The organism is Streptomyces sp. NPDC086519, assembly GCF_040686075.1.
GTDB classification, from domain to species: domain Bacteria; phylum Actinomycetota; class Actinomycetes; order Streptomycetales; family Streptomycetaceae; genus Streptomyces; species Streptomyces shenzhenensis.
This window is the reverse complement of record NZ_JBFBJL010000013.1, coordinates 57,767-111,627: the sequence shown is the minus strand read 5'-3', so window position 1 is coordinate 111,627 and position 53,861 is coordinate 57,767. Positions and strand designations below refer to the sequence as shown.

57 protein-coding genes and 5 pseudogenes (1 of these 62 cut by a window edge) are annotated in these 53,861 nt (G+C 70.8%); 28 read left to right on the top strand and 34 right to left on the bottom strand.

Annotated features, from left to right (window positions below):
• The first annotated feature begins 71 nt into the window (after positions 1-71).
• Positions 72-656, top strand: coding sequence for a Uma2 family endonuclease (locus tag AB0P24_RS14995; protein ID WP_365793907.1), 585 nt, complete (start codon positions 72-74; stop codon positions 654-656).
• Positions 657-664: 8 nt separating this feature from the next.
• Here AB0P24_RS14995 and AB0P24_RS14990 read toward each other — a convergent pair whose 3' ends face one another.
• Positions 665-1,585, bottom strand: coding sequence for an AEC family transporter (locus AB0P24_RS14990; protein WP_365793905.1), 921 nt, complete (start codon positions 1,583-1,585; stop codon positions 665-667).
• A gap of 195 nt (positions 1,586-1,780) precedes the next feature.
• On the opposite strand from AB0P24_RS14990, the pseudogene AB0P24_RS14985 reads away from it, so the two are divergent.
• A pseudogene (locus tag AB0P24_RS14985) lies at positions 1,781-1,987 on the top strand (hypothetical protein); the annotation flags it as partial.
• Positions 1,988-2,017: 30 nt separating this feature from the next.
• On the opposite strand, the gene AB0P24_RS14980 reads toward AB0P24_RS14985, so the two are convergent.
• On the bottom strand, positions 2,018-3,031 hold the full coding sequence (locus AB0P24_RS14980) for a sigma-70 family RNA polymerase sigma factor (protein WP_365793903.1): 1,014 nt from the start codon (positions 3,029-3,031) through the stop codon (positions 2,018-2,020).
• 258 nt (positions 3,032-3,289) lie between these two features.
• Positions 3,290-4,558 (bottom strand): MFS transporter, encoded by a 1,269-nt coding sequence (locus AB0P24_RS14975; RefSeq protein WP_365793901.1) that lies wholly within the window; start codon positions 4,556-4,558, stop codon positions 3,290-3,292.
• Between the two features lie 62 nt (positions 4,559-4,620).
• Between AB0P24_RS14975 and AB0P24_RS14970 the strand changes: the two genes are divergently transcribed.
• Entirely contained in the window at positions 4,621-5,574 is a 954-nt protein-coding gene (locus AB0P24_RS14970; RefSeq protein WP_365793899.1) for a LysR family transcriptional regulator, read from the top strand.
• 101 nt (positions 5,575-5,675) lie between these two features.
• Here AB0P24_RS14970 and AB0P24_RS14965 read toward each other — a convergent pair whose 3' ends face one another.
• The gene (locus AB0P24_RS14965) at positions 5,676-6,437 is read right to left on the bottom strand and encodes a prolyl oligopeptidase family serine peptidase (RefSeq protein WP_365793897.1); all 762 of its coding nucleotides are present in this window, start codon (positions 6,435-6,437) and stop codon (positions 5,676-5,678) included.
• A gap of 123 nt (positions 6,438-6,560) precedes the next feature.
• Here AB0P24_RS14965 and AB0P24_RS14960 point away from each other — a divergent pair, with 123 nt between their 5' ends.
• Positions 6,561-7,718: an adenosine deaminase gene (locus AB0P24_RS14960; RefSeq protein ID WP_365793895.1), complete on the top strand. Its 1,158-nt coding sequence runs from the start codon at positions 6,561-6,563 to the stop codon at positions 7,716-7,718.
• Positions 7,719-7,869: 151 nt separating this feature from the next.
• The gene (locus AB0P24_RS14955; RefSeq protein ID WP_365793893.1) at positions 7,870-8,211 is read left to right on the top strand and encodes an ATP-binding protein; all 342 of its coding nucleotides are present in this window, start codon (positions 7,870-7,872) and stop codon (positions 8,209-8,211) included.
• Positions 8,212-8,294: 83 nt separating this feature from the next.
• Here AB0P24_RS14955 and AB0P24_RS14950 read toward each other — a convergent pair whose 3' ends face one another.
• From AB0P24_RS14950 to afsQ1, 5 genes are all read right to left on the bottom strand, one after another.
• On the bottom strand, positions 8,295-8,495 hold the full coding sequence (locus AB0P24_RS14950) for a PspC domain-containing protein (protein ID WP_181805292.1): 201 nt from the start codon (positions 8,493-8,495) through the stop codon (positions 8,295-8,297).
• Between the two features lie 95 nt (positions 8,496-8,590).
• Positions 8,591-9,142: a VanZ family protein gene (locus AB0P24_RS14945; RefSeq protein ID WP_365793891.1), complete on the bottom strand. Its 552-nt coding sequence runs from the start codon at positions 9,140-9,142 to the stop codon at positions 8,591-8,593.
• 472 nt (positions 9,143-9,614) lie between these two features.
• On the bottom strand, positions 9,615-10,244 hold the full coding sequence (locus tag AB0P24_RS14940; protein WP_365793889.1) for a hypothetical protein: 630 nt from the start codon (positions 10,242-10,244) through the stop codon (positions 9,615-9,617).
• On the bottom strand, positions 10,244-11,863 hold the full coding sequence (locus AB0P24_RS14935; RefSeq protein WP_365793887.1) for a HAMP domain-containing sensor histidine kinase: 1,620 nt from the start codon (positions 11,861-11,863) through the stop codon (positions 10,244-10,246). Before AB0P24_RS14935 ends, AB0P24_RS14940 begins: the two co-directional genes overlap by 1 nt.
• Entirely contained in the window at positions 11,860-12,537 is a 678-nt protein-coding gene (afsQ1, locus tag AB0P24_RS14930; RefSeq protein ID WP_181805288.1) for a two-component system response regulator AfsQ1, read from the bottom strand. The genes AB0P24_RS14935 and afsQ1 overlap by 4 nt, the downstream gene beginning before the upstream one ends.
• Positions 12,538-12,791: 254 nt before the next feature.
• Between afsQ1 and AB0P24_RS14925 the strand changes: the two genes are divergently transcribed.
• Positions 12,792-13,529 carry a SigE family RNA polymerase sigma factor gene (locus tag AB0P24_RS14925; RefSeq protein WP_365793885.1) on the top strand — a complete coding sequence of 246 codons (738 nt, stop codon included), beginning with the start codon at positions 12,792-12,794 and terminating at the stop codon, positions 13,527-13,529.
• 283 nt (positions 13,530-13,812) lie between these two features.
• Here the strand turns inward: AB0P24_RS14925 and AB0P24_RS14920 are convergent, their stop codons facing one another.
• A complete protein-coding gene (locus AB0P24_RS14920; RefSeq protein ID WP_365793883.1) occupies positions 13,813-14,451 on the bottom strand; it encodes a uridine kinase in 639 nt (212 codons plus the stop codon).
• Positions 14,452-14,578: 127 nt separating this feature from the next.
• On the opposite strand from AB0P24_RS14920, the pseudogene AB0P24_RS14915 reads away from it, so the two are divergent.
• Positions 14,579-14,974, top strand: a pseudogene (locus AB0P24_RS14915) (hypothetical protein).
• Positions 14,975-15,280: 306 nt separating this feature from the next.
• Entirely contained in the window at positions 15,281-15,469 is a 189-nt protein-coding gene (locus tag AB0P24_RS14910) for a hypothetical protein (RefSeq protein ID WP_365793881.1), read from the top strand.
• Between the two features lie 22 nt (positions 15,470-15,491).
• Here the strand turns inward: AB0P24_RS14910 and AB0P24_RS14905 are convergent, their stop codons facing one another.
• Together AB0P24_RS14905 and AB0P24_RS14900 are read right to left on the bottom strand one after the other, a co-directional pair.
• The gene (locus AB0P24_RS14905) at positions 15,492-15,749 is read right to left on the bottom strand and encodes a DUF397 domain-containing protein (protein ID WP_365793879.1); all 258 of its coding nucleotides are present in this window, start codon (positions 15,747-15,749) and stop codon (positions 15,492-15,494) included.
• Complete coding sequence (locus AB0P24_RS14900) at positions 15,728-16,576, bottom strand: DUF5753 domain-containing protein (RefSeq protein WP_365793877.1); 849 nt, start codon at positions 16,574-16,576, stop codon at positions 15,728-15,730. The genes AB0P24_RS14905 and AB0P24_RS14900 overlap by 22 nt, the downstream gene beginning before the upstream one ends.
• A gap of 203 nt (positions 16,577-16,779) precedes the next feature.
• Between AB0P24_RS14900 and AB0P24_RS14895 the strand changes: the two genes are divergently transcribed.
• Positions 16,780-17,106 (top strand): hypothetical protein, encoded by a 327-nt coding sequence (locus AB0P24_RS14895; protein ID WP_365793875.1) that lies wholly within the window; start codon positions 16,780-16,782, stop codon positions 17,104-17,106.
• Between the two features lie 114 nt (positions 17,107-17,220).
• Positions 17,221-17,460 (top strand): hypothetical protein, encoded by a 240-nt coding sequence (locus AB0P24_RS14890; protein ID WP_365793873.1) that lies wholly within the window; start codon positions 17,221-17,223, stop codon positions 17,458-17,460.
• A gap of 416 nt (positions 17,461-17,876) precedes the next feature.
• Here AB0P24_RS14890 and AB0P24_RS14885 read toward each other — a convergent pair whose 3' ends face one another.
• Together AB0P24_RS14885 and AB0P24_RS14880 are read right to left on the bottom strand one after the other, a co-directional pair.
• A complete protein-coding gene (locus AB0P24_RS14885) occupies positions 17,877-18,725 on the bottom strand; it encodes a hypothetical protein (RefSeq protein ID WP_365793871.1) in 849 nt (282 codons plus the stop codon).
• A gap of 423 nt (positions 18,726-19,148) precedes the next feature.
• Positions 19,149-19,445, bottom strand: coding sequence for a hypothetical protein (locus AB0P24_RS14880; protein WP_365793869.1), 297 nt, complete (start codon positions 19,443-19,445; stop codon positions 19,149-19,151).
• A 218-nt stretch (positions 19,446-19,663) separates the two neighbouring features.
• On the opposite strand from AB0P24_RS14880, the gene AB0P24_RS14875 reads away from it, so the two are divergent.
• Positions 19,664-20,689: a hypothetical protein gene (locus AB0P24_RS14875; protein ID WP_365793867.1), complete on the top strand. Its 1,026-nt coding sequence runs from the start codon at positions 19,664-19,666 to the stop codon at positions 20,687-20,689.
• A 248-nt stretch (positions 20,690-20,937) separates the two neighbouring features.
• Here the strand turns inward: AB0P24_RS14875 and AB0P24_RS14870 are convergent, their stop codons facing one another.
• The gene (locus AB0P24_RS14870) at positions 20,938-21,522 is read right to left on the bottom strand and encodes an HD domain-containing protein (protein WP_181804961.1); all 585 of its coding nucleotides are present in this window, start codon (positions 21,520-21,522) and stop codon (positions 20,938-20,940) included.
• 20 nt (positions 21,523-21,542) lie between these two features.
• A complete protein-coding gene (locus AB0P24_RS14865) occupies positions 21,543-22,649 on the bottom strand; it encodes a helix-turn-helix transcriptional regulator (RefSeq protein ID WP_365793865.1) in 1,107 nt (368 codons plus the stop codon).
• 112 nt (positions 22,650-22,761) lie between these two features.
• On the opposite strand from AB0P24_RS14865, the gene tgmA reads away from it, so the two are divergent.
• From tgmA to AB0P24_RS14845, 4 genes and pseudogenes are all read left to right on the top strand, one after another.
• Complete coding sequence (gene tgmA, locus AB0P24_RS14860; protein WP_365793864.1) at positions 22,762-23,016, top strand: putative ATP-grasp-modified RiPP; 255 nt, start codon at positions 22,762-22,764, stop codon at positions 23,014-23,016.
• Between the two features lie 3 nt (positions 23,017-23,019).
• The gene (gene tgmB / locus AB0P24_RS14855; protein ID WP_365793862.1) at positions 23,020-23,979 is read left to right on the top strand and encodes an ATP-grasp ribosomal peptide maturase; all 960 of its coding nucleotides are present in this window, start codon (positions 23,020-23,022) and stop codon (positions 23,977-23,979) included.
• Complete coding sequence (tgmC, locus tag AB0P24_RS14850; RefSeq protein WP_365793860.1) at positions 23,976-25,151, top strand: ATP-grasp peptide maturase system methyltransferase; 1,176 nt, start codon at positions 23,976-23,978, stop codon at positions 25,149-25,151. Before tgmB ends, tgmC begins: the two co-directional genes overlap by 4 nt.
• Before the next feature lie 73 nt (positions 25,152-25,224).
• Positions 25,225-25,499 (top strand): annotated as a pseudogene (locus AB0P24_RS14845) (DUF6087 family protein); the annotation flags it as partial.
• 152 nt (positions 25,500-25,651) lie between these two features.
• Here the strand turns inward: AB0P24_RS14845 and AB0P24_RS14840 are convergent.
• Genes AB0P24_RS14840 through deoC form a run of 3 tightly spaced genes read right to left on the bottom strand, consistent with a single transcriptional unit; the run spans position 25,652 to position 28,934 of the window.
• Positions 25,652-26,551 carry an aldehyde dehydrogenase family protein gene (locus tag AB0P24_RS14840; protein ID WP_365793858.1) on the bottom strand — a complete coding sequence of 300 codons (900 nt, stop codon included), beginning with the start codon at positions 26,549-26,551 and terminating at the stop codon, positions 25,652-25,654.
• On the bottom strand, positions 26,544-27,974 hold the full coding sequence (locus AB0P24_RS14835) for an aldehyde dehydrogenase family protein (protein WP_365793856.1): 1,431 nt from the start codon (positions 27,972-27,974) through the stop codon (positions 26,544-26,546). Before AB0P24_RS14835 ends, AB0P24_RS14840 begins: the two co-directional genes overlap by 8 nt.
• 6 nt (positions 27,975-27,980) lie before the next feature.
• On the bottom strand, positions 27,981-28,934 hold the full coding sequence (gene deoC, locus AB0P24_RS14830; RefSeq protein WP_365794020.1) for a deoxyribose-phosphate aldolase: 954 nt from the start codon (positions 28,932-28,934) through the stop codon (positions 27,981-27,983).
• 192 nt (positions 28,935-29,126) lie between these two features.
• On the opposite strand from deoC, the gene AB0P24_RS14825 reads away from it, so the two are divergent.
• Positions 29,127-29,807, top strand: a complete 681-nt coding sequence (locus tag AB0P24_RS14825) for a PH domain-containing protein (RefSeq protein WP_365793854.1) — start codon at positions 29,127-29,129, stop codon at positions 29,805-29,807.
• A gap of 301 nt (positions 29,808-30,108) precedes the next feature.
• Here AB0P24_RS14825 and AB0P24_RS14820 read toward each other — a convergent pair whose 3' ends face one another.
• Positions 30,109-30,324, bottom strand: coding sequence for a hypothetical protein (locus AB0P24_RS14820; RefSeq protein ID WP_365793852.1), 216 nt, complete (start codon positions 30,322-30,324; stop codon positions 30,109-30,111).
• A 364-nt stretch (positions 30,325-30,688) separates the two neighbouring features.
• Between AB0P24_RS14820 and AB0P24_RS14815 the strand changes: the two genes are divergently transcribed.
• Positions 30,689-31,093, top strand: a complete 405-nt coding sequence (locus AB0P24_RS14815; RefSeq protein ID WP_365793850.1) for a VOC family protein — start codon at positions 30,689-30,691, stop codon at positions 31,091-31,093.
• Positions 31,094-31,428: 335 nt separating this feature from the next.
• Here the strand turns inward: AB0P24_RS14815 and AB0P24_RS14810 are convergent, their stop codons facing one another.
• Positions 31,429-32,166 carry an SDR family oxidoreductase gene (locus AB0P24_RS14810; protein WP_365793848.1) on the bottom strand — a complete coding sequence of 246 codons (738 nt, stop codon included), beginning with the start codon at positions 32,164-32,166 and terminating at the stop codon, positions 31,429-31,431.
• A gap of 137 nt (positions 32,167-32,303) precedes the next feature.
• Between AB0P24_RS14810 and AB0P24_RS14805 the strand changes: the two genes are divergently transcribed.
• From AB0P24_RS14805 to AB0P24_RS14790, 4 genes and pseudogenes are all read left to right on the top strand, one after another.
• A complete protein-coding gene (locus AB0P24_RS14805; RefSeq protein ID WP_365793846.1) occupies positions 32,304-32,876 on the top strand; it encodes a helix-turn-helix domain-containing protein in 573 nt (190 codons plus the stop codon).
• A gap of 144 nt (positions 32,877-33,020) precedes the next feature.
• A pseudogene (locus AB0P24_RS14800) lies at positions 33,021-33,252 on the top strand (hypothetical protein); the annotation flags it as partial.
• A gap of 12 nt (positions 33,253-33,264) precedes the next feature.
• Positions 33,265-33,519 (top strand): annotated as a pseudogene (locus AB0P24_RS14795) (transposase); the annotation flags it as partial.
• A gap of 344 nt (positions 33,520-33,863) precedes the next feature.
• Positions 33,864-34,226 (top strand): hypothetical protein, encoded by a 363-nt coding sequence (locus AB0P24_RS14790; protein WP_365793844.1) that lies wholly within the window; start codon positions 33,864-33,866, stop codon positions 34,224-34,226.
• 304 nt (positions 34,227-34,530) lie between these two features.
• Here the strand turns inward: AB0P24_RS14790 and AB0P24_RS14785 are convergent, their stop codons facing one another.
• Positions 34,531-35,373, bottom strand: coding sequence for a DUF6461 domain-containing protein (locus tag AB0P24_RS14785; RefSeq protein ID WP_365793842.1), 843 nt, complete (start codon positions 35,371-35,373; stop codon positions 34,531-34,533).
• Positions 35,374-35,501: 128 nt separating this feature from the next.
• Between AB0P24_RS14785 and AB0P24_RS14780 the strand changes: the two genes are divergently transcribed.
• Positions 35,502-36,179 carry a hypothetical protein gene (locus tag AB0P24_RS14780; RefSeq protein ID WP_365793840.1) on the top strand — a complete coding sequence of 226 codons (678 nt, stop codon included), beginning with the start codon at positions 35,502-35,504 and terminating at the stop codon, positions 36,177-36,179.
• A gap of 15 nt (positions 36,180-36,194) precedes the next feature.
• Here the strand turns inward: AB0P24_RS14780 and AB0P24_RS14775 are convergent, their stop codons facing one another.
• Together AB0P24_RS14775 and AB0P24_RS14770 are read right to left on the bottom strand one after the other, a co-directional pair.
• Positions 36,195-36,383, bottom strand: coding sequence for a DUF397 domain-containing protein (locus AB0P24_RS14775; RefSeq protein ID WP_365793838.1), 189 nt, complete (start codon positions 36,381-36,383; stop codon positions 36,195-36,197).
• 9 nt (positions 36,384-36,392) lie between these two features.
• Positions 36,393-37,244 carry a helix-turn-helix transcriptional regulator gene (locus tag AB0P24_RS14770; protein WP_365793836.1) on the bottom strand — a complete coding sequence of 284 codons (852 nt, stop codon included), beginning with the start codon at positions 37,242-37,244 and terminating at the stop codon, positions 36,393-36,395.
• Between the two features lie 235 nt (positions 37,245-37,479).
• Between AB0P24_RS14770 and AB0P24_RS14765 the strand changes: the two genes are divergently transcribed.
• Complete coding sequence (locus tag AB0P24_RS14765) at positions 37,480-37,926, top strand: ATP-binding protein (protein WP_365793834.1); 447 nt, start codon at positions 37,480-37,482, stop codon at positions 37,924-37,926.
• Positions 37,927-38,195: 269 nt separating this feature from the next.
• Here the strand turns inward: AB0P24_RS14765 and AB0P24_RS14760 are convergent, their stop codons facing one another.
• The 4 genes from AB0P24_RS14760 to AB0P24_RS14745 form a co-directional block, all read right to left on the bottom strand.
• A complete protein-coding gene (locus tag AB0P24_RS14760; protein ID WP_365793832.1) occupies positions 38,196-39,380 on the bottom strand; it encodes a hypothetical protein in 1,185 nt (394 codons plus the stop codon).
• Between the two features lie 221 nt (positions 39,381-39,601).
• Positions 39,602-41,233: a phospho-sugar mutase gene (locus AB0P24_RS14755; protein WP_365793830.1), complete on the bottom strand. Its 1,632-nt coding sequence runs from the start codon at positions 41,231-41,233 to the stop codon at positions 39,602-39,604.
• A gap of 345 nt (positions 41,234-41,578) precedes the next feature.
• On the bottom strand, positions 41,579-42,403 hold the full coding sequence (locus AB0P24_RS14750; protein WP_365793828.1) for a purine-nucleoside phosphorylase: 825 nt from the start codon (positions 42,401-42,403) through the stop codon (positions 41,579-41,581).
• Positions 42,404-42,539: 136 nt separating this feature from the next.
• A complete protein-coding gene (locus AB0P24_RS14745) occupies positions 42,540-42,980 on the bottom strand; it encodes a gamma-glutamylcyclotransferase (protein ID WP_365793826.1) in 441 nt (146 codons plus the stop codon).
• 96 nt (positions 42,981-43,076) lie between these two features.
• Here AB0P24_RS14745 and AB0P24_RS14740 point away from each other — a divergent pair, with 96 nt between their 5' ends.
• Both AB0P24_RS14740 and AB0P24_RS14735 read left to right on the top strand, forming a co-directional pair.
• On the top strand, positions 43,077-44,525 hold the full coding sequence (locus AB0P24_RS14740) for an NAD(P)H-quinone dehydrogenase (RefSeq protein WP_365793824.1): 1,449 nt from the start codon (positions 43,077-43,079) through the stop codon (positions 44,523-44,525).
• Between the two features lie 181 nt (positions 44,526-44,706).
• The gene (locus tag AB0P24_RS14735) at positions 44,707-45,648 is read left to right on the top strand and encodes a DeoR/GlpR family DNA-binding transcription regulator (RefSeq protein WP_365794018.1); all 942 of its coding nucleotides are present in this window, start codon (positions 44,707-44,709) and stop codon (positions 45,646-45,648) included.
• A gap of 81 nt (positions 45,649-45,729) precedes the next feature.
• Here AB0P24_RS14735 and AB0P24_RS14730 read toward each other — a convergent pair whose 3' ends face one another.
• Both AB0P24_RS14730 and AB0P24_RS14725 read right to left on the bottom strand, forming a co-directional pair.
• Positions 45,730-46,269: a helix-turn-helix domain-containing protein gene (locus tag AB0P24_RS14730; protein WP_365793822.1), complete on the bottom strand. Its 540-nt coding sequence runs from the start codon at positions 46,267-46,269 to the stop codon at positions 45,730-45,732.
• A gap of 70 nt (positions 46,270-46,339) precedes the next feature.
• The gene (locus tag AB0P24_RS14725) at positions 46,340-48,112 is read right to left on the bottom strand and encodes a biotin carboxylase N-terminal domain-containing protein (RefSeq protein WP_365793820.1); all 1,773 of its coding nucleotides are present in this window, start codon (positions 48,110-48,112) and stop codon (positions 46,340-46,342) included.
• 427 nt (positions 48,113-48,539) lie between these two features.
• Between AB0P24_RS14725 and AB0P24_RS14720 the strand changes: the two genes are divergently transcribed.
• On the top strand, positions 48,540-49,097 hold the full coding sequence (locus AB0P24_RS14720) for a hypothetical protein (RefSeq protein WP_365793818.1): 558 nt from the start codon (positions 48,540-48,542) through the stop codon (positions 49,095-49,097).
• Here the strand turns inward: AB0P24_RS14720 and AB0P24_RS14715 are convergent.
• From AB0P24_RS14715 to AB0P24_RS14700, 4 genes are all read right to left on the bottom strand, one after another.
• Positions 49,069-49,671 carry a nucleoside triphosphate pyrophosphatase gene (locus AB0P24_RS14715; protein WP_365793816.1) on the bottom strand — a complete coding sequence of 201 codons (603 nt, stop codon included), beginning with the start codon at positions 49,669-49,671 and terminating at the stop codon, positions 49,069-49,071. The genes AB0P24_RS14720 and AB0P24_RS14715 overlap by 29 nt on opposite strands.
• Before the next feature lie 37 nt (positions 49,672-49,708).
• Positions 49,709-49,837: a hypothetical protein gene (locus tag AB0P24_RS14710; RefSeq protein ID WP_362595034.1), complete on the bottom strand. Its 129-nt coding sequence runs from the start codon at positions 49,835-49,837 to the stop codon at positions 49,709-49,711.
• A gap of 136 nt (positions 49,838-49,973) precedes the next feature.
• Positions 49,974-50,183 carry an acyl-CoA carboxylase epsilon subunit gene (locus AB0P24_RS14705; RefSeq protein ID WP_365793814.1) on the bottom strand — a complete coding sequence of 70 codons (210 nt, stop codon included), beginning with the start codon at positions 50,181-50,183 and terminating at the stop codon, positions 49,974-49,976.
• 9 nt (positions 50,184-50,192) lie between these two features.
• Positions 50,193-51,785 carry an acyl-CoA carboxylase subunit beta gene (locus tag AB0P24_RS14700; protein ID WP_365793812.1) on the bottom strand — a complete coding sequence of 531 codons (1,593 nt, stop codon included), beginning with the start codon at positions 51,783-51,785 and terminating at the stop codon, positions 50,193-50,195.
• Between the two features lie 110 nt (positions 51,786-51,895).
• On the opposite strand from AB0P24_RS14700, the gene AB0P24_RS14695 reads away from it, so the two are divergent.
• Positions 51,896-52,771 carry a biotin--[acetyl-CoA-carboxylase] ligase gene (locus tag AB0P24_RS14695; RefSeq protein WP_365793810.1) on the top strand — a complete coding sequence of 292 codons (876 nt, stop codon included), beginning with the start codon at positions 51,896-51,898 and terminating at the stop codon, positions 52,769-52,771.
• A gap of 359 nt (positions 52,772-53,130) precedes the next feature.
• Positions 53,131-53,861, top strand: partial view of an adenylate/guanylate cyclase domain-containing protein gene (locus AB0P24_RS14690; protein ID WP_181802452.1) — the 5' portion only. 376 nt of this gene lie beyond the right edge of the window; only the first 731 of its 1,107 coding nucleotides appear in the window; the start codon lies at positions 53,131-53,133; its stop codon lies off the right edge, out of view.

The following is a 53,861-nucleotide window of genomic DNA, read 5'->3' as shown; positions in this document are numbered from 1 at the left end:
ACGGGATCGGTGGACCCGCGCCGGTCCCGTTCGGCATGCTGGGATCGGTGACGCAACCGAAGGAGACCGCCATGAGCGCACTCCCCGTGGGCCACGACCCCGAGCAGAGCTGGGACGACCTCGTCCAGTTCTGGGAGGAGATGGAATGGCCCGAGGGCAGCAAGGTGGAGATCATCGAGGGGATCGTCACCGTGTCACCTGCTCCCGCCTCCCGCCACAACGTGATCGCGGCGCGCATCCAGCGCCGCCTCTACAGCGTGGTCCCCGACGACTTGGAGATCTTCCAGACACTGGCCATCGCGGTGCCGTCGCGCCTGGGCATGCTCATCCCCGACCTGGTGGTGGCACCTGTACAGGATTGTGTGGAGGCGGAGTCCCACATCCCCGCCGCCCTCGCCGAACTCGTCGTCGAGGTCACCTCCAAGTCCAACGCCCGGCACGACCGCGTCAGCAAGCCGGCCGCCTACGCCACCGCAGGTATCCCCCTCTACCTCCTGATCGACCGCTGGGCCCCCGGCGGCCCCACCGCGACGCTCTGCGGCGAGCCGAAGGGCGACGTCTACCGGGTCCTCCGTGCCGTCAAGTTCGGCGATCCCATCGAGCTGCCGGAGCCGTTCGGCCTCACGATCGACACCGGTGAGTTTCCCGTCGACTGACCGGCTCGTCACCCCAGCAGCGCCGCCACGACCACCAGCACCGGCACCGACAGCACCGTCGACAGCAGGATCGAGTCCCGGGCCAGTTCCTCGCCCACCCGGTAGGCGCCGGCGTACGTGTACAGGTTCTGGGCGGCCGGCAGCGCCGACGTCACCGTCACGTCGAGCAGAGGCGCCCCGCGCAGGCCGAAGACGGCCGACGCCAGGGCCCAGGCGACCAGGGGCTGGGCCACCGCCTTCAGGGCGACGGACAGGAACACCGCGTGGCGGTCGCGGCCCCGGCCGGGGAGCGTGCTGCCCCGCAGGGAGATGCCGAAGGCGAGCAGCACGGCCGGTACGGACATGTTGCCGATCAGGGTGAGCGGGTCCAGCACCGGGCCGGGGACACGGATGCCGAACGCCGACACGGCGACGCCGGACAGTGAGCCGACGGCTATCGGGTTGCGGAGCGGAGTCAGCAGGCGGCGCCACCACGGGCCCTTCTCGCCCATGCCCGACAGGTCGAGGATCGTGAGAGCGATCGGGGTGAGGACGACCACCTGGAAGAGCAGCACCGGTGCCACCAGAGACGCGTCGCCCAGGACGTACACGGCGATCGGGATCCCCAGGTTGCCCGAGTTGACGTAGCTGGAGCACAGCGCGCCGATCGTCGTACGACCCACGCCCCAGTGCCGTACGACACCCACCGTCACGAACGCGCCCGCCGCCGCTGCCGTGCTCAGGGCCGTCACCAGCAGGCGGCTGGAGAAGATCACCGCCAGGTCGGCCTTCGCGAGCAGGGTGAAGAGGAGGGCGGGGGAGGCGACGTGGAAGGCGAGTTTGGTGAGGACCTCGCGACCGCCCGCCCCCAGATGGCCGCCGCGACCGAGGCCGTAGCCGACGGCGATGACGATCGCGATGACCGCGAAGCCGCTCAACACCCCCTGCACGGAACCCCCTTGCGGGGGAGGAGACCGCGGGGTGTCCGGGGCGGCGCTGATCCGCGAGGTGATCCGTGGGACATGCACCTAACCCTCGGGTCCGGTCAGTCGCAGGTCAACGGCGTGACCTGGTGATCTGCGCGACGCGGTGGGAGCCCGCCGTCCTGCCGATGAGTTGTCGGGCCGTGGCCGGTCTACCGGTACGTGGATGCCGTGACCCCCGCCGTACTCGTGCTGTCCGGCCCCGTCGCCAGGGACGAGGTGCCGGGGCTCTGCGACGACGTGCGCGAGCTGCTCGGGGGCACCGGGGCCGGGGTCGTCGTCTGCGATGTGGCCGGTCTCGGGCCGCCGGGCCTGGCGGCCGTCGACCTGCTGGCGCGGCTGGAGCTGGCGGCCCGGCGGGCCGGCGGGCGGATACGGCTCCGCCACCCCGACCCGGCGCTACGCTCCCTCCTCCGTTTCGTCGGCCTCGGCCTCCAGGTGGAGGGGGAGGCCGAAGAGCGGGAACCAGCGCTTGGTGTCGAGGAAGAAGTGGAACCCGGTCAGCCGGCCGTCCGAGATCTCCAGGACCTGGACGGACCAGGGGCTCCACCCGCCGGTGTCCGGGTCGGGCTTGTACTGGGCGAACCCGGGCAGGCCGTTGACCTGGACCGGGAACAGCCGTGAGCCCTCGCAGGCGGAGCCGAGGGTGGTCATGAAGCCGGTGATGTCGTCGTGACCGGTGAGCCACAGGTCGAACGGCGGCATCGTCATGATGGCGTCCTCGTGGAGCAGCGCCGTCAGCGCCGCCATGTCGTAGCCCTCGAAGGCGGCGACATAGCGCTCCAGGAGCTTTCGCTGCTCCTCGTCGAGCGGGTCGGAGACCTCGGCGGCGGCGCCCGACTGCCGCCGCTCGGCCAGCGTGGCCCGGGCCCGCTGCAACGCGCTGTTGACCGACGCCACGGTGGTGCCGAGCAGCTCGGCCACCTCGTTGGCCCGCCACGCCAGCACCTCGCGCAGGATCAGCACCGCCCGCTGCTTGGGCGGCAGTTGCTGGAGGGCGGCCATGAAGGCCAGCCGGATGGACTCCTTGGCCACGGCCGCCTCCGCCGGGTCGTCCACGGTCGGCAGCACGCGTGCGTCGGGCACCGGCTCCAGCCAGGTGTTGTCGGGCCGGGGGAAGAGCGCCGCCTGGGCGAGCGGCGTCGACTCACTGAGGTCCATCGGCCGGGCCCGCTTGCTGCCCGCGCCGAGCATGTCCAGGCACACGTTCGTCGCGATCCGGTACAGCCACGACCGCAGACTGGAGCGGCCCTCGAATTTCTCGTAGCTCCGCCAGGCCCGCACGAGCGTGTCCTGCACCGCGTCCTCGGCCTCGAACGACGAGCCGAGCATGCGGTAGCAGTACCCCGTCAGCTCGGTCCGGTACTTCTCCAGTGCGACGTCCAGCTCCGCCGTCGCCGTGCTGTCACTCATCGTGCCGTCCACCCACCCCTGTGGCCGTTCCTGTCCGCGCACCGTCGCGCCCCAGCACTTCGGAAGCTATCGCAGGGGACTGACAATGGCCCCTGGAGTGGGGAAACGTGCAGGTGAGGAGTGGGGCGCCCAAGGGGGTGGGGTGCGCGGTCGGGTGGCGGGTGCGGGTGCGTCGTGGCTGGTCGCGCAGTTCCTCCCCCGGCCTTCGGCCGGGGTACCCCCAGCGCCCCTGACGGGGCGCTTCGGTCGGGGCGCTGATCAGTGGGCGTTCGCCAGGACCTGCCTGCGGGCTGCGACCGAGCCCAGGACCGTGATGGCCACGACGCCCAGGATCGCGAGCAGTCCTACCCCGACCGTGCCGGCCCAGCCGCTCGCGTGGAAGGCCAGCGCGCCGACCGTGCTGCCCGCGCTGGAGCCGATGTAGTACGCGGACTGGTAGAGGGCCGAGGCCTGGGCGCGGCCGTGGGCCGCCGTCTTGCTGACCGCCGAGGAGGCCACCGCGTGGCCCGCGAAGAAGCCCGCGGTGATCAGGACCAGGCCCAGCAGGACCAGGGGGAGCGAGTCGGCCAGGGAGAGGAGGAGGCCGGTGGCCGTGGTGCCGCCGGCCAGGTAGAGGGCTCCGCGGCGGCCCAGGCGGCCGACCAGACGGCCGGCCGTCGACGCCGACACCGTGCCGACCAGGTAGACCAGGAAGATCGAGCCGATGACGCCCTGGGGGAGCGAGAAGGGCTCCTGGGTCAGGCGGTAGCCGATCACCGTGTAGACGCCGCCGAAGACGGTCATGAACAGCGCGCCGATCGCGTACAGGCGGCGCAGCAGCGGGTCGGCCAGGTGGTCGCTGACCGTGCCGAGCAGCCGGCGCGGGTGCAGCGAGCCCGCCCTGAAGTGCCGCGGCGCGGGAAGGAGCAGCCGGAAGGCGACGGCGCAGCCGACCGCGATCACGCCGATCGTGCCCACGGCCACCCGCCAGCCCCACTCCTGCGCGACCCAGCCGGTGATGACCCGGCCGCTCATCCCGCCGACGCTGTTGCCCGCGACGAACAGGCCGATGGCCGTGACCAGCGCCCTGGGGCGGACCTCCTCCGCCAGATAGGCCTGCGCCGACGCCGGCACACCGGCCAGCGCCGCGCCCTGGACGCCACGCAGCACGATCAGTACGCCCAGGGAGGGCGCGAAGGGGACCAGCAGACCGACGGTCACCGCGACCGCCAGCGACGCCGTCATGACCGTACGCCGCCCGAAGCGCTCGGAGAGGGCGCTCATCGGGATGACGAACAGCGCCAGGCCGCCGGTCGCCGCCGCCACCGTCCAGCTCGCGTCGCTCGCGGACACGCCGTAGCCGTCCGAGATCAGCGGGAGCAGGGCCTGCGTGGAGTAGAGGAGGGCGAAGGTCGCGACACCGGCGAGGAAGAGCGCGAAGCTCATCCGGCGGTAGCCGGGACCGCCGGGGGTCAGACGCGAGTCGGCGGCGGGGACGGACGTGACGGCGCCCACGACGGTGGACGCCCCGGTACTGGCGGGAGACATGCTTCGAACGTACGGACCCCGCGCTCATCCGTCCAATGCACGGAATCGCCATAATCGATCCCATGGAGCATCAGCAGAGGCCGGCGGGGCGCCTGTCACCGTACGGTGACACAGAAGACATGACGATGTTGCTGGCGCCCCGCCTCGCGTACTTCGCCGGCGTGGCCCGCACGGAGCACGTCACCAGGGCCGCCCAGGAACTCGACGTCCCCCAGTCCACCCTCTCGCGCGCGATCGCCCGCCTGGAGCAGGACCTGGGCGTCGACCTCTTCACCCGGCACGGCCGGACCGTCTCCCTCACCCCCGCCGGCCGCACCTTCCTCACCTCGGTCGAGCGCGCCCTGGCCGAGGTCCGGCGCGCCGCCGACGAGGTCCGCGCCGACGCCGACCCCACGACGGGCAAGGTCGCCTTCGGCTTCCTGCACACCATGGGCGCGGAAACCGTCCCCGGCCTCCTCCAGGCCTTCCGCGTCGACCACCCCCGCATCCGCTTCAGCCTCGTCCAGAACTACGGCGAGGCGATGCTCGAGAAGCTGCGCGCGGGCGAGCTGGACCTGTGCCTGACCTCCCCGGTACCGGACGCCCCCGACCTGGTCGGCCGCCGCCTCGACGAACAGAAGCTGCGCCTGGTGGTGCCCGCGGACCACCCGCTGGCCGCCCGCAAGCGGGTCCGCCTGGCCGAGGCCGCCGACGAGACGTTCGTGACCCTGGAGCCGGGCTACGGCCTGCGCCGCATCACCGACGACCTGTGCAAGGAAGCCGGCTTCCGGCCGCGCGTCGCCTTCGAGGGGGAGGAGGCGGAGACGCTGAGGGGGCTGGTGGCGGCGGGGCTGGGGGTGGCGCTCCTGCCCCCGCCGGTGTTCCCCCGCCCGGGAGTCGCGGAACTGACGGTCACGGCCCCGAGAGCGGCGAGGGAGATCGGCGTGGCATGGCTGGACGGCCATCCGGACACCCCGCCGGTGGCGGCCTTCAAGAAGTTCCTGCTGTCGAGAAGGGGCAACCTGCTTCCCGCCTAGCGACAGCGCGCCCCTTCAGGGGCGCTGGGGGTACCCCCCGGCCGAAGGCCGGGGGAGGAACCGCGCAAGACCACCCACGACCCGCACCCCGTCACCGAACGTCAGCGCCTGCGAAGCGACCTTCCGAAGCCCGCGGCAAGGGGCATCCGCAACCCGATCGGCGGCGGCGCGGCCAGCGCGTCCTCCACGGGCCGCGACACCGCCCGCCCGTACAGCGCCCCCATCACGAAGTCCGACACGAGCGCGAGGACTTCGTCCCGGTGCTGGTGCAGCCCGTGTCCGTCCGAGTGCACCTCGAACCGGCACACCTCCCGGTTCGCCTTCTTCGCGCGCGCCGCCAGCCGGAACGACAGCTCCGGATCGGTCCGCTCGTCGTTCGTGCCGTGCACGATCAGCACCCGCCGCCCCACCAGCTGCCGAACCGGTTCCTCGGGCGCCGCGTTCGCCTCCGGCAGCCAAGGAGCGATGGAGACGACGGAGTTGACGGCCTCGTGGCCGCCCGCGTGCAGCGCGGCCCGGCCGCCCATCCCCACGCCCAGCAGGCACACCGGCACGTCGCCGTACCGCCGTACCACCTCGTCCGCCGCCCAGTTCGCGTCCCCCGCCAGATGTGCCTCGCTGCCGTTCCAGCCGCGATAGCGGTAGTGGACGACGTGCGCGGCCAGCCCCTCGTCCCGGCCGTCACGGGCGAGCCGGCGGCCGAGCGCGCGGACGAAGGACGTCGCCCATACGAGGGACGGCTTGCGCGCGGAGACCTCCTCCCCGCCGGGAAGGAGCAGGACCGCCCCGCTCACCGTCGTCGGCTCCTGGCCGACTGCCCTGCCCAGGCTGGCCGTTCGGACCGGCGTCGCTTGCTGTGCCATGACAGAACAGTGTCAGAAGACGCGGTGCACGCGACCCGTCGGTGCGGTCACCATTGCATATCGACGGGCACGTAAATCTCCGAGTACCGAGCGATCTACGCGCGTAGGAGTTAGAGTGCGGAAATGACGAGCCAGAGCACCGCGAACACCCCGACGCCGGACCAGATCCGCCGGGCGCCGAAGGTTCTGCTGCACGACCACCTCGACGGCGGCCTGCGTCCGGGCACCGTCGCCGACCTCGCCCGGGAGACCGGGTACGCCGGCCTCCCCGAGACCGACCCGGACAAACTCGGGATCTGGTTCCGCGAGGCCGCCGACTCCGGTTCGCTGGAGCGGTACCTGGAGACGTTCTCGCACACCGTCGGGGTCATGCAGACCCGGGACGCCCTCGTCCGGGTCGCCCGCGAGTGCGCCGAGGACCTCGCCGAGGACGGCGTCGTCTATGCCGAGGTGCGCTACGCCCCCGAGCAGCACCTGGAGCGGGGGCTGACCCTCGAAGAGGTCGTCGAGGCCGTCAACGAGGGCTTCCGGCAGGGCGAGGCGCTCGCCCGGGAGAACGGCCGGCGGATCCGGGTCGGCGCCCTGCTCACCGCCATGCGGCACGCGGCCCGCTCCCTGGAGATCGCCGAGCTCGCCAACCGCTACCGGGACCTGGGCGTCGTCGGCTTCGACATCGCCGGCGCCGAGGCGGGCTACCCGCCCACCCGGCACCTCGACGCCTTCGAGTACCTCAAGCGCGAGAACAACCACTTCACCATCCACGCCGGTGAGGCCTTCGGGCTGCCGTCCATCTGGCAGGCGTTGCAGTGGTGCGGCGCCGACCGGCTCGGGCACGGCGTGCGGATCATCGACGACATCCAGGTCCGCGAGGACGGCACGATCAAGCTCGGCCGGCTCGCGTCGTACGTCCGCGACAAGCGGATCCCGCTGGAGCTGTGCCCCAGCTCCAATCTCCAGACCGGGGCCGCCGACTCCTATGCCGAGCACCCGATCGGGCTGCTGCGCCGGCTGTACTTCCGGGCCACCGTGAACACCGACAACCGGCTGATGTCCGGGACCAGTATGAGCCGGGAATTCGAGCATCTCGTCGAGGCGTTCGGTTACACGCTCGACGACTTGCAGTGGTTCTCCGTCAATGCGATGAAATCAGCGTTCATTCCTTTCGATGAACGACTCGCCATGATCAATGACGTCGTGAAGCCGGGTTATGCGGAGCTGAAATCCGAATGGCTGTTCCCGCAGGCCGCCTCCACCAGCGGTTCTGCCGACGCGGAGGGCTGACCGGGCCTCCGTGCGGGGAACGGAAAGCGGACGGACCTTCACCAGCCGTCCGCATTTCGGTGTTTGCGGCGGACGGCCCGGCATGTTTACGGTCGGGGACCGCTCAGCGTGTTTCCGATCCCCGTCACCGCATTCCAAGGACGCATTTACCATGAAGCAGTCTGCTGCCAAGACCCTCGGTGTCGCCGCCCTCGGTGCCGCCTTCGCGGCCGTCGGCGCGGGCGCGGCCGACGCGGCCCCGGCCGTCCCGGACGCCTCGCAGGCCCTGGACGCCGTCACCAGGACGCTGCCGGCCGAGCAGGTCACCACGGCCGTGCCGGGGGCCGGAGCGGCCGTCCAGCAGGGGCAGACCGCCCTCGGCGGCGGACTGACCGCCGTCCAGCACGGCCTCGCCGGCGGCCCCACCAAGCCCGGCGGCGGTCTCCTCGGCGGACTGCCGGTGCAGGGCCTGCCCGCGCACGGCCTGCCGGTCAACGGGATTCCGCTCGGCTGATCTCTCCCCCAGCCGACCGGCAACGCCGTTGGGGCGCCCCGGAAACCTCCGGAGCGCCCCAACGGCGTTGTCGTACAACCCGGTCACCAGGCGGTGGAGGCCTTCTCCTCCGAGGGGAGGAGGATCCACAGTGCTATGTAGAGCAGGAACTGCGGGCCCGGCAGCAGGCAGGACAGCAGGAAGATCACCCGCATCGTCGTCGCGGAGGTGCCGAAGCGCCGGGCCAGCGCGGCGCACACTCCGCCGATCATGCGGCCATGGGTGGGGCGGGCGAGGCTGGACATCTGCGGCTCCTTCGTGAGCGTCTGTTCCGAGGCGGCTCCTGCGGCCCCTCATCCGATGTCCACAGTACGCAGACGAACCAGGGCGAAGCGTCGCTCTACGGGGCGATCCCGACCCTGGGAATCGTCGGGGTACGACCCTGAGCCGCTTCCTCCTGGGGGAGGGCGGCGGGCCGCTGCCGCTCACCCCGCCGACGGAGCCGGGAGCGGCCCGCCGGCACCACCGCCAGATGCGCGATGACGACACCGGCCGTGTTGAGGAGTATCGAGTCGACGTCCACCACCCGGCCCGGCACCCCGGTCTGCAACAGGGCGATCCCCAGCGAGATCAGGGCACCCGCGGTGGCCGAACTGATCAGGGAGGCGAGCGGGGAGACCCGGAGTCTGCCGTGGGCCATCGGCAGCAGTACCCCGAGCGGGGCGAGCAGCGCGAGCCCCTCCCCGATCCGGTGGGCCGCCTCCCGCCAGCCCAGCGCCAGGTCGGCGCGGATACCGGCGAAGGGGTGCAGGTTGGCGGGCATCACCCAGGGCACGTCCAGCGGCCGCAGCATCAGCCAGGCGACGAACGCGAGGTGTGCGGCAAGGAGGACACCCCCTGCCACACGGAAGCGGATCGCGGCGCTGCCGCCGATGGAGCCTTGACGCTGCACGCACCCCAAGACGCGCCCACGCACACGATCGGTTCCGGATACGGGAGTGAGGCCTCCAACACACGCCCCCCAGAACGCGCCCCGCCCGGCACGCGCGACTGCATCGATGTGCGGCACCGACAGCGCCCCGTCACGGGCCGGGCCTGGGCTGTATCGACATGCGGAGCCGACAGCGCCCCGTCAGGGGCCGGGCCTGGGCTGTATCGACATGCGGAGCCGACAGCGCCCCGTCAGGGGCCGGGCCAGGGCTGTATCGACGTGCGGCACCGACAGCGCCCCGTCACGGGCCGGGCCAGGGCTGTATCGACATGCGGAGCCGACAGCGCCCCGTCACGGGCCGGGCCCAGGCTGTATCGACATGCCGCACCGACAGCGCCCCGTCAGGGGCGCGGGGAACTGCGCGGGCAACCACCCACGACCCGCACCCGCCCCGCCACCCTCCCCGGCACCCCACTGGGCGCCGAAACGCCCCTCACCCGGAAGCCACCTCGGTGGACGGGGGCCGGCTGCCACTCGGAGAGTTCCGCACGGCGTCGGTGCACTCGTAGCGCCGCAACGGCTCCCTCCCCGGCCCGCCCAGGATCACCGACCCGTCCCCCTCGGCGGCCGCCGAGTCGGACAGTGTGCACACGATCTGGGCGAGCGCGTACGACGTCAGCTGCGGCGGCGACGTGCTCAGCCGCAGCGTGTCGTCGGGATCGCCGGGCCGCGGCCCGCCGACGCTCATCCCGCCCTGCACGTACGTCGTGTAGCCCGCCTCCTTCTCGGCGGCCGACGGCGTCTCGGCGAGCTGGTCCAGCAGCCCCTGGGCGACCATCACCCGGCGCTGCGCGTCCGCCGTACCGTCCGGGACCCGCACCTGGCGGTCCACGGTCACCAGCGAGGAGCGGCACAGCAGGAACACCTGCACCGGCACCCCGCGCGCTTCCTGCGCCGACAGATCCGGCTGGGGCATCGAGCACGGCACCCGCGAGGGCGCCCCGCCGAAGTCGGTCGGCACCTCGGTGGCCCGGATCCCGCACCCGCAGAGCGCGAGCGCCAGCCCCGCGACGGCCAGGAGCGGTGCGCCCCGCCGTCGTACCGCCAGTCTCCGCACGTGCATCAGGCGCCCTTCTCCCCGGTGTCCCCGGCATCGCCGGCAGTCCCGGCCTCGTTGCTCTCCTCCGCCAGCCGGGACGCGTCCCGGGGCAGCCGGAGCGTGAACACCGCGCCGCCCTCGGGGGAGTTCGCCGCGGTGATCGAGCCGCCGTGGATGCGGGCGTTCTCCGTGGCGATGGACAGGCCCAGGCCGCTGCCCTCGGAGCGCGGCCGGGAGGCGCTGGCCTTGTAGAACCGGTCGAAGACGTGCGGCAGCACATCCTCCGGGATTCCCGGCCCGTGGTCCCGTACGGCGATGACCAGGACCCCGTCCCCCGCGTCCGCCGCGTCCGCCGCCCCGTCCTTCTGGTCTATCCGCACCGACACCCGCACCGGTGAACCGCCGTGCTTGAGCGCGTTGCCGATCAGGTTGGCGAGGATGACGTCGAGGCGGCGCGGGTCGAGGCGGGCGTGGATGCCGCGCTCGGCGTCCAGCTCCACCGCGTCCAGCCAGGCGCGGGCGTCGATGCAGGCGGTGATCTGGTCGGCGATGTCGACGTCGTCGAGGACGAGACGGGCCGTACCGGCGTCGAAGCGGGTGACCTCCATCAGGTTCTCGACGAGGTCGTTGAGGCGGCGCGTCTCGCTGACGACCAGCCGGACGGCGGGTTCGATCATCGGGTCCACCGACCCCGACTCCGCCTCCAGCTCCTCCTCCAGGATCTCCGTCACGGCGGTGATCGCGGTGAGCGGGGTGCGCAGCTCATGGCTCATGTCCGCGACGAACCGGCGCGACGCGTCGTCCCGCGCGGCCATGTCGTCGACCCGCTTCTCCAGCGCCTCGGCCGCGTCGTTGAACGTCCGGGAGAGATCGGCGAGTTCGTCCGTCCCCGAGACCCGCAGCCGGGTGTCCAGCCTGCCCTCGCCGAGCCGCCGCGCGGCGACCCCGAGCCGGTGCACGGGCTTGAGCACGGTCGTGGCGGCGGCCTGCGCCAGCAGCGCCGACCCGATGAGAGCGAGCCCGGTGGCGATGCCCAGCGACCACGCCAGCGAGTTGAGGTCCTTCGCCTCCGGCTCCAGCGACTTCATCATGTAACCGGTCGGCCCGCCGCCGATCAGCCGCGTCCCGGCGACCAGATACGGCGTGCCGTGGTCCACGACCCGCTGCCAGTACAGGTGGTACGCCGACGTGTTGGAGCCGGTCACCTTCTGCTGCTTGACGACGGCCTTCCGCAGCGACGCCGGCACGTCGTCCAGCGCGAACGCGCTGAGCCCGTCCGAACTGCCGTATACCGTCTTGCCGTCGGTGTCCTCGCCGACCAGCAGCACGCTGAACCGTTGGCTGCTGCCGGCCATCTGCCCGGCCGTGCGCTGCAGTTCGTCCTGTGTCGGGTGCACCGGCAGCGCACCGGCCCGGTTCTGCATCTCCTGCTGGAAGTCGCGCAGCACCGCGTCCTGGGTACGGGTGAGCACGGCCTCGCGGTTGAGCCAGTACGCGATGCCGGACGCGGACACGGCGGCGGTCAGCGCGACGAGCCCGAAGACGACGACGAGCCGCAGCCGCAGACTGGTGAAGCGCAGCCGGGACACGGCCCCCTTGCGATCCGCGGCCCAGCCGCGGAGACCTCCCTGAACGTCCGTCACTGAGGGGCGTCCAGGCGGTAGCCGACACCGCGCACGGTACGGATCAGGGTCGGGGACGAGGGGACGTCCTCCACCTTGGCGCGCAGCCGCTGCACACACGCGTCCACGAGCCGGGAGTCACCGAGATAGTCGTGCTCCCAGACCAGCCGCAGCAACTGCTGCCGGGACAGCGCCTGCCCCGGCCGACGGCTCAGTTCGAGCAGCAGCCGCAGCTCGGTCGGCGTCAGCTGCAGATCCTCGCCGTTCTTCGTCACGGTCATCGCGTTGCGGTCGATGACGACGTTTCCGAACGTCGCCGAGTCGCTGGACTCGCGTTCCCCGCGCCGCAGCACGGCCCGGATCCGGGCGTCGAGCACCCGCCCCTGGACCGGCTTGACGACATAGTCGTCGGCCCCGGACTCCAGCCCGACCACCACGTCGATGTCGTCGCTGCGCGCGGTCAGCAGAATGATCGGCAGCTGGTCCGTGCGCCGGATGCGCCGGCACACCTCGAACCCGTCGATGCCGGGCAGCATGACATCGAGGACGATCAGATCGGGCCGCTGCTCACGCAACAGCTTCAGACCGTCCTCACCGGTCGCAGCGGTGGCCACCCGGTGTCCCTGGCGCGTCAGTGAGAGCTCCAGGGCCGTTCGGATGGCGTCGTCGTCCTCGATCAGCAACAGGGAAGGCACGGGCTCATTCTGGCCCATGCGGGCCCTGTCGTACGACCTGTGCGGCGCGCAGCCCCCAGTAAACCTCGGTAGCGCCACTACCTGTGCATGCTCTGTGGACGCTCTGTGCCAGGCCCCTGTGACAGGTCTGTGACAGTCGGCGGATACGGCCGTGAAGGTGGCCCGGCAGTCTTTTCGGCACGGGCAAGCGAGCGGAACGCGGCGAGCGGCCCGAGCAAGCCGAACTACCGGAAGTCCACGACGGGGGGCGCGAGATGAACACGCTGATCAGCCACAGCACCAGCGCAGTGATCACGCGTCTGCACGACGTGAACCGGGGTTCCGAGAAGTCCGGTGCCGTGAGCGGGCGGGGGTGCGCTCGCGGCACCGGACGTCAGCACACCGCCTACATGACGGTGGTTGACGGTTTCACGGGGGAAACGCACGGGGGATCCGCCTACAGGGAGGACACGGGGGAGCGTCGCTCGCTGACCGAGGCGGAGTTCACCGCCTACGTCCAGGAGCGCCGCGCCTCCCTGTACGCGACCGCCTACCACCTGACCGGTGACCGCTACGAGGCCGAGGACCTGCTACAGAGCGCGCTGTTCTCGACGTACCGGGCGTGGGACCGGATCAGCGACAAGGCGGCGGTCGGCGGTTACCTCCGCCGCACCATGACCAACCTGCACATCAGCGCCTGGCGGCGCCGCAAGCTCAACGAGTACCCGACCGAGGAACTGCCGGAGACGCCCGGCGACACGGACGCGATGAGCGGCACCGAGCTGCGCGCGGTCCTGTGGCAGGCGCTGTCCCGGCTCCCCGAACTCCAGCGCACCATGCTGGTCCTGCGCTACTACGAGGGCCGCACGGACCCGGAGATCGCGGAGATCCTCGACATCAGTGTCGGCACGGTGAAGTCCAGCATCTGGCGGTCGCTCCGCCGGCTGCGCGAGGACGAGGTCCTCAGCTTCGGCCGTGACGAGGAGAGCGCCTTCGGGGAGCTTGTCGCCTGAAGGTGAGGGGATCCGGGGGGATCCTGACGGGGAAACCGGGGGAACCGGGGGAAACGGGGGCCTGAGGGAAGGTCCCGGGGACCCACGGGGAACACGGGGGAAAACGGGTCCGGGGGGACCCGGGGGAAGCACGGGGGAGCTCCGCCACAGGGGACACGGGGGTGTTCGGCGGAGCGACGGGGGAAGCGGGGCTGGAGGGCCGGGGGGTCCGTCCAGTCCCGCTTTTTCCGTTCGCTCAGGCGGTCAGGCGGTCAGGCGGTCAGGCGGTCAGGCGGTCAGGCGGTCAGGCGGCCGGTGTCCGGTCCCGGCCCTGCCGGCCCACCGCGACCGCCGCCATCCGGCTCAGTGCCTCGTCCCGGTCGCACGGGTGGGCGCCCAGCGACACCTGGCGGGCCACGATCGTGCGCTCCGCCCGCATCAGCCGCCAGCCGCGCCGCAGCAGGAACGGCACCGACTTGCGGCCCTCCTTGAAATCGCGCAGGAACCGGCGCCGGAACGTCTTCACCGGGCCCCGGCTCAGGCACAGCGCGTCGGCCAGCAGCCCGAGTTCACGGCACCGCTCCACGATCTCGGCGGCGAAGATGCCCTCGGCGATGAAGAGCGGGGTGCGGCCGATGTCGAGCGTCTCGGCGCCGGTGCGGGCGCTCAGCGCTATGTCGTACACCGGTACGGGCGCCGATCCCGTGGCGCACAGCCGGCTGATCGCCTCGACCGCGACCTCCGCGTCCCAGGACTCCGGGTGGTCCCAGTCGATGTCCGCACTCCCCGTCACCAGCGGCAGAGTCGGGTCGTCGCCCTCCTTGTAGAAGTCGTCGAGGCGCAGGACGGGGAGCCCGGAACGGGCGGCGACCAGTGACTTGCCCGAGCCCGAGGGGCCGCACAGCAGCACGACGCGGGCGGGGGACGGGGGATGAATGCTCACGGAACACCAGTTTGACGTATGGGGAGCCTCCTGCCGACCCCGCAGGCCGGCTTTGGAGCGTGAGTCACACCTCAACCACCCTGTGTGTCGATAGAATCACCGTGAGTACCAGAAGGTGGCCCCAGTCATGTCCCGGCACGCGTCCTCCCTGACCGCGACCGCCCGGCGCGCCCTGGCCGTCCTCGCCACGGCAGGTGTGGCGCTCGGCGCGGGCGCCGCGACGGCCGCCGCGGACACCCCGCCCACGGCGGACGCGGCCCGGACCGGCACCGCTCCCCTCGGCCACCTCGACCCGCAGACGGGCGTACAGGCGCCGGGCTACGTGCTGCCGTACGTGACGTGAGCGGTGACGGGCCTGAAGTCCAATCCGCTCGCGGGCACGGGTGTCGACCCGCTGGACAACGGGGTGGGCACGCAACTGGCCGGCTTCAAGCCGCTGACGTCGAAGACGCTGACGGGGCCGGTGGCCGAGGCGCCGTCGATCGGGGCGATCCCGGTGGTGGGACCGGTCCTGAAGGGCTGAGCGCGGTGGGGAACCGCGGGTCCGTCACGGCCGGTCGTGCAGTTCCCCGCCCCCCTGTTCCGGAGAACCTCAGGCGGATCGGCGGAGGTGGGTGACGGGGATATGGATCATGTCCTCGTCGATGACGTACAGCGCCCGGTGATCACCGATGTGCAGGCGGCGCAGGACGGGGGATCCGTACGGGATGGAGCCCGGCTCGCGGCTGGTCGGCGAGGGCGTCCACGGCTTCGTAGACCGCGGACAATCCGGTGGGGTCGTCCTTGAGGAGCCTCGCCGCCGCGCTGGTTGCGCGCGGTTCCCAGGTCCATGAGCGTCGGCGGGAAGCAGCAGGAGTACCACACCAAGCTGCTCCGCGAACTCCCCGTCCCCGTCCTCACCCAGCTCGACCGCGACCGCATCGCCGACACCGTCCGTGCCGCTTACAAGAAGCGCGACGAGGCCGACCGCAAGGAGGACCTGGGGCTCGCGAAGCTGGAAGAGGCCGTGACGGGCTGATTCGCCCGCCGTGTTACCTGTGTCAGAACGGGCCTTGGAAGGTCGCCAGAGCCCGTTCTGCGCAACTCTCCTGCAGCGAGGCGCCCTTGATGCCGTTGATGAATGGTTGCCAGGCCACATCGGCCAGCAACAGGACGGGACCGGTCGTGTCCTTGCTGTCACGGACGGGGACGGTGCAGGGGAAGTCGTCGGAGACTTCGACGCAAGCGCCGCCTTGCTGGCCGTCACTGTACGAGGACTTGCGCCAGCGGGCGGTGCTCAGGTCCCGGGTGACTCGCATGGCTCGTATGTCTCCAACATCGACTCGATCAGCGCTGCGGACTTCAGCGGTGAGAGGGCGCAGGCTTTCTTCAGATCGTACTCTCGCACATGCCGTGTGACGGCCTCCCGGTCGTCGATGCTTTCCCCGTACCCGGCACCCTCCTGGTACATGGTGATCGAGTTGTCTGGAAGGGTCAGCAGGATGAGGGTGCCGCTCATCAGGGCGCACGCGTCCGCTTCGAACGGGCTGACCTGGATGGTGGTATGACGCGTGTTGACCAGTGGCAGCAGCGCCGCCAGTTGCTCGCGCATCAACGCTGGTCCGCCTACGACCTGTCGTAGTGCCGCTTCCCCGATGATCCACCAAAAATCCGGCGGGCAGTCCCGTCGCAGGATCTCCTGGCGGCCCAGGCGGTCCGCTACCAGGCCGTCGATCTCCCGGGGCTTCATCCCTGGTTCCCCAGCGGTGAACAGCGCGCGCATGTACGCCTCTGTCTGGAGCAGGCCAGGAATGAGACTCGCACCGAACTCCTGAATTCGAGCCGCCCTCGCCTCCAACTCCAGACAGTGATCAAACCGCCGAGGCGTGTACTCCCGCTTCACCGCCCCCCACAACCCCTGGAACAACTCCCCCGTCCCGAAAGCCACGTCCAGCTTCTCCGAGATCGGCGGCAGTGGAAGCCGTTCCCCCGTCTCGACTCCATGCAGATGCGTCTTGCTGTAGTTGACGATGTCCGACAGCCGGTCCAGCGACAGGTCGGTGAGCTGGCGTTGGCGGCGCAGTTCGACGCCGTACAGGTCGCGGGCGGAGCGGGAGGGTTCGAGGTCGCGGGCGGGCTGGGTCATGGTGATCAGTGCTCCCTTGCCGTGGGCCGTGTCGGCGTGCCGTTCCGCGTCTGCGAGGGGACGGGGCACCCACAAACGATAGTCGCTTAAAGTGACAGAGTATGTGCGAAAAGTGAGAAGACGCAGGTGGCGGCTGTTCCGGAACGCGGTTCGGAACACCGTCCCCCTGGCCGACCGCCGTCGCCCGCCGCGACGCTGAGGGTGTGAACAGTGAGAAGCGGCAGCAGGCTGCGCCCTTGCCCTCCCGTGAACGTGAGACGACCGGCACCACGCCCCGCCTTACTCGCCCCGAGCCGGAGGCGCCCCGGCTCCCGGTCGGTGAGCTCGCCCTCGACGTACGGCGGGAGAAACGCGGGATCGTCATGGACCACCAGGACGGGTTCGTGTGGCTGCGCCCGGAGGGCGGCGGCACCGAGTGGACGGCGCTGCCCGCCCACGTGCGGCCGCTGCACGTCGGTGAACGGGCGGAGCCACTGCTGCGGGCCCGGGTCGCGAGGGCCAACGCCCGCAGCAGAGGAGAGGTGCTCTGACGCCCCGAACCCTCGTGCGCAGCCCCCGGTGCAAGCGGACGGGAACACGCGGACCGGCCGGGGGCCGCGAGGGTTTCGACCCGTCACACGACAACGGCGTACGGAGTGTCAGGCATGGCGACGACAGGCAGGAAGCGGATGGCCACGGACAAGGTGAAGGACGCCGAGCAGGCGTGTGAGGACCTGCGCGACGCGCTCAGGGCGGCGGGGGTGACGTTGCCGTCCCTCGGGCTCGACGCCGCTTCGTGCGCAGGGTCCGTTCCGCTCGCGTTGATCGAGCTGGGGCGCTGCAACGCGGCCACGGCCCGTGCGCTCGCCGCCGCACTCCGGCCCGATCAGGGGGCGGCACGGTGAGGCACCGGTGCCACCGCGGGGACCTCGGCGACCCCGTGGTCATGGAACCGCCGGCGGCGCCGGCCGGACGCGTACGGGGGTACTGCGTGATGTTCGCCCCGTCCGCCGAACGCCCGTGGCGTGACGTGTGGCCGGTGACCGCATAGGTCGGCGACCGTAGCGCGTGGGTGACGGGCGCGTGTTGGCTGTACTGCCGCCGTGAGGGCGTGGCCGTGCTGTGGGTCGGTTCGGTGGCCACGCCCGGCGGGACGGGGGACGTGTACGCGTGCGGCCCGTGCATCGCGGAACTCGACCACATGGTGCGCGTCCAGTCGCACCACCGGGACGGTGTCTTCGACCGAGCCGGACGGTCAGCCGGGCCCACTGATCCCGCCGTCCCGATGCTGCTGTGCCGGGCTGGAGACCGAGATGAGGTCTTACGCCGCAGTGCCTGGCTCGATGCGGAGAGATTCCCCACCGGTCAGGCGCATTTCCATATCTGCAGGCTGGAGCGACGTCGACGCGGATAGGCGGAGAACAGTGTCGGCGAGGACCGTGACGACCCGGGTGGCCAACTCCTGGCGTTCAAGTTCGTTGTCCGTTCCGTGGGGGATGGACAGCCACACCCGGCAGTCGTCGCCTGCCACGACCTGCACCGGACCATTCGGGACGCAGAGGATGCCGCCGCTGGCGAGTGCCTGGACGACCGTGGCGTGCAGTTTAGCGGTGTTCTTCTTGTCGACTTCATGCGCGGCCACATAGATCGCGTGGGCCAGTTCACCGGCGGCCTGGTCTACTGCGCCGACGTCGATATGGAAGGGCCCCAGGGAAATGGTGTCGGTGGTCGGGTCGTAGCCGAAGCCCCAGAAGGCGCGCGCAACGTCACGCGGCGTCTCACCGGCCTTGATCCGCTCCTTCTGCGGGCCGCGGCCCTTCCCGCGGGACCAATCCTCGAAGTGGGTCAGACCGTCGCGCATGTGCTTGATGTCGGGCAGCGCGGCCTCGAACCGCTCCCGCGCCTGCTCCAGGGCCCGCACGGCCGCCGGGGCGATGCCGAGTTCGTCCAGGGCGATCTGCTGCAGCTTCTCCGCCGTCAGCAGCTGGCACAGAGCGACGCACAGCTGTCGCGCGTCGATCTGTCGGGAGTCGAATCCGCCGCCTTCGTCACCGGCGTGAATGCGGCGGACCGCCAGTGCGGCGGTGCGCCGCCACCACTGCGCCTCCGATACGGCAATCGAGTACGGGTGATCCGCTGGGGACCAGTCATCGACCACGGTGTCGCTCATGTTGAGCATCTTCGCTGTTCGGGCCGTCGACACGTCGGGCATTTTCCATGGCTGCCCGCGACCGTCGGCTCTGGCGATCGGGGACTTACGGGATGTCTCCACGATGTCGGTCGCGGTAGCGCCAGATCAGCACGGTGAGCTGGGACAGGATCGCGGCCAGGACCTCCGAGCCCGAGACCGGGTCACTGGCGCCCGGCGGGATGCCCTTGGCGCGCGGGGAGACCCGGCGCAGCAGCGGTTCGGCGAGGACCAGCCGTTCGCGCCGATGACGGTGACCTTGGCCGCCGACGGGCTGCGCCGGGTACCAGAGGGGGTGTGGCCGCGCTCGGTGTAGTCGACGTGCAGTATGCCCAGCGGCCAGCTGTTGTGGAGCAGGCCGCGGGCCGTGTGGAAGGCGGCCGCGCGTTCGCGGGCGGCTTCCTCCTAGCGTTGGCGCAGGCCGCGGATGTGCCAGCAGGCCGGGCACAGCGCGCCGTACGACTCCGTCGCGATGGAGGCGCGGTCGGGGCGGGCGCTGCGGTTCGCGCACACCTGGGCCCGTACCGAGTTCTCCGACCGGGCCCGGGCGGCCTCGAGCTGGGCGGCCGTGGACGCGATCGGCGCCGACTGGTCGATCCGGTAGAGGGTGATCGTAGTCTTCCGGCCGATGCCGTCCTGGCCGTCGACGGTGGCCGCGGGCGGGCCCGGCTGACGGGGAAGGTTAATGGTTTTGAGCTGCATGGCGGCCGCGTAGGTCCCGGTCGGGACGTCCCGCCAGGAGCTGAAGGAAACCAGAGGGTTCGCGGATTTTGGAGGCCTTGTCGCGTCGAACCGGGAGGCGTCGGTGGCCTTCGGGGTGCAGAGGCCAGCGGGTAGCTGATCAACCGATTGCCGGACAGGCTTCGCGCAACGGGAAAAGTGCGATGCATCCGGTGACCGGGCGACCTAGCATCGCGGGCATGGCAACACCCCTTCCGCTGATGGTCTACCTCGACCTGAACCACTGGTACGCCCTCGGAGACGCACTCGCGGGCGCCCCCCAGAACCCCGATCACGTCACGGCCCTGAAGCAGTTCCAGGGCCACGTCGAACGGGGAGAGGTCATGTTCCCGCTCTCGGCCGTGCACTACATGGAGCTGACCGAGAATCCCCGCGACGCTCACCGAGAGCGGGCAGCGGACGCGATGGCCTTGCTGTCCAGGTTCGTGACCATGGCACCCGAGTCCAAGATCCTCGACGAGGAACTGGCACTGGAGCTCAACCGCCGGCTCGGCCGCCCCGCCTTCCCTAAGAAGGTGGCGAAGTTCGGTATCGGTGTGGGGTTCGCGTTCGGCGAGGCCAAGCGGATGGTGCTGAAGGGAATCACCGAGGAGAACCGCCAGGAACTGGAGACCCGCTTGGGGATGTCCGTGTCACAGTTCGAGGCCTCGGCGAACGCGACTGCCGAGTACTGGGTCCTGAGGGGGCCGACAGCCACGCTCAGGTCCGCAATCCCGAACTACGACCCCTATGTCGCCCGGCGAATCGCGGACGCCCAGCTCGCCGACTTCAGCGTCATGATCAACACACTGCGCACCGTCCCCGACATCGCAAAGCGGCCGATGGACGCCATCTGCGCCCGCCAGCTCAGCTTCGACATCATCGACAACTACACCCGTGCACTCATGAGCGCCGGTTTCATGATGCGGACGCCGTTTCACGGTCCGACCGAACTCACCGACTTCCTGACGGCGCTCCCGTCCCGCAAGGTCGTCACGATGATGCACTTCCACTACCTCAAGGACGTGCACCGGAACTGGACGATCAACGATCTGCGTGACATAGCCGCGCTGTCGATCGCGATTCCGTACTGCGACGCGGTCGTTACGGACAAGAAGGCCCGGGACACCGCGGTCAACCGCGCCCACCTCGACAAGGAGTTCAACACTCCGATCTTCAGCAGCCTCACCGACCTCACGAAGCATCTGGAATCGACGTACACGTGAACCAACAGAGTTCGTGATGTGCTGAAGACCGATGCCCGCCACCCTGCGTCGGTTCGTGCGCAGGCACCCTTGCCGCGCGCCCTGCCCGCAGGCGGGGTCAGGGGGGCCGTCACCGACCGCCCCGCCACTGAGGACTCCAAGCCCTGCCGGGACCGCCCGTCGACCGGGTCTCCCACACCAGTCCCCGGCAGGGACGCGGGCACCGCCCGGCTCCGGCTGGACCGTCTGTCCGTCATCGGCGGTCGAACTCAGCGGGGGAGGTACGTCTGCTGCCACTCGATCGAGGTCATGCTGAGGGCGGCGTCGGCGAGGGACTGGGCGGAGGCGGTCTTGAGCTTGGCGAGGCTGCTGTCGATCCAGGGCTGGACGTTCGAACAGCCCTGTTCGCGGTATTCGACTGCTTGGAGGAGGCATTCGAGTTTGTCCGCGTCGTGTGCGCAGATCACTTCGGGGGAGTCGCCGTTCTCGTATTCCTCGACGATCTGCTGAGCCCCGGCCCTCACGGCGGGGTGCGCGGCGGACACCTGGTCCGCGGTGACCTTCTCGTTGCCGGCGGCTTCGAGGTAGCGGCGACCGATGTGCGGGATGTCGCTGACACGGGTCTCCTGGGTGTCGTGCCAGAGCCCGAGGAGGGCCGTCCTCGCAGGGTCGGCACCTTCCATCATGGCGAGCACGGAGCCGATGAGCGCCACGCGGAACGAGTGCTCGGCGATCGTCTCGGGGTCTTTCACCCCGGCGATCCACCATCCTGTCCGCTTGGCGCGCTTGAGCATCCCCATCTCCAGCAGGAAGCCGGTGGTGCCCTTCGTCTGCTCCTGCTCCGTGTCCGCCATGAAGTGCGTCCTCCGATGTGTCATGTGCGGGTCCCGCGTAGAACGTAATGCACTGAGCTGAGTTCCCGCCGTGCTCGTGGAGAGATCCGGTCGTGATCGAGATCAAGGAGGCGGGCGGTGTGTGCGCCCAGCCCGTCCGCCAGGGCAGGGTCTGCCAGGGGAAGCCATCGGTTGACGGTGAGCAATGCCCAGAGCGAGTGGATGTACAGGTCCATGTACGCCGGAGCCTGATGGAGACCTGCGGTGAGTCCGCGCAGGAGCCGCACGGGCTCCCAGTTGGTCGGCCCGTGCAGCATGAAGCCGTCGTCCGCCTGTGGTTCCCGGATCGAACCCAGCCAGTAGGCCCAGTAGTTGAGGTTCGCGGTTTCGGCGACGTCGTCGCCCGCCAGGCTCCGGTCGATGAAGTCCAGCAGCGGCCGACGGTCCCCAAGCCGTGCTATTGCGACGGCCGTTGACCGTGCGGCAGCCCAGTGGGGTGTCCATCCATGCGCGGCGATCAGGTCGCGGCGGGTGCGGAGGGCGTGGCTCATCCACGATGTGGCCTCGGGGGCCTGGTCGTAGGAGCACAGGTAGAGCGCCTGGCGGTGAAGCAGCAGTCCGTCGTCTCCGGCGCGCAGGGCGGATTCGGCGGTGTCCCGGAGGCGGGAGAAGAACATGCCGCGGTCGGGGGCGGGCAGGAGCGGGGCCTTTGCGACCGGGCCACGGCGTCCCGGTACCTCTCTGCGGGTGAGGGGCGGGGGGATGGTGCCGTCCAGCGCCCAGGCGATCATGTGGGCCGTGTCGCGGGTGTGCACCCAGTCCGCGAGCGGGTGGCGGGCATGGGGCTCCGGGCGGATCGTCGCAGCGAGTACACGGTCCGCGTCCATCGCCGGGTCGAGAAGGTGGAGGACAGGAGGAGCGGCCCCCAACGCGAGTAATCGGCGCCGCAGGTTGAGGAGAGCGCCGGCCTTCACATGGGCGAGTGGCCGTCGTCCGGTCTCCCAGCCCTGCCAGGTGGCGAGATCGACCCCCATCGCTTCGGCCATGCCGGCCTGTGTGCGGTTTGCGCTCTCCCGAGCGAGGCGGAGGACGAACCCGGCGATCGTGCCCGTGGCCGCACGCCCGCGTGCAGTTCCCTTCGCGACCATGTTGCCCCCTGTGCCCTCGGTGGTCGAACCCGTACCCACAGTCAGTCCTACTGCATCCACGGTGACCGTAGCTTCTGGTTCGGCGAGAGACACCGTCATCAAGGAGGCCAGAATGTCCACCGCAGTCGAGACTGGCGTGCGTCCCTGGGGGGCCGGTCGGCTCACCCCATACCCGACCGTCACCCACCGCCCTTACACGTCGGTCACGCTCGATCCCGACACCCAGCTCGGCGTCTACACCGACCGGTCCGGCACGGTGATCGAGATGGGTAAGCACGGCACCAGCAAGGGCACCGAGACGAGCACGAACACGAACTCGGACTCCGCGCCCGACCAGGGTCACGACCAGGACTCCGAGCAGGACTGACAGGTGACCGACGAGAGGCCGGTGCTCGTGGCCACGGAGACGGACGACCTGACCGCCGACATGGTGATCGGCGAGCTGAACCGGCGAAACGCGCCGGTGGCCAGGTTCAACCCCGCCGACATCGGGGCGGCCCTGACGGTCTGCGCTCGGTTCGGACGCGGCCCGGCCCCCGTGGCCGGGCAACTCCGTACCTCCTCGCGAACCGTGGACCTGGCCCAGGTCCGGTCGGTGTACTGGCGCCGCCCGGTGTGGCCCGCCTTCGGCCACCTCGGCACTGACGATGCCCGGTTCGCGGCAGCCCAGGTCCGCTACGGACTCGGCGGAATCCTGTACGCCCTCGACGAGCCCCTCTGGGTCAACCACCCGCTGCGCAACGCCGCTGCGGACTACAAGCCCAACCAACTCGCCGTGGCTCAGCGCCTCGGGCTGACCGTGCCGCCGACCCTGGTCACGAATGACCCGAACGAGGCGCGAGCTTTCGTCGCGAGCCATGACCAGGTGATTTTCAAGACGCTCCGGTGGACGCCCTACCAGCGCGACGGCGTTCCCGTCACCGGTTGGGCCGACCCGGTCACCGTGGCTGAGATCGATGAGAGCGTGTCCCTGGTGCCGCACCTGTTCCAGGCCGTCGTGGACAAGGTGGCAGACCTCCGCGTCCTGGTGGTCGGCCGAGAGATGTTCGCCGTACGGATCGAGTCCGGGACACTCGACTGGCGCAAGGACTACTCCGCCCTGTCCTACCGTGTGGCGAACCTGCCCGATCGCGTGGAGAGGGCGCTCCTCACGTACCTCGATCACTTCGGGCTGGTCTCGGGGAGCTTCGACTTCGCCGTGGACAAGGCCGACGATCTCTGGTGGCTGGAGCTGAACCCGAACGGACAGTGGGGGTGGCTGGAGGAATCCACCGGCCTCGCGATGGCTGCGGCATTCGCGGAACTGCTGACGCAAGGAGTTGCCCCATGACAGACACCGCCCCTCAACGGCGCGCCCTCGCGGACCGACTGACGCGGGCGGGCATTCTCTCCAGCCCTCGCTGGCGGGCGGCGGTGGAGGCCGTACCACGCGAGCTGTTCCTGAACCCTGGAGTGTTCCTGCCCGCCGAGGGCGGCCGGTGGCGCCCGGTCACCGCGGCCGGGACCGACCCGGCCGAGTGGGTGCGGATCGCCTACCGCGACGAGTCCCTGACCACCCAGCTCGACGGACACCTCACCGCCGACCAGGCCGGCGACCTCGTGGCCGGTTCTCCGACCTCCTCGTCCACCAACCCGTTCACGGTCGTGGACATGTTGGAGAAGCTGGACGTGGAGGACGGGCACGAGGTGCTGGAGATCGGTACGGGGACCGGCTACTCCTCTGCCCTGATGTGCTTCCGCCTCGGGGAGGACAACGTCACCACGGTCGAGGTGGACCCGGACGTCGCGGCCCGCGCGGACGCCGCTCTGGAGGCAGCCGGGTACTCGACGTGGACCGTCACCGGCGATGGGCTCCTCGGCCACCCCCGCCGTGCACCGTACGACCGAATCGTCGCCACCTGCGCGGTGCGCCGCATCCCCTATGCATGGATCAGGCAGACCAAGCCTGGCGGCATCGTCCTCACCACGGTCGGCGGCTCCTGGCACTACGGCACCGGACTGGCGAAGGTCACGGTCGCCGAGGACGGCACCGCCACGGGCAGGATCATCGGCCGCAGCTCGTTCATGCAGGCCCGGTCCCAGGCGGAGGTACCGATCGCCGGTGACCTGTCCGCCCGCACCGCCTACGCCGACAGCGAGCGCGAGTCCAAGGTGTCCCCACTTCGGCTGGAAGAGTGGATGCCGGCGTTCCTCGCCCAGCTCGCCGCCCCGGGGGCGCGCTTCACCCGTGCCACATCGCCGGGGGGCGACCGGTTGCTGTACATCTTCGACCCGGACCGCGAGTCCTTCGCCTCGTTCAGGGAGAACGACGGCACGTGGACGGTCTGCCAGGGCGGCCCCGTGGCCCTGTGGGACGCAATCGAGCAGACCATCACGGCCTGGCAGGACGCGGACAGCCCCGACATCACCGCGGTGCGGCTCCACATCACGCGGGAGGCCCACACCTACTGGGTCGACGGCCACCCCGCACTTCGCTGGCAGCACCACCTCATCGGAATCTGATCGAGGTGACACGATCGCCGGCGCACCGCACTGCTCTGCCGTGCCAGGAGCCGCCGGAGCGTGGGGAAGCACGATGGACGACGAGCCGTTGTCGGACCGGGCGGAGCGCCGCGACGCGAAGACAGGGCGTCTTCGGGCCGTCCCGCGGGTGTCCGGCGACGGCCCGAAGGGCTCACACCTCAGCCCCGAGGCGCCCGCGTGATCCAGCGGTGGAACGGATACGCCTGGAAGCCGCACGGGTACGCGGAGAACCTTGCCGAGGCTCAACGGATCCGGCACCCGCGCGGCGAGGAGCCGCCGACCGCTCCGGTCTCCCGGCCTCAGCCGCTCCGGGCCGGGCGGGGGCGGCACCGCAGGCCGGGGCCGAGCATCGGACAGGGGGAAACCACGCGTTGGCAGCCGATGGCCGTTCAGGGCCAGGCGCGCACATTTCCAGTCCGGGTCTGCCGGCGGACGGCTGCCCGGGTTCACCGGCTGCAGGCGGCGTGCGGCGGGGGCGCTCAGTACGCCGAGCCGGAGGCGCCCAGCGACCCCGTCGGGTGCCAGACCGTCTTCGTCTCCAGGAACGCCGTCATGCGGTCCGTTCCCGGCGTCGCCGTCCAGTCGTCCACAGGCTGTGGACGAAGGACGCGCTTGAGGTTGTCGGCCGCCGCGATCTCCAGCTCCTTGGCCAGCACCTCGTCGGCGCCCGCGAGGTCGATCGCGTTGACGTCCTGGTGCGCGGCCAGCGGCGCGGCGATCTCCGCCGTACGGCCGGAGAGGACGTTGACGACGCCGCCGGGGACGTCGGAGGTGGCGAGCACCTCGGCGAGGGAGAGGGCGGGGAGCGGAGCCTTCTCACTGGCGACGACGACCGCCGTGTTGCCGGTGGCGATCACCGGGGCGACGACCGACACCAGGCCCAGGAACGACGACTCCTGCGGGGCCAGGACGGCGACGACGCCCGTCGGCTCGGGGGAGGAGAGGTTGAAGAAGGGGCCCGCGACCGGGTTGCCGCCGCCGACCACCTGGGCGATCTTGTCGGTCCAGCCCGCGTACCAGACCCAGCGGTCGATCGTCGCGTCCACGACCGCGGCCGCCTTGGACTTGCCCAGGCCCTCCGCGTCGGCGACCTCGCGCACGAACTGGTCCCGGCGGCCCTCCAGCATCTCCGCGACGCGGTAGAGGACCTGGCCCCGGTTGTAGGCCGTGGCCCCGGCCCAGCCGCCGAACGCCTTGCGCGCGGCGACGACCGCGTCCCGGGCGTCCTTGCGGCTGGACTGGGGTGCGTTGGCCAGCCAGTTGCCCTTCGAGTCCGTCACCTCGTACACCCGGCCGCTCTCGGAACGCGGGAACTTCCCGCCGACGTACAGCTTGTAGGTCTTGAAGACAGGCAGACGCTCATTGGTGCGATCAGACATCGAGGTACGCCTCCAGGCCGTGGCGACCGCCCTCGCGGCCGAAGCCCGACTCCTTGTATCCGCCGAACGGCGAGGTCGGGTCGAACTTGTTGAACGTGTTGGACCAGACGACGCCGGCGCGCAGCTTGCCCGCGACCGCCAGGATCCGCGACCCCTTCTCGGTCCAGATGCCCGCCGACAGGCCGTACTGGGTGTTGTTGGCCTTCGCGACCGCCTCCTCGGGCGTACGGAAGGTCAGGACCGACAGGACAGGGCCGAAGATCTCGTCACGGGCGATGGTGTGGGCCTGGGTGACGTTCGTGAAGAGCGTCGGGGCGAACCAGTAGCCGGAGGAGGGCAGTTCACAGGCCGGGGACCAGCGCTCGGCGCCCTCCGCCTCGCCCTGGTCGGCGAGGGCGGTGATGCGGGCGAGCTGCTCGGCGGAGTTGATCGCGCCGATGTCCGTGTTCTTGTCCAGCGGGTCGCCGAGACGGAGGGTGGACAGGCGGCGCTTGAGGGAGTCGAGCAGCTCGTCGTGGATCGACTCCTGGACGAGCAGCCGGCTGCCGGCGCAGCAGACCTGGCCCTGGTTGAAGAAGATCCCGGTGACGATGCCCTCGACGGCCTGGTCGACGGGGGCGTCGTCGAAGACGATGTTGGCGCCCTTGCCGCCCAGTTCGAGGGTGAGCTTCTTCCTGGTGCCCGCGACCGTGCGCGCGATCTCCTTGCCGACGGCGGTGGAGCCGGTGAAGGCGACCTTGTTCACGTCGGGGTGGGCGACGAGCGCGGCGCCCGCGTCACCGTACCCGGGGAGGATGTTGACGACGCCCTTGGGCAGGCCCGCCTGACGGCAGATGTCCGCGAAGAAGAGGGCGGACAGGGGGGTCGTCTCGGCGGGCTTGAGGACCACCGTGTTGCCGGTGGCGAGCGCCGGGGCGATCTTCCAGGCCAGCATCAGGAGGGGGAAGTTCCAGGGGATGACCTGGCCGGCGACGCCGAGGGGCCGCGGGTTCGCTCCGAAGCCGGCGTGGTCGAGCTTGTCGGCCCAGCCCGCGTAGTAGAAGAAGTGCGCGGCCACGAGGGGGAGGTCCGCGTCCCTCGTCTCCTTGATCGGCTTGCCGTTGTCGAGGGTTTCCAGGACGGCGAGCTCGCGCGAACGCTCCTGGATGATCCGGGCGATGCGGAACAGGTACTTGGCGCGCTCGGAGCCCGGCAGCGCGGACCACTTCTCGAAGGCCTTCCGGGCGGCCTGCACGGCCCGGTCGACGTCCTCGGCGCCGGCGCGGGCGACCTCGGAGAGGACCTCCTCGGTCGACGGGCTGACCGTCTTGAAGACCTTGCCGTTCGCCGCGTCCGTGAACTCGCCGTCGATGAAGAGGCCGTAGGAGGGGGCGATGTCGACGACGGAGCGGGACTCGGGCGCCGGTGCGTACTCAAAAGTCATGATCGATCAGTCCACCGTCACGTAGTCGGGGCCGGAGTAGCGGCCGGTGGCCAGCTTCTGACGCTGCATCAGCAGGTCGTTCAGGAGCGAGGAGGCGCCGAAGCGGAACCAGTGGTTGTCCAGCCAGTCCTCTCCCACGGTCTCGTTGACGAGGACGAGGAACTTGATCGCGTCCTTGCTGGTCCGGATCCCGCCGGCGGGCTTGACCCCGACCTGGACGCCGGTCTGCGCGCGGAAGTCGCGCACCGCCTCCAGCATGAGGAGGGTGTTCGCCGGGGTGGCGTTGACGGCGACCTTGCCGGTCGAGGTCTTGATGAAGTCGGCGCCCGCGAGCATGCCCAGCCAGGACGCCCGGCGGATGTTGTCGTACGTCGACAGCTCGCCGGTCTCGAAGATGACCTTGAGCCGGGCCGAGGTCCCGCAGGCTTCGCGTACGGCGGTGATCTCGTCGTACACCTTCAGGTACTTCCCCGCGAGGAACGCGCCGCGGTCGATGACCATGTCGATCTCGTCGGCGCCGGCGCTCATGGCGTCGCGTACGTCGGCGAGCTTGACGTCGAGCGCGGCACGGCCGGCCGGGAAGGCGGTGGCGACGGAGGCGACCTTGACGGACGAGCCGGCGACGGCCTCCTTGGCGGTGGCCACCATGTCGGGGTAGACGCAGACGGCTGCCGTGGCGGGGGCCGTCCGGTCCGTCGGGTCCGGATGGACCGCCTTGGCGCCGAGCGCCCGGACCTTGCCCGGGGTGTCCGCGCCTTCCAGCGTCGTCAGGTCGACCATCGAGATGGCGAGGTCGATGGCGTACGCCTTCGCGGTGGTCTTGATGGAACGGGTGCCGAGGGAGGCGGCACGCGCCTCCAGGCCGACCGCGTCGACGCCGGGCAGCCCGTGGAGGAAGCGGCGCAGCGTGCTGTCGGACGCGGTGACGTCAGCAAGTGCGTGGGGTGCGGTGGTGGGCATGGTCACCAGCCGAGCATATCTACGCGCGTAGCGGCTGTACACCCCGAGGGAACGGTTCTTCGCGGTGCCGGGGAGCTGCCCTACGGCACAGGGGCGCGGGGAACTGCGCGAGCAACCACGGCGCACCGGTGCTCGCCTACGGCGATGATGCCCCCACGGCGCGCGGGCGCACGGCTGAGGCAGAATCGGCGCATGACCACGCCCCTCGTCAAGGACCGCATCTACCGCTCGCCCCAGGCGCTGATCGGCGGCGTACTGCTCCTCGCCATCGTCGGCTGGCTCGGCATCGACGCGCTGCTCCGGGGGCAGGGCCGCACCCCCTGGCTGGCCCTCGCCGCGCTCATCCTCATCGTGCCGCTGGTCGCCGCCTTCACGCTGCGTCCCGCGGTGTTCGCGAGCGAGGACCGGCTGCGCGTCCGCAACCCGTTCCGGGTGATCACGCTGCCGTGGGGGGAGATCGCCTCGCTGCGCTCCGGTTACTCGAACGAGGTGATCGTGAAGTCCGGTGCGAAGTACCAGCTCTGGGCGATCCCCGTGTCCCTGCGGGGTCGCAAGAAGGCGGCGCGCCGGCAGGCGAAGGCGGAGTCGGACGTGCGGCGCGGGCGGACGGGGCCGGGGGCGGGAGCCGCCGGGCGTGGGCTCGGCGGCTTCGGCGGGTTCGGGAGCTCCGGGGGACTGGGCGAGCCCGAGCACGCGGCCGGGCCGTTGCGCACGGAGACCGACAAGGTCATGGACGACCTGCGGGAGATGCTGGAGAGCAGGGGGCCGGCGGAGTCGGCGCAGGGCGAGATCACGGTGCGGTGGGCGTACGAGCTGGCCGCGCCGGCGGTGGCGGGGGCGGTGCTGCTGGCGGTGCTGCTGGCGGTGGGGTAGGGATTGGACCCTGTGGTGCACTTCGTGGAGGTCGGATGACGCGGCGTACGGAGCTGACGGCCAAGGGCAGGGCCACGATCACCCCTCCGTCTGCTCGGTCCCCGTCAGGTGCGGACCACTGTGCGCCCGGGAAAATGGACCAGCAAGTCCAGAACTGGGAGTCTGCGCCTGCCGAGCCGGGCGTTTCCGGGCTCGGGGTGGTGGGTTGCTCCGATGGCCGAGTCCCTGCCGCCCGGCGGCGCCGTTCCTGATGCTGGCGAAGTGGCCGCCGCCGGGCGGAACGTCGCCGTCAACCTGGTTGTCAGCGCCGGTCTGTGGCTCGCGGGTGCCCCGTACCTGCGGAGGTGATCCAGCAGGTCTCCCGGACCGTGTCGAGGAGGTACCGGATGCGGCCGCCGCCGGTCACCTCGATCTGCCACTGCTCACAGGTCTGCCCGCGATGGGTGCCGTGCGCGAGGCCGCCCTTGAGGCGGTGGTGCCGGGGAGTCTCGGTGGCCGGTCTGGGGGCGGTGCGCAAGGTGAGCCAGGCGCGGCAGGTGTTCTCGCGGGCCTGCTGGGCGAGGCTCTCCCAGCCCTTGGCCGAGGCGGCGTCGGCGAACCGGACCTCCCAGTGGCCCTCTGGCGGCGGTGAGCCGTGGGCGCGGCGGTGACGCGCAGGCTGTGGGCCCCGGTGCTGGTGGGCTCGCGTATTCGGCTGTCGCCAGTTCCCGACCCGGCTGGGGATGGGGTGACGCTCCGTGGCCGAAAGGGTCCACCTCCTCGGAAGACGCCTCGACGGCGCAGGCGCCGCTGTTTAGGATCATGCGCACGCATCGCGTGCCGGTCACCGGCTGGGTGAGGCATGGAGGTGCCGTGAGGTGCCTTGCGGAGGCATTCCACATATGTCAGTCGAGTTGAATCACACCATCGTCCATGCCCGGGACAACCGGGAGTCGGCCGAGTTCCTGGCGCACATCCTGGGGCTTGAGGTCGGGACCGAGTGGGGCCCGTTCATTCCGGTGGCCACCGGCAACGGGGTCACCCTGGACTTCGCCGCCGTTCCGGCGGAGTCGATCGTCATGCAGCACTACGCGTTCCTCGTTTCCGACGAGGAGTTCGACGCGGCCTTCGCGCGTATCCGGGAGGCCGGGATCATGTACTACGCCGATCCGCATCTGAAGCAGCCTGGAGAGATCAACCACCATCACGGCGGGCGCGGACTGTACTTCATGGATCCGGCCGGGCACGGCATGGAGATCATCACGCGGCCCTATGGCAGCCACCAGGAGCGGCCGACGGCATCGTGAGGCATGGGCAGGCCAGGGCACTCCCTGGCCTGCCACCCCGTGGCGGGGTTCAACGGCCGTGAGTTCCCTGGGAGCCCGGCCCGCTGGTGACCGTACGCGGTTGCCAGGGCGTACCGGCTCCAGGCGCCGCCGGTCTCATGGCGGAGCCGGGTGGTCTTGTCGTGGTGGCCGACAGCGTCCGCCACGGCAGGGGCGGGCGGTTCGAGGAGTTGTCGGCGGATGGCGGCCCCGCGTGCCGCGGCGGCGGCGATCCAGGCCTCGTCCGGGAGAGCCGAAAGGCGATCCGCGCGGGACGGCCGGGCCGCCCGGCGGCCGGGGCCGTTCCGGGGCGGTCGTCAGGCTTGCACCGTGGGGCGGACGACGATCTCGCTGACGTCGATGCCGTCAGGCTGCTCGATCGCGTAACCGATGGCGGAGGCGACGGCGGAGGGCGGCATGGCGATCTCGTCGCGCTGCCGGGCGAGCGCCGCCGCTGCCTCGGGGCTCCCTCCCTTGCCCACGCCCTCCGTGTTGGTGAAGCCCGGCGAGACGAGGGTGACGCGCAGGTCGGGGCCGGACTCCTGTCGCAGCCCTTCGGTCAGCACCTTCACCGCCGTCTTGGTGGCCGCGTAGACGGCCTGGGGGGACTTCACGACATAGGCGGCGGTGGAGGCGACATTGACGAACTGCCCGAAGCGCTGCTGCCGGAAGACGGGCAGCGCGGCCCCGATGCCGTTCAGCAGGCCGGTGACATGGGTGGCGACCATGGCGTCCCAGTCGTCCTGGCGCAGCTCGTCGAACGGCGAGACCGCCATCGTGCCGGCGTTGGAGACCAGGACATCGAGTCGGCCGTAGCGGTCGAGTGCCGTATCCGTCAGGCGCTTCAGGTCTTCGCGGCGCGTGACATCGACGACGACCCCGACGGCCGCGCCGCCCTGTGCTGTGATGCGATCGACCACTGCGTTCAGCCGGTCCTCCCGCCGGGCTCCGAGCACCAGGCGGGCCCCTTGCCCGGCGAGATGGAGCGCCGTCGCCTCACCGATGCCGCTGCTGGCGCCCGTGAGCGCGATGACCTTGCCCTTGATGCCGGACATGATGAGTCCTTTCGTGAGGTGTGTGCAGGTAGGTGCGTTCCCCTACAGTGGAACTGGGGGAGCCCCCAGTTAAGCAGACTAACTGGGCGCGCCTCCGTTTAGGCGGCTGGAAAGCCGAGAAAGGAGGGCAAGCGCTGATGGCCGAGGGAGCGCAACGGCCGTTGCGGGCTGACGCGCGGCGTAACCGGGAGAAGATCCTCGCGGCTGCGGTGCGCGTTTTCGCGGCGGAGGGGCTCGACGCCCACTTGGAGCGCATCGCCAAGGAGGCGGGCGTGGGCAGTGCCACGCTGTACCGCAACTTCCCCACCCGCGAAGCACTGGTCGAGGCGGTCTACCGCCACGAGGTCGTCCAACTGTGCGACGCGGCACCCGCTCTGCTGGCGGCGAAGCCGGCCTTTGAGGCCCTGCGTGCCTGGACGCGTCTTTTCCTGGACTACGTGACCGCCAAGTACGGGATGATCGATGCCCTGCGCGCCATCGCCGCCACGGGGAACAATCCGTACGGCCACAGCCGGGAAATGATCCAGGCCGCCCTGACCGCCCTCATGGACGCGTGCGTGGCCGCCGGGGCGATCCGTACCGACATCACCCCCACCGATATTTCCGCCGCCCTCGAAGGCATCGCCCTCACCTCGGCGAGGCCCGAACAACGGCAGCAGGCGGAACGTCTGCTCGACCTGACCCTGGACGGCCTGAGGGCCCGTTTGTGAGGGTCGTCGCGCAAACGAAGCCGCGTCCCGCGCCGGGCCGCTTTTCGACACGGCCGCGCTCCACCTGATCGCCGACCGGGACGGTCTTCCCCTGTCGCTGGGCGTCTCCGGCTCCAACACGCACGACACGACTGCGACCAACCGCGTCGATGGCTGTGCAAGCGGGGCATCCGCCACCGCATAGCCCGCAAAGGCATCGTCGGGTCGTCGAGAGGGCGGGGCCCTGGCTCACCGGCTGCCGATGCCTGCACCGCCGTTACGAGCGCAGCGCCGCACGATCTTCCTCGCCTTCGTCGGTATCGGCGCGGTGGTCCTCGGTCACCGCCGACCCGCCGGGCTGCACAGCAGGCTCAGTGCAAAGCGGCGGGCAGAGTGAGTCGGTATCGGCGAGCGCGAGTGGCTGACGGTGTTCCTGCTGCCCGCCTGCTCACCCGATCTCAACCCGGTCGAGTGGGTCTGGGCCCACGTCAAACGCAGCCTGGCCAACCTCGCCGTCGTCGCCCTCGACCGGCTCGAAGCCCTCGTACGCAACCGGCTCAAACGACTTCAGTACCGGCCCGACACTCTCGACGGCTTCATAGCCGGCACCGGCCTGCCCCTCGACGAACCCACGTCACCTTGCTTGACGAGCCGAAGTCAGTAGCCGTCCCACGCCGCCCCGAACCTCGGCAACACCGGCCTGAGCCGAAGCACCGTAGTTGTCACCAACGGAGAGGGACGAGCTGGCGATTCGGACCGGTCGAAGCAGTCTGGTTGTCACCGACAAGGCATTCGACTTGTCACATGCGCTCATGTGAACGCAGTGCGCAAGGACGGACCCAGGGCGGATCTAGGACGGATCTAGGACAGCAGCTCTTAGCCTCGATCTTGCACAACACCCCGCGGAACGGGGGCTGGAGGGCGGGCCGGGGCAGGACGGCACGACTCGGACCACCGCGATCACCGGCATGGGATCGCGGCCACTGCAAGGCACAGGAGATGATCTTGATGGTTCGCAGGAAACTCTCGACCATAGCCCTCACCGCCGGCATCCTGGCCGGCGGCGTGGCGATCGCCACGCCGGCCAGCGCCATCGGCCCCACCGCGTGCCCCACCCAGAACAGCAGCTACCCCATGAGCCACGGCCTGGAAGTCTGGACCTCGCACGGCAACTTCTGCTACGCGGGCACCCCCGGCACGTGGAGCGTCAACCAGGGTGGCGTCTACAGGGTCACGGCCGACTGGAACCACGGGGCCTTCGACACCAGCGTCGGCTCCTTCGACATCGGGCCGACCGATGGTCCGCGGGGGAACGCGGTCTTCTTCAGCTCCTATGTCACCGTGTACAGCGTGACGATCCTCAACGGCTAGAGCGGGCCCTGGTGATGACCTGAGGACGAGCCTGGCGCTGCCACGGGCAACGCCAGGCAGCCCCGCGACCTGATGCGTTACCCTCTCCCGGCTGCTTCTACCGTTGCGGCATCAGGCGTTCGGGGCCACCTTCGCGAGGCCGTCGAACCGGTGCCGGACCGGTGGTGTCTACAGGGCATCCTGTCTGATCTGCCGGCGACGGCTCAAGAAGGCTGCCGGACCATGATCGCAGCCTCGGCCGCGGCGGCAAGGTCTCTTTTCGACGGCGGCGAGTGCGCCGCGGCACCCACCACGGTCCCGCTCGCTACTCACCCGTCTGGTGCTCCGAACGACCCGCGGTCGGAGGCTCGTTGTAGGTGATCACGACCGGCGCGTCGGCCTGCGCCCGTGCGCGGTCCGACGCCGTCACGATCTCCTCGTAGGTCCATTCCCTGTAGAGGCGCTCCCCGTGGGCATCGGTGATGTCGATGACCACGCCGGTCCATTCCTCTGCGGGTTGTTCGGGGACGAGTCCCAGTTCGTACGTGGCGTCCCGGAGGAGGGTTTCGGTGACACGTATGCCGGTGAGTCTTTCAGCCAGAGCGAGGACCGCCGCTTTCCGGTCGACGTCCGGGGCGCTCTCGTCGTGCTCTCCCTCGGGGGTCAGGGGGAAGCCGACTTCCCGCAGCAGGGGGACCAGTTCATCGGGGGTGTTGCCGGCGCGCGACGAGGGGCCCTCGAACGTCGTACGGAGTTCGCCGTCCTCGAACCAGTGGAAGAAGTGCATGGGCTTGCCGCCGTTGGTCGAGTGCGCCACGACCCGGCCCCCCTTCGACAGCGTCTCCACGCACGCGCCCGCGATCCCCAGGCCACCGTCGAAGCCCAGGACGATTGTCCAGTCGCCGTTCTCGCCCGAGGTGCTGAAGGCGCCCGCGACGTAAGACTCGTCCCAGTAGTCGTAACCCACCTCGGCGCGATGAGCTTCGTCCGCCTTGATCAGCCCGGCCGTTCCCTCCCCGGTGCCGCGCGGTTCCGCCTCCATCGCGCGCAGCACCTCGTGCGGGCTCCGCCCCCGTATCAGTGTCAGGGTGTATCCGCTCTCCATTGCGTGGCGGAAGAGCGGCGAGGTGCGGATCCAGGCGTAGTCGTGCGCGGTCACCAAGTTCATACGGCGCAGTGTGCCCGATGCCTCTGACAACGCCCGGCGCACGCTGGCCGTTGCGTCTGGAGCCCTCCCGCAAGTCGCGGCGCCGAGTACATGCCGGCGATGTCGCGGCGCACCGCTACGTTGTGCTGATGACCGATTCCCTGCCACCCGGCGGTACCCTTCCCGACGCTGAGGAACTGGCCGCCCGCTGGGCGGATGCCTGGCGGCCGGAGCAGGTCGCGGCCCGGTTGGGTGGGGTCGGCGTGCCCTGGTGTGTCGCGGCCGGGTGGGCCCTGGACCTCTTCCGCGGTGGGCAGTCGCGGCCCCACGGCGATCTGGAGATCGCCGTCCCCGCGGCCGGGTTCGCGGAGGTTCGTGACCGCTTTCCCGAGTACGTGTTTGACGCGGTGGGCTCGGGGCGGGTCTGGGCAGGGGCAGGGGCAGGGGCAGGGGCAGGGGCAGGGGCAGGGGCAGGAGAGGGGGCGCTCGCGGCAACGCACCAGACGTGGGTGCGGGATCCGGCGAGCGGCCGGTTCCTCTTCGACGTCTTCCGCGAGCCGCATGAGGGCGGGACATGGATCTGCCGCCGGGACGAGAGCTTGCGGCTGCCGTACGACGCGATCATCGAGCGGACAGCGGACGGTATCCCCTACCTGGTGCCGGAACTGGTGCTGTTGTTCAAGGCGAAGGAGCCACGGCCCAAGGATCACGCCGACTTCGACGGGGTGCTGCCGCTGCTGAGCCGGACGCGGCGCGAGGCCCTCGGCGGGTGGCTGACCCGCCTTCATCCCGGACATCCCTGGCTGGCCGGCCTGGCGATGCGGTGACGAGGGCCGGTTGCCTCACGCTCGGCGTCCCGGTTCTGCCGCGTAGGCGACGAAGTCCGCCCAGGCGGTGGGGCGGAGGGTGAGGTGAGGGCCGGAGGGGTGCTTGGAGTCGCGTATGCGGATGGTGGCCGGGGTGGGGGCTATCTCGATGCAGGCGGAGCCTTCTTCGCTGTAGGTCGACTTCTGCCAGGTCGGTTCGGTCATGTTCGTCTCTCAGAGGTCTTGGGAGATGCGGTGGACGAGGTCCAGCGAGGGGGCGGGTTTCAGGGCGACGGCCTCCATGCGGTCCAGGACGAGCCGGTATTTCTCCAATTGCCCTGCGGCGTCGATGAGTTCGTTGCCGTGAGCGGTGTCCACCTCGACAGTGTCGAGGGTGGGTACCGCACCGTGGAAGTAGTCGACGGCGTGGCCTGTGGTGGGGAAGGAAGTGCCGTCGAAGGGGATCACGCGGAGGTTGACGGCGGGGTGTCCGCTGATCTCGGCAAGGTGGTGCAACTGAGCCCTGGCCACCTCGCGACCGCCGAACTGCATGCGCAGGGCGGCCTCGTGGACAATCGCCGTGTACGACGGTGGCTGCTCGCGATGCAGGATGGCCTGACGCTTGATGCGGTGGGAGACGCGGTATTCGATCTCGTGGGGGCGCAGGGCCGGGACCGCTTGTCGGAACAGGGCGCGGGCGTGTTCCGGTGTCTGGAGCAGGCCCGGGATGTTGATGACCTGGGTCACGCGCAGCGCCTTGGCGTGGTGTTCCAACTCGGCAAGGTCGAGTAGACGGGGTGGCAGGGTGTCGCGGTACTCCTCCCACCAGCCGCGGGTGCGGTCGCCGGCCATGGCGGCGAGGGCGTCGACCAGGGGCTGGTCCGTGCAGCCGTAGATATGGGCGAGCGTGTGTACGCGTTCCGCGCTGATGCCGAAGCGGTTCGCCTCGATGTTGCTGATCTGCGCTTGCGTCGTACCCAGGGATCTGGCGGCCTCGGCGGCGGTCATGCCTGCGCGTTCGCGTAGTCGGCGCAGTTCTACGCCGATACGGAGGCGCCGTGCCGTAGGGGTGGACCTCGGTGGCATGTCCTCACTCCGTTTCATACACCTGGCGTAGTGGTCACCCATACGAACGAGATTGCTGAAGGTTTTGCTCGAAGCTGCAAAACCTTCAGGTCTTGAAGTCTACGGTTAACCCAAGTCGCCCAACTCCCGCCTCCGTAAGCCGGAAGCGCACCGCGCCGCCCTGTCTGCGCGCGGCACTGCCACCGTCGGGTCGGATTGTCGGGCGAACCAAGTCCTCCCGCCGTAGGAGCCGTTCATGGTCACCGTAGCCCCATGCGACACCTGGGCTTACGCCCTCCGCCTGCCTCATGACCCGCGCGCCGCACGTGTCGCACGTATGACCGTACGGTCCGTGCTGGACAGCCACGGGAGAGGTGAAGTGCTCGACACCGTCGCGTTGCTGACGTCCGAGCTGGTCACCAACGCCTACCGGCACACGAAGGGCCCCGCCTCCCTGCGGATCACCGCGCTCGCGGACGGACGCCTGCGAGTCGGCGTCTGGGACAGCCATCCACGCGTCCCCGCCCCCTTCGGCGAGCCGCCCAGGGACCGTGTCCCCCTCGCGCCGACGGACGCCGAGGGCGGGCGCGGGCTGCGTCTCGTGCAGGAGTACGCCGACCGCTGGGGCGGTTGGCCGCTCGGGGACGGCCTGCTGGATCGCGGGGCCGGGAAGCTGCTCTGGTTCGAGGTGGGTGGTCTGTAGCGGTGCCCCCGTAGGCAACGTTGTCCCGGTCCGTGCGTGAGCGCCGGGTCCTCCTCGACGGCGACGGCATCTACCCCGGGTGTGATCGTGGAGAAAGGAGCTCGGCGACACCGAGGCGATGTTCAGCTCACCCCGGGACGAAGGGACCTCGGACCACGTGAGCGGACGGTTCGGGTGACGGGCGGCGGTCCCGGCGAGGGCGCTCTCACGCTCCGGTCCTGACGCGGCCCGGACAGCGGCTTCAGCCGCCTCGTACGCCTCCGACGCTCTCAGGGCGCACTCGGCCACACCAGCAGCATGTACGCCCCGCAGTACGCCGAGCCCGCGACGGCCGTCGTCAGCGCGAGCACCCGCAGGCGCGTCGAGGCGCGGGCGAGGTGCTCGGCGACCGGCAGCAGCAGCGGGAAGCCGGGGAGGAGGAAGCGGGCGCGCGGGAAGTAGACGCCGCCGCTCGCCGCCACGATCAGCAGCAGGACCGCGCTGAACACCAGCAGCGGCAGCGGTTGCCGGTCCGCCGCCGAGAGCGCGAACAGCACGACGGAGACCAGCATCGTCAGGCTGACGACGACCAGGAACAGCTCCGGCCGCGAGACCTGCCCGAACAGGTGCCGGAGCCAGCGCAGGGTCTCCGCGCCGCCGTCCAGTTCGTTGTGCCACATCCGCTGTACGGCGAAGTAGCCGTCCCAGCGGCCCAGTCTGAGGCCCACCCAGCCGACGTACGCGCACCAGCCGAGGGGGGCCACCAGGGCCGCCGTCAGGGCGCGGGCCGAGAAGCGGGTGCGGAGCGAGAGGAGCGCGGTGACCGTCACGGCGGCGGCCACCGCGATCCCGGTCGGCCGGGTCAGCCCGGCGAGTACCGAGCCCGCCGCCGCGTACAGCCAGCGCTCGGTCAGCACCGCGTACAGCGTCCACGCGGCGAACGCCGTGAAGAGCGACTCGGTGTAGCCCATCCACTGGACCAGGCCCACCGGGTACGCCGCCCACAGCACGGTGAGCAGGACGCCGACCCGGCGGCCGGCCAGCCGGTCGCCCACCGCGAACACGCCCCAGGCCGCGATGAGCGACGCCAGCCACGCCAGAGCCAGTCCGGTGCTGGCCCGGGTGCCCGGGGTCAGCACCGCGACGGCCTTCACCAGGAGCGGGTACAGCGGGAAGAACGCCAGGTTGTTGTGGTCGTACGCGGTGCCCAGGGCGTGTGCGTAGCCGTGGTCGGCGATGCCGAGGTACCAGCGGGAGTCCCATTGCGTCGCCAGCATCGGCCACACGCCGTGGTGGCGCCGGTGCGCCCAGACGGTGAGGAAGGCGAGGCCGACGAGGCGTACGGCGACATACGCGGCGAGTGCGGGAGCCGCCCGGCGCAGGGCGTGCCGGGGGGCGGCCGCCGTGGGGAGGTGGGGTCGTCGGGTGCCCGGGATGTGCCCGCGCGGGGTGGTGTCGTGGGCGGTGGGGGACACGGCGGCGGCTCCAGTACGACGGCTGTTGCGGCGGGGGTTACCCGTTCACCGTTTCCCGGCCGCCGGGGCCGTGCGCGGAGCCCGCGTCAACTGCCGTCGGGAAATCACCCGATGGGGTGCTATGGGTGCTCGTACGTGGGGTGACCAAGAGGGGCGCCTCCTGGGTGGGGCGCCCCTCGGGGGTCTGCTGCGGGTTGTGTGTGGGGGAGGTGGGGGGATGGTCAGATGCCTGCCGCTGTGGACAGGTCGTGCTTGATGGCCTTGAGCAGGTCGGCCGCGGTGGCGCGGGCCGCGGGGAGGGCCGTGTGGTCGGCCACGGGGACCACCACCTCCAGGTAGCACTTCAGCTTGGGCTCGGTGCCGCTGGGGCGGACGATGACGCGGGCGCCGGTGAGGGTGTAGCGGAGGCCGTCGGTGGGGGGCAGTCTGTCCGTGCCCTGGGTCAGGTCCTCGGCCCTGGTGACGGGGAGGCCCGCGAGCTCGGTCGGGGGGTGCTCGCGGAGTCTCCGCATGGCCTGCGCGATGACGGAGAGATCCTGGACGCGGACCGCGAGCTGGTCGGTGGCGTGCAGGCCGTGCTCCACGGCGAGGTCGTCGAGGAGGTCGAGGAGGGTGCGGCCCTCCTCCTTGAGGACCGAGGCCAGCTCGGTGATGACGAGGGCCGCGGTGATGCCGTCCTTGTCGCGGACGCCGTCGGGGTCGACGCAGTAGCCGAGGGCCTCCTCGTAGCCGTAGCGCAGGCCGTCCACGCGGGCGATCCACTTGAAGCCGGTGAGGGTCTCCTCGTAGGGGAGGCCCGCCTGCTCGGCGATGCGGCCGAGGAGGGAGGAGGAGACGATCGACTCGGCGAAGACGCCGGTGGCGCCGCGGCGGACCAGGTGGGCGGCGAGGAGGGAGCCGACCTCGTCGCCGCGGAGCATCCGCCATGCGCCGTTGTCCTTGACGGCCGCGGCGCAGCGGTCGGCGTCGGGGTCGTTGGCGATGATCAGGTCGGGGTCGGTCTCGCGGGCCTTCGCGAAGGCGAGGTCCATCGCGCCGGGCTCTTCCGGGTTGGGGAAGGCGACGGTCGGGAAGTCCGGGTCCGGGTCGGCCTGTTCGGCGACGAGGGTGGGGGTGGGGAAGCCGGCGCGGGCGAAGGCGGCGAGGAGGGTGTCCTTGCCGACGCCGTGCATGGCGGTGTAGACCGTGCGGGCGGTGCGGGGGGAGCCGGGGGCGAGGACGGCGTCCGTACGGGCCAGGTAGGCCTCCAGGACCGTGTCGTCGAGGGTCTCCCAGCCGGTGTCGGGGCGGGGGACGTCGTGGAGGGTGGTGACCGCCTGGATCTCGGCGGCGATCTCCGCGTCGGCGGGCGGGACGATCTGGGAGCCGTCGCCCAGGTAGACCTTGTAGCCGTTGTCGCGGGGCGGGTTGTGGCTGGCCGTGACCTCCACGCCGGCGACCGCGCCCAGGTGGCGTATGGCGAACGCCAGGACGGGGGTGGGGAGGGGGCGGGGGAGTACGACGGCCTTGAGGCCGGCGCCGGTCATGACCGCCGCGGTGTCGTGGGCGAAGTCGGCGGACTTGTGGCGGGCGTCGTAGCCGATGACGACGGTGCCGGTGCCGTGGCCGTGGTTCTTCAGGTACGCGGCGAGGCCGGCGGCGGCGCGGATGACGACGGAGCGGTTCATGCGCAGGGGGCCGGCGCCGAGTTCGCCGCGCAGGCCTGCGGTGCCGAACTGGAGGGTGCCGCTGAAGCGGGCGGACAGTTCGGTGAGGTCACCGGCGTCGATGAGCCTGGCGAGCTCGTCGCGGGTCTCCGGGTCGGGGTCCTCGGCCTGCCAGGTTCGGGCCCGGGCGATGAGATCGTCGTGCACGGTCGTCGTCCAACCTCTCGTGGTGTGCCTGCGGCGCATCCGCGGCTTCGGTGGGGGTGCGTGTAGCGCCTACGGGCGGTGGGTGGGTCGGGGCCGGGGCGCGGAGTCCCCGTCCTCGGGTCGGCGGTGCTGTCTTCTGGGCTGCGCGGGGGGTGGAACGCCGACCGCTGCGGGCGGAAACTCCCCGCCCCGTCCCCTTCCCGCCGTGGGCGGCTCCAGAATCCCATCCCCTTGCGACGGACGCTGGCTTCGGCGCCCCTTCGGGGGCGCGGGGAACTGCGCGACCGGCCACGACGGGCCTGTGGACGCCGTCGGACCGCGGGTGGCACCCCGGATGGCGTCTGTTCAGAGCCTGCCCAGTACCTGCGCCAGCAGTTCGCCCATCCGTGCCGCCGAGTCGCGGCCCGCCTGGAGGACCTCCTCGTGGTTGAGGGGCTCTCCGGTCATGCCCGCGGCGAGGTTCGTCACCAGGGAGATGCCCAGGACCTCGGCGCCCGCCTCGCGCGCGGCGATCGCTTCGAGGACCGTCGACATGCCCACCAGGTCCGCGCCGATCACGCGGGCCATGCGGATCTCGGCCGGTGTCTCGTAGTGCGGGCCGGGGAACTGCGCGTAGACGCCCTCTTCGAGGGTGGGGTCGACCTCCTTGCACAGGGCGCGCAGGCGCGGCGAGTACAGGTCGGTGAGGTCGACGAAGTTGGCGCCGATGATGGGGGAGGTCGCCGTCAGGTTGATGTGGTCGCTGATGAGGACCGGCTGGCCGGGGCGCATGCCCTCGCGCAGGCCGCCGCAGCCGTTGGTGAGGATGATCGTCTTGCAGCCGGCGGCCACGGCGGTGCGGACGCCGTGGGCGACGGCGGCGACGCCTCGGCCCTCGTAGTAGTGCGTGCGGCCCAGGAAGACCAGCGCGCGCTTGTCACCGAAGGCGTACGAGCGGATCGTGCCGCCGTGCCCCGCCACGGCCGGCGGCGGGAAGCCGGGCAGCTCGGTGACCTGGAACTCGGCGTCGGGGGCGCCCAGGGCGTCGACGGCAGGCGCCCAGCCGGAGCCCATCACGAGGGCGACGTCGTGGGTCTCGGCGTCCGTGAGCTCGCGCAGGCGAGCGGCGGCCGCGTCGGCGGCGGCGTGGGGGTCGCCCTGGATGTCGTCCGGAAGAAGAGATGCGTTCACGCGGATGAGAGTAGCCGGTCTGGGCCTACGCGCGTAGATGACGGAGCTCATGGGATTGCGATCGTTGTCTTGTCGTTTCCGATGAGCGGTGTGACGCAGGTTGCTTTGTGTCGGCTGTGAGGGGTCTGTGCCGGTCTCAGCAGGGCCGCTTGCGCAGCTCCATCACGTAATCGTGCGGTGCGCCCGCCGACTCCGCCGCGTCGGCGATCTCGCCGAGGTACCGGGCGGAGGGCAAACCGCCCTCGTAGCCGTCGAGGACGTAGAGCCAGGCGTTCTCCTCGCCCTCCAGGGTGTGCACGCGGACCCGGGCGCGGCGGTAGATGCCCATGCCGACGCCCTCCCAGCGGTCCAAGGCCTCCTCGTCCATCGGGGCGATGTCGTACAGGCCGACGAAGACCTGGGAGAGGGGGTCCTCGACGATCGTCGCCAGGGCGCCCTCCCAGCCGATCTGCTCACCGCCGAAGGTCAGCCGCCATCCGTTCAGCCAGCCGGTGGCGCGCAGGGGCGAGTGCGGAGCGCGGCGGGACATCAGCCGTGCGTCGAGATTGCCGGCGTACGCGGCGTAGAGCGACGACATGGACAGAGGGTACGGCAGCCGTCCCGTGTGTCACTCGCGTCCCCGGGAGCACCGGGCGCCGCCCCCGGGCAGTGGCACCTTCAGGCGTTTGGGACAATGGAGTACGTGACTCGGATCGTGATCATCGGTGGCGGACCCGGCGGCTATGAAGCGGCGCTGGTGGCCGCGCAGCTCGGCGCGGAGGTGACCGTCGTCGACTGCGACGGTCTGGGCGGAGCGTCGGTACTGACCGACTGCGTGCCGTCGAAGACTCTTATCGCTACGGCCGAGGTCATGACGACCTTTGACTCGTCGTACGAGGAGCTGGGGATCATCGTCGCCGACGACACCCCGCCCCTGGAGCGGGCCGCCCGGGTGGTGGGGGTCGATCTGGGGAAGGTCAACCGGCGTGTGAAGCGGCTCGCGCTGGCCCAGTCGCATGACATCACCGCCTCGGTGACGCGGGCCGGTGCGCGGGTCATGCGGGGGCGCGGGCGGCTGGAGGGCATGCAGGCTCTGGACGGGTCGCGGAAGGTCGTCGTCGCGGCCGCGGACGGCAGTGAGGAGACCCTCACGGCGGATGCGGTGCTGATCGCCACCGGTGGTCATCCTCGGGAGGTGCCGGACGCGCAGCCGGACGGCGAGCGCATCCTGAACTGGACCCAGGTCTACGACCTCACCGAGCTCCCGGAGGAGCTCATCGTGGTCGGGTCGGGTGTGACCGGTGCCGAGTTCGCGGGCGCCTACCAGGCGCTGGGGTCGAGGGTCACGCTGGTCTCGTCGCGGGACCGTGTGCTGCCGGGTGAGGACCCGGACGCCGCCGCCGTCCTGGAGGACGTCTTCCGCCGCCGGGGCATGAACGTCATGGCGCGGTCGCGGGCGGCCGCCGCCAAGCGGGTCGGGGACCGGGTCGAGGTGACGCTCGCGGACGGCCGGGTCATCAGCGGATCGCACTGTCTGATGGCCGTCGGCGCGATCCCGAACAGCGCGGGTATGGGACTGGAGGAGGCCGGCGTCAAGCTGCGCGACTCCGGGCACATCTGGACCGACAAGGTGTCGCGGACGACGGCTCCGGGCGTGTACGCCGCCGGTGACGTGACCGGTGTCTTCGCGCTGGCGTCGGTGGCCGCCATGCAGGGGCGTATCGCGATGTACCACTTCCTGGGCGACGCGGTGGCTCCGCTGAACCTGAAGACCGTGTCGTCGAACGTCTTCACCGACCCGGAGATCGCGACGGTGGGGTACACGCAGGCGGACGTGGATGCCGGGAAGATCGACGCCCGGGTGGTGAAGCTGCCGCTGCTGCGCAACCCGCGAGCGAAGATGCAGGGCATCCGGGACGGTTTCGTGAAGATGTTCTGCCGGCCGGGGACCGGGATCGTGGTGGGCGGTGTGGTGGTCGCGCCGCGGGCCTCGGAGCTGATCCATCCGATCTCGATCGCGGTCGACAACAATCTGACGGTCGAACAGATCGCGAACGCGTTCACCGTGTATCCCTCCCTTTCGGGGTCGATCGCGGAGGTGGCGCGGCAGCTGCACACGCGGAAGACCGGCAGCGAACTCTGACGGCCGGAACCGACTCCCCGCTGGTCACGGGGAGTTGTCGACCACGCGGTCGGGCAGGGTGAGTCCTATACCACTTCTGCACCTGCTGTGCGAACAACTTCTGCTATTCGGCGCAAACTGCTGAAAGCAGACGGTCGTTGGGGTTACTGTCAGTTTCGTGTTCGCTGCAGAACGTCGCCAATTGATCCTCGAAATGGTGCGAGCGAACGGGGCCGTGTCGCTCCGTGAGCTCGCCCGCGTCGTCCAGACCTCAGAAGTGACCGTACGGCGGGACGTGCGCGCACTGGAGGCAGAAGGACTCCTCGACCGCCGGCACGGCGGTGCGGTACTGCCGGGCGGGTTCACGCGGGAGTCCGGCTTTCCGCAGAAATCTCATCTCGCGACCGCCGAGAAGACGGCCATCGCCGATCTCGCCGCGGGCCTCGTCGAAGAAGGCGAGGCCATCGTGGTCGGTGCGGGTACCACCACGCAGGAGCTCGCGCGCCGGCTGGCGAGAGTGCCCGGCCTGACCGTCGTCACCAACTCACTGCTGGTGGCACAGGCGTTGGCCCATGCCAACCGGGTCGAGGTCGTGATGACCGGCGGTACCCTGCGGGGCTCCAACTACGCGCTCGTCGGCTCCGGCGCGGAGCAGTCCCTCCAGGGGCTGCGCGTGTCGAAGGCCTTCCTGTCCGGGAGCGGCCTGACGGCCGAGCGGGGGCTGTCCACGTCCAACATGCTGTCGGCGTCCGTCGACCGGGCGCTGGTGCAGGCCGCCGCGGAGGTCGTGATCCTCGCCGACCACACCAAGCTCGGCACGGACACGATGTTCCAGACCGTGCCGACCGATCTCATCGCCCGGCTGGTCACGGACGAGCCGCCGGGCCACGACGACCGTGCGCTCACCGAACTGCAGGCCCTTGCCGATCAGGGGGTGCAGATCGCCGTGGCCGGGGCGTCGGGAAACCCGGGGGGTGATCAGGTCCCGGCGCGACAGCAGCATCAACAGCGTCGGGACGTCGCCCTGCCGGGGCCGCGGCGGAGTCAGGGGCCGGGGGCGGGGTTGCGGTCGGCGTCGATGCTGGGGGCGGAGCCGCCGACCGGGGCCGAGCGGGGGCGGGTCGCTGACATGCGGCGCCGGTGAGGGGGCCGAGTGCCGGGGCGCCGTGGGGTGCGTGTGATGGGTGGGTGCGGGTGGTACGTGGTTGCTCGCGCCCCTGGGGGGTCAGTGTTTCAGTCCGTTCAGAGTCAGGCTCAGCAAGCGGTCCGCCAAGGTCGGGTCTTCCGGTGACTCCTCCGCTGCCAGGGCGATGGCGTGGGTGAGTCGGAGCAGGTCGGTGATCTGTACGTCGGCCCGTACCGTGCCGGCTTTCTGAGCTCGGGTCAGCAGGGTCGTGCCCGCCTCCCGCATCGGGGTGCCGCAGCGGGACAGGGCGGATGCCGGTGAGGCCGACATCAGGGCCTTCGACAGGCCCCGGTACGTCGCCGCGTGGGTGACCACCTCGTGGAGCCAGGTCAGCAGGGCCTCGCACGGGTCGGGGGCGGTCCGCAGCTCGCGGGCCCTGGCCAGGAGTTCGTTCACCGCGTCCTCGAAGACCGCGCTCATCAGGGCGTGCCGGTTCGGGAAGTGGCGGTAGAGGGTGCCGATGCCCACTCCCGCCCGGCGGGCCACGTCCTCCAGAGAGGCGTCCGTGCCGTGCTCGGCGAAGACCGCGCGGGCCTCGGCGAGCAGCCGGTCGTGGTTGCGGCGGGCGTCGGCGCGCATGGGCCGTTCCAGAAAGTCGGGTGCCCGGCGAACGGGTGACGTTCGCCGGGCGGTGTCGTCCGGGGTGGGGTCAGTCCTTGATCTCGCAGATCACGGCGCCGGAGGTGAGGGACGCGCCGACCTCGGCGGCGAGGCCCTTGACGGTGCCGGTCTTGTGGGCGTTGAGGGGCTGCTCCATCTTCATCGCTTCGAGTACGACGATCAGGTCGCCCTCCTTGACCTCCTGGCCCTCCTCGACCGCGACCTTGACGATCGTGCCCTGCATGGGCGAGGCGAGGGTGTCACCGGAGGCGACCGGGCCGGACTTCTTGGCGGCGCGGCGCTTGGGCTTGGCGCCGGCGGCGAGGCCGGTGCGGGCCAGGGTCATGCCCAGGGAGGCGGGCAGGGAGACCTCAAGGCGCTTGCCGCCGACCTCGACGACGACGGTCTCGCGGCCGGCGTCCTCGTCGGCGTCCGCGTCGGCGGGGGCGGCGAAGGGCTTGATCTCGTTGACGAACTCGGTCTCGATCCAGCGGGTGTGGACCGTGAAGGGGTCCTCGGAGCCGGTGAGCTCGGGCGCGAAGGCCGGGTCACGGACGACGACGCGGTGGAAGGGGACGGCCGTGGCCATGCCCTCGACCTGGAACTCGTCCAGAGCGCGGGCGGCCCGTTGCAGGGCCTCGGCGCGGGTGCGGCCGGTGACGATCAGCTTGGCGAGCAGGGAGTCCCAGGCCGGGCCGATGACGCTGCCGGCCTCGACACCGGCGTCCAGGCGGACACCGGGGCCGGAGGGGGCGTCGAAGCGGGTGACCGTGCCGGGGGCGGGCAGGAAGTTGCGGCCCGGGTCCTCGCCGTTGATGCGGAACTCGAAGGAATGGCCGCGCAGCTCCGGGTCGTCGTAGCCGAGCGCCTCGCCGTCGGCGATCCGGAACATCTCGCGGACCAGGTCGATGCCGGCGACCTCCTCGGTGACCGGGTGCTCGACCTGGAGGCGGGTGTTGACCTCCAGGAAGGAGATCGTGCCGTCCTGGCCGACCAGGAACTCACAGGTGCCCGCGCCGACGTAGCCGGCCTCCTTGAGGATGGCCTTGGAAGCGCGGTACAGCTCGGCGACCTGGGCGTCGGAGAGGAACGGCGCGGGCGCCTCCTCGACCAGCTTCTGGTGGCGGCGCTGGAGCGAGCAGTCACGGGTGGAGACGACCACCACGTTGCCGTGGGTGTCGGCCAGGCACTGGGTCTCCACGTGCCGGGGGCGGTCCAGGTAGCGCTCCACGAAGCACTCGCCGCGGCCGAAGGCCGCCACCGCCTCACGGACGGCGGAGTCGTACAGCTCGGGGACCTCTTCGAGGGTGCGGGCGACCTTCAGGCCGCGCCCGCCGCCGCCGAAGGCCGCCTTGATGGCGATCGGCAGGCCGTGCTGCTCGGCGAACGCCACGACCTCGTCCGCCCCGGAGACCGGGTCGGGGGTGCCGGCCACCAGCGGGGCACCGGCGCGCTGCGCGATGTGCCGGGCCGCCACCTTGTCGCCCAGGTCGCGGATCGCCTGCGGCGGCGGGCCGATCCAGGTCAGGCCCGCGTCCAGGACCGCCTGCGCGAACTCCGCGTTCTCGGAGAGGAAGCCGTAGCCCGGATGGACGGCGTCCGCGCCGGCTTCGCGCGCCGCGTTCAGGACCTTCTGGATGTCCAGGTAGCTGGTGGCCGGGGTGTCACCGCCCAGGGCGAACGCCTCATCCGCGGCGCGGACATGCAGAGCGTCCCGGTCCGGGTCCGCGTAGACGGCCACGCTCGCGATCCCGGCGTCCCGGCAGGCCCGGGCCACGCGGACAGCGATTTCGCCACGGTTGGCGATGAGCACCTTGCGCACGATTGAGGCTCCCTCCTTGAAACAAGCCGAGTTTAGGGACTGCCGACACGGCACTTCGACCCGTCCCCACTGGTGACCTTGCCCACACGGAACGTGATGCGAGGCTCACCCGACCCGCGAAATCCCATGTCGCACCTCGGTACGCAGGACTCCTTCGGGAAACCCTAGCCCTGTCATGTGGCCAAGGTCTCTGTGAGAGCGTGCCGCGCCCCACTCCGTTTCTTTGTTGAGTCCCTACGAATGGCCCAACGATTCTTTGCTGCCGACCGGCCCCTTGTCCCGCGGTTTACCCGTTAGTAGCGTTCGCGATGCCGAAGACGGCGCCGCGGCCCGAAGGACCTCCTTGAGACGTGTGCCGGGCGGTGTACGGGCGTCCTTCAAGTAACACCGGCTCGGTCGGGCCGTGATCGAAAGTGGGTGGGGACCGGTGGTACGCAGACCGGTGGCGTGGATCGTGGCGGTCATACTCTTCGCCGAGGCGTTCGGCATCGCGGCACTCAATTGGTTCATGGGAGTGGTCGTCGACCACCAGGACATGTCCCTGGCCGGCCTCGACCCGGACCGGATGTCGATGTCCGCGAAGGCCGGCGCCGTGGTCTTCGGTCTCTACTTCGCGCTGTGCGGCCTGGTGGCCCTGCTGGTCGCCGTACGCGACCGGCAGCCCGCCGGCTTCGGCCGCGTGCTGCTGATCAGTGTCGCGGTCGTGCACGCCCTCCTGGGCGCCGTGTCGTGGGGGCTGGTCGGGTGGAGGGCGTTCCTGTTCATGATGGTCGTCCTCGCGCTCGTCGTACTGCTGCTGATGACGTACGACCGGGTGGACGGGGCGGGTGACGCCGCTGCGGAGACCGCCGGCGGGGGCGAGGGCGGTTCCGGCCCCGAGCGCGCCCCGGAGCCGGAATCGGAACCGGAGCAGGAACCGGAGCCGGTGAAGAACGACACGCCGCCCGCGGGACGGCTCACTCCGCCGGCGTCCACAACTCCGTGATCCCGACACCGAGCTCCGCCAGCAGCCGGCGGACCAGGGGCAGGCTGATGCCGATCACGTTGCCGTGGTCGCCGTCGATGCCTTCGATGAACGGTGCGCTGCGGCCGTCCAGGGTGAACGCTCCGGCCACGTAGAGGGGTTCGCCCGAGGCCACGTACGCGGCGATCTCCTGGTCGGTGGGCTCGCCGAACCGGACGACCGTGGACGCGGTCGCCGACGCCCAGCGCTTGCTCGCCGTGTCCCAGACGCAGTGCCCGGTCTGGAGGGTGCCGGCCCGGCCGCGCATCGACTTCCAGCGGGCGGTGGCCTCCTCGGCGTCCGCGGGCTTGCCGAGGGGCTCGCCGTCGAGGTCCAGCACCGAGTCGCAGCCGATGACGATGGCGCCCTGCACGTCGGGGCGGGCGGCGACGACGGACGCCTTCGCCTCCGCGAGGGCGAGGGCCAGGTCGGCCGGGGTGGGGGCGGTGACGGCGTCCTCGTCGACGCCGCTGACGATCACCTCGGGGGCGAGGCCCGCCTGCCGCAGGAGGTTCAGCCGGGCGGGGGACTGGGAGGCGAGGACGAGTCTGCGCATGGGGGCAGCGTATCGGTGGGGGCCGACAGGGGTCCGCTCACCTCACGCCGAGCACGATCATCAGCACGATCATGACCAGAGCCAGGAAGACGCCGAGCCGCCGGAGGGTGTTCTGCATGTCCTGCAGGTCCTTCGGCGGCTCGTCTTCGGGGTCCGACCACAGCATGTCACCAGCGTGGGGCCTGGCCGGGGTGGGGCGCCTGAGTAGGGGTACTCAATTCGGCGCCCTTTGCTGTCCTTCTGCGCGCCCACGCGGCGGAGCCGCATATCGACACAGCCCCGCGCCCCTGGGTCTGTTGCTCCTAGGCCGGCCAGTAAGTACGGCTCCATGCGCTTGCGCCCGGGTTCGGGACGCGGTGCTGGGCGATGCGGCTCGGGTCGGACCACGCGCTCGTCGGTTGCGGGGCGTCGGACGGCGCTGCCGCCAGGGCCGCGGCGCGGGCCCTCACGACCGCCAGGGCGGCGGCCAGTTCCTCCGGGGTCGGGTTGCCCCGTATGACCTTGATCGTCACAGCGGCTCCTTACAGGGGGATGTTGCCGTGCTTCTTCGGAGGCAGGGTCTCGCGCTTGGTACGGAGCTGGCGCAGGCCCCGTACGACGTGGCGCCGGGTGTCCGACGGCATGATCACGGCGTCGATGTAGCCGCGTTCGGCCGCCGTGTAGGGGTTGAGGAGGGTGTCCTCGTACTCCCGGATGAGCTGCGCCCGGGTGGCCTCACCGTTTCCTGAGCCCTCCGCCTCGGCGATGGTGCGGCGGTGCAGGATGTTGACGGCGCCCTGGGCGCCCATGACGGCGATCTGGGCGGTGGGCCAGGCGAGGTTGAGGTCGGCGCCCAGGTGCTTGGAGCCCATGACGTCGTAGGCGCCGCCGAAGGCCTTGCGGGTGATGACGGTGATGAGGGGGACGGTGGCCTCGGCGTAGGCGTAGATCAGCTTGGCGCCGCGGCGGATGATGCCGTCGTGCTCCTGGCCGACGCCGGGCAGGAAGCCGGGGACGTCGACGAAGGTGATGACCGGGACGTTGAAGGCGTCGCAGGTGCGGACGAAGCGGGAGGCCTTCTCGCTCGCCTTGATGTCGAGGCAGCCGGCGAACTGCATGGGCTGGTTGGCGACGATGCCGACCGGGTGGCCCTCCACGCGGCCGAAGCCGGTGACGATGTTCGGCGCGAACAGGGCCTGCGTCTCGAAGAACTCACCGTCGTCGAGGATGTGTTCGATCACCGTGTGGATGTCGTACGGCTGGTTCGCGCTGTCCGGGACCAGGGTGTCCAGCTCGCGGTCCTCGTCGGTGACGGCGAGGTCGGCGTCCTCGGCGAAGACCGGGGGCTCGGAGAGGTTGTTGGACGGCAGGTACGACAGCAGCTGCTTGATGTACTCGATGGCGTCCTTCTCGTCGCCGGCCATGTGGTGCGCCACGCCGGAGACGGAGTTGTGGGTCCGGGCGCCGCCCAGCTCCTCGAAGCCGACGTCCTCGCCGGTGACCGTCTTGATGACGTCCGGGCCGGTGATGAACATGTGGGACGTCTGGTCGACCATGACCGTGAAGTCGGTGATGGCCGGGGAGTAGACCGCGCCGCCCGCGCAGGGGCCGACGACGAGCGAGATCTGCGGGATCACGCCGCTCGCGTGGGTGTTGCGGCGGAAGATCTCGCCGTACGCGCCGAGGGAGGCGACGCCCTCCTGGATCCTGGCCCCGCCGGAGTCGTTGATGCCGATGACCGGGCAGCCGGTCTTCAGGGCGAAGTCCATGACCTTCACGATCTTCTGGCCGTAGACCTCGCCGAGGGCGCCGCCGAAGACGGTGAAGTCCTGCGAGAAGACGGCGACGGGCCGGCCGTCGACGGTTCCGTACCCGGTGACGACGCCGTCCCCGTAGGGCCGGTTCTTCTCCAGGCCGAAGTTGGTGGACCGGTGCCGGGCGAACTCGTCCAGCTCGATGAAGGAGCCCTCGTCGAGAAGCAGCTCGATCCGCTCACGGGCCGTCAGCTTGCCCTTGGCGTGCTGCTTTTCGACGGCGCGCTCCGAACCGGCGTGTGTCGCTTCGTGGACACGGCGCTGGAGATCCGCGAGCTTCCCCGCGGTCGTGTGAATGTCGATCTCTTCCGGCTCGGACATCGGGATGCGGCTCCCTGCCTGCTCAAAAGGGGGGACGGTTACTCATCCGTAGCGTAGTGGGGCACCTACCAAACGGCAGTGCGGCGTACAACACACCTAGGGTGGCTTGCATGACGCCGCGAGATGCAGCAGATGAGAACAACAATCGTTGGTCCGACCTGGACCGTCCACCGCTGAACGGGGCGGGGTTGCGCAGGGCCCTGGTGCGGGACGGCGGCCACGGGGGCCTGTACTGCGACATCGAGGTCGTGGGGCGCGCCGGCTCCACCAATTCCGACCTCGTGGCGCGGGCCGTCGCGGGGGACGCCGACGAGGGCGCGGTGCTGGTCGCCGAGGAGCAGACGGCGGGGCGGGGCCGGCTGGACCGGCAGTGGACGGCGCCGGCGCGCTCGGGGCTGTTCTTCTCGGTGCTGCTGAAGCCGGCCGAGGTACCGGTGGCCCGGTGGGGCTGGCTGCCGCTGCTCGCGGGGGTGGCGGTGGCGACGGGGCTGGCGCGTTCGGCGGGCGTCGACACGGCGCTCAAGTGGCCGAACGACCTCCTTGTCACCGTCGGTGACGAGGAGCGCAAGGCCGGGGGCATTCTCGCGGAGCGGGCCGGCGAGGACGGGGTGGTGGTCGGCGTCGGCATCAACGTCACGCTCCGTGCGGCGGAGCTCCCGGTGCCGCAGGCCGGGTCGCTGGCGCTGGCCGGAGCCGTCAGCACGGACCGGGAGACCCTGCTGAGGGCGGTTCTGCGGTCCCTGGAGGACTGGTACGGGCGCTGGCGCGCGGCGGGCGGCGATCCGGGCGAGAGCGGCCTCCAGGAGGCGTACGCGGCCGGGTGCGCGACGCTGGGGCGGTCGGTGCGGGCGGAACTGCCCGGGGACCGCTCGCTGGTCGGTGAGGCGGTGGCGATCGACGGCGACGGGAGACTGGTGATCGCCACGAAGGAGGGGGTCCAGGAGCCGGTGGGGGCGGGGGACATCGTCCATCTGCGCCCTGCGTGAGAGGGCGTGCGGGTGCGGTGGGCCTGGGGCCGCGGGGTTGGGGACGCTTACCGGCGCTGGCAGGGTGCCGCCCGCGCCCACCCGTGCCGCCCCAGCGGCACGACTGCCCGCGGCTGAGGCGCCCTGAAGGGGCGCGGGGAACTGCGCGAGCAGCCCCCACCGGCCCGCGGTCGGGGACGGACCTGGTACGTGGGGGTCTGGGGGCGGCGGCCCCCAGGTGGACGCCCGCCCACGCCCCGGCCCCCTGATCGCCCCGCACTGCTGAGGTCGGCCCACCTCACGAAGTGAGCTACCGCACAGCTGCCGTAGAGTTGAGGCCGGTCGGTATGCGACCGCGGTAGATCGGAAGGGCAGCAGGCGTGACCGTCGACGACACCGGCTCCGGCGCGGGCGCGGACGCCGCCGACTCCGGCGAGGACCCCCTCGCGCTGCGTCTGGAAGGCCTGATCCTCGGGGCCGAGCGCCGCTACACCCCGTTCCAGGCGGCCCGCAGCGCCGGCGTCTCCATGGAGTTGGCGTCGCGGTTCTGGCGTGCCATGGGCTTCGCCGACATCGGGCAGGCCAGGGCGCTGACGGAGGCCGACGTGCTGGCCCTGCGCCGGCTCGCCGGCCTCGTCGAGGCGGGGCTGCTCAGCGAGGCCATGGCCGTGCAGGTGGCGCGGTCGACGGGGCAGACCACCGCCCGTCTGGCCGAGTGGCAGATGGATTCCTTCCTGGAGGGCCTGACCGAGCCGCCCGAGCCGGGGATGACCCGCACCGAGGTCACGTACCCGATCGTCGAGCTGCTCCTGCCCGAGCTGGAGGAGTTCCTCGTCTACGTCTGGCGCCGCCAGCTCGCCGCCTCGGCCGGCCGGGTCGTGCAGGCCACCGACGACGAGGAGATGGTCGACCGCCGCCTCGCCGTCGGCTTCGCCGACCTCGTCGGGTTCACCCGGCTGACCCGGCGGATGGAGGAGGAGGAACTCGGCGAGCTGGTCGAGGCCTTCGAGACCACCGCCGCCGACCTGGTGGCGGCCCGCGGCGGCCGGCTCATCAAGACCCTCGGCGACGAGGTCCTGTACGTCGCCGACGACGCCGGTACCGCCGCCGA

Excerpts from the sequence above, each read along its gene's own strand:
- AB0P24_RS14995 (WP_365793907.1), top strand. The coding sequence starts at position 72 with ATGAGCGCACTCCCCGTGGGCCACGACCCCGAGCAGAGCTGGGACGAC.
- AB0P24_RS14980 (WP_365793903.1), bottom strand. The coding sequence starts at position 3,031 with ATGAGTGACAGCACGGCGACGGCGGAGCTGGACGTCGCACTGGAGAAG.
- AB0P24_RS14975 (WP_365793901.1), bottom strand. The coding sequence starts at position 4,558 with ATGTCTCCCGCCAGTACCGGGGCGTCCACCGTCGTGGGCGCCGTCACG.
- AB0P24_RS14970 (WP_365793899.1), top strand. The coding sequence starts at position 4,621 with ATGGAGCATCAGCAGAGGCCGGCGGGGCGCCTGTCACCGTACGGTGAC.
- AB0P24_RS14965 (WP_365793897.1), bottom strand. The coding sequence starts at position 6,437 with ATGGCACAGCAAGCGACGCCGGTCCGAACGGCCAGCCTGGGCAGGGCA.
- AB0P24_RS14960 (WP_365793895.1), top strand. The coding sequence starts at position 6,561 with ATGACGAGCCAGAGCACCGCGAACACCCCGACGCCGGACCAGATCCGC.
- AB0P24_RS14955 (WP_365793893.1), top strand. The coding sequence starts at position 7,870 with ATGAAGCAGTCTGCTGCCAAGACCCTCGGTGTCGCCGCCCTCGGTGCC.
- AB0P24_RS14950 (WP_181805292.1), bottom strand. The coding sequence starts at position 8,495 with ATGTCCAGCCTCGCCCGCCCCACCCATGGCCGCATGATCGGCGGAGTG.
- AB0P24_RS14940 (WP_365793889.1), bottom strand. The coding sequence starts at position 10,244 with ATGCACGTGCGGAGACTGGCGGTACGACGGCGGGGCGCACCGCTCCTG.
- AB0P24_RS14925 (WP_365793885.1), top strand. The coding sequence starts at position 12,792 with ATGAACACGCTGATCAGCCACAGCACCAGCGCAGTGATCACGCGTCTG.
- AB0P24_RS14910 (WP_365793881.1), top strand. The coding sequence starts at position 15,281 with ATGAGCGTCGGCGGGAAGCAGCAGGAGTACCACACCAAGCTGCTCCGC.
- AB0P24_RS14905 (WP_365793879.1), bottom strand. The coding sequence starts at position 15,749 with ATGCGAGTCACCCGGGACCTGAGCACCGCCCGCTGGCGCAAGTCCTCG.
- AB0P24_RS14900 (WP_365793877.1), bottom strand. The coding sequence starts at position 16,576 with ATGACCCAGCCCGCCCGCGACCTCGAACCCTCCCGCTCCGCCCGCGAC.
- AB0P24_RS14890 (WP_365793873.1), top strand. The coding sequence starts at position 17,221 with ATGGCGACGACAGGCAGGAAGCGGATGGCCACGGACAAGGTGAAGGAC.
- AB0P24_RS14885 (WP_365793871.1), bottom strand. The coding sequence starts at position 18,725 with ATGAGCGACACCGTGGTCGATGACTGGTCCCCAGCGGATCACCCGTAC.
- AB0P24_RS14880 (WP_365793869.1), bottom strand. The coding sequence starts at position 19,445 with ATGCAGCTCAAAACCATTAACCTTCCCCGTCAGCCGGGCCCGCCCGCG.
- AB0P24_RS14875 (WP_365793867.1), top strand. The coding sequence starts at position 19,664 with ATGGCAACACCCCTTCCGCTGATGGTCTACCTCGACCTGAACCACTGG.
- AB0P24_RS14870 (WP_181804961.1), bottom strand. The coding sequence starts at position 21,522 with ATGGCGGACACGGAGCAGGAGCAGACGAAGGGCACCACCGGCTTCCTG.
- AB0P24_RS14865 (WP_365793865.1), bottom strand. The coding sequence starts at position 22,649 with ATGGTCGCGAAGGGAACTGCACGCGGGCGTGCGGCCACGGGCACGATC.
- tgmA (WP_365793864.1), top strand. The coding sequence starts at position 22,762 with ATGTCCACCGCAGTCGAGACTGGCGTGCGTCCCTGGGGGGCCGGTCGG.
- tgmC (WP_365793860.1), top strand. The coding sequence starts at position 23,976 with ATGACAGACACCGCCCCTCAACGGCGCGCCCTCGCGGACCGACTGACG.
- AB0P24_RS14840 (WP_365793858.1), bottom strand. The coding sequence starts at position 26,551 with ATGTCTGATCGCACCAATGAGCGTCTGCCTGTCTTCAAGACCTACAAG.
- AB0P24_RS14835 (WP_365793856.1), bottom strand. The coding sequence starts at position 27,974 with ATGACTTTTGAGTACGCACCGGCGCCCGAGTCCCGCTCCGTCGTCGAC.
- deoC (WP_365794020.1), bottom strand. The coding sequence starts at position 28,934 with ATGCCCACCACCGCACCCCACGCACTTGCTGACGTCACCGCGTCCGAC.
- AB0P24_RS14825 (WP_365793854.1), top strand. The coding sequence starts at position 29,127 with ATGACCACGCCCCTCGTCAAGGACCGCATCTACCGCTCGCCCCAGGCG.
- AB0P24_RS14815 (WP_365793850.1), top strand. The coding sequence starts at position 30,689 with ATGTCAGTCGAGTTGAATCACACCATCGTCCATGCCCGGGACAACCGG.
- AB0P24_RS14810 (WP_365793848.1), bottom strand. The coding sequence starts at position 32,166 with ATGTCCGGCATCAAGGGCAAGGTCATCGCGCTCACGGGCGCCAGCAGC.
- AB0P24_RS14805 (WP_365793846.1), top strand. The coding sequence starts at position 32,304 with ATGGCCGAGGGAGCGCAACGGCCGTTGCGGGCTGACGCGCGGCGTAAC.
- AB0P24_RS14790 (WP_365793844.1), top strand. The coding sequence starts at position 33,864 with ATGGTTCGCAGGAAACTCTCGACCATAGCCCTCACCGCCGGCATCCTG.
- AB0P24_RS14785 (WP_365793842.1), bottom strand. The coding sequence starts at position 35,373 with ATGAACTTGGTGACCGCGCACGACTACGCCTGGATCCGCACCTCGCCG.
- AB0P24_RS14780 (WP_365793840.1), top strand. The coding sequence starts at position 35,502 with ATGACCGATTCCCTGCCACCCGGCGGTACCCTTCCCGACGCTGAGGAA.
- AB0P24_RS14775 (WP_365793838.1), bottom strand. The coding sequence starts at position 36,383 with ATGACCGAACCGACCTGGCAGAAGTCGACCTACAGCGAAGAAGGCTCC.
- AB0P24_RS14770 (WP_365793836.1), bottom strand. The coding sequence starts at position 37,244 with ATGCCACCGAGGTCCACCCCTACGGCACGGCGCCTCCGTATCGGCGTA.
- AB0P24_RS14765 (WP_365793834.1), top strand. The coding sequence starts at position 37,480 with ATGGTCACCGTAGCCCCATGCGACACCTGGGCTTACGCCCTCCGCCTG.
- AB0P24_RS14745 (WP_365793826.1), bottom strand. The coding sequence starts at position 42,980 with ATGTCGTCGCTCTACGCCGCGTACGCCGGCAATCTCGACGCACGGCTG.
- AB0P24_RS14740 (WP_365793824.1), top strand. The coding sequence starts at position 43,077 with ATGGAGTACGTGACTCGGATCGTGATCATCGGTGGCGGACCCGGCGGC.
- AB0P24_RS14730 (WP_365793822.1), bottom strand. The coding sequence starts at position 46,269 with ATGCGCGCCGACGCCCGCCGCAACCACGACCGGCTGCTCGCCGAGGCC.
- AB0P24_RS14715 (WP_365793816.1), bottom strand. The coding sequence starts at position 49,671 with ATGCGCAGACTCGTCCTCGCCTCCCAGTCCCCCGCCCGGCTGAACCTC.
- AB0P24_RS14710 (WP_362595034.1), bottom strand. The coding sequence starts at position 49,837 with ATGCTGTGGTCGGACCCCGAAGACGAGCCGCCGAAGGACCTGCAGGAC.
- AB0P24_RS14700 (WP_365793812.1), bottom strand. The coding sequence starts at position 51,785 with ATGTCCGAGCCGGAAGAGATCGACATTCACACGACCGCGGGGAAGCTC.
- AB0P24_RS14695 (WP_365793810.1), top strand. The coding sequence starts at position 51,896 with ATGACGCCGCGAGATGCAGCAGATGAGAACAACAATCGTTGGTCCGAC.